The following is a 55,889-nucleotide window of genomic DNA, read 5'->3' as shown; positions in this document are numbered from 1 at the left end:
TCTGATGTTGTCGGTGCGGCCGAGTAATCCGTCGAGCAGTTCGCGCATTCGTGATGTCCTTCGATCGAGTGAGTCGTGCGGGTCAGGCTGACAGCGGCGGGGTCGGTGCGTCAGCGCGGCCAGGGACTGCGCGGATCAATTCGGTGAGCGCCTGCGCCGAGGTGTAGCGGGGTGCCCAGCCCAGCTCGGATCGGGCGCGCGTGGTGTCCATCAGGGGTAGTCGGAGTACTGCGTCGAGCAGGTCGGGGCTGGTGGGGATGATCCGCAACTTCCACAGCACGGTGATCAGCGCGCGCACCGGAGCAATCGGAAGCGGGATGATGCGGGCACCGAGAATGTCGGCGAGGACCTGTGCGGTCACCGGCGGATCGGCGGCGATGTTGAACGAACCACGTACATGCGTGGTCGCGGCCCGGGCGAATGCATCGCCGACATCGTCGGCGTGCACTGCCTGAAAAGTCAGACCTGGCATCGACGGCACGAACGGGATCAGGGCGGGCCGGACGAGCTGCGGAGGTAGGAACGGGCCCGCGAACAGGCGTCGTTGTTCGGTCGCCGCGGCATGCTGGAACACGAAGCCCGGCCGCAACCTCACGACGCGCATGGATGGGTTCTCGAGTTCGACCGTGTCGAGGGCACGCTCGAGATACGACTTCTCTCTCGTGTATGCCGCGCCCGGCCAGCCGTGCGTCGGCCAGTCTTCCTTCACCGCAGCATGTTTCGGTCCTGGTGCGTAGGCACCGACCGACGATGCGTAGACCAGCGATGGAACGTGCGCCCGGGATGCGGCGTCGAACACTGCAAGTGCGCCGAGGACGTTGACGTCCCACGTCGCTGCGGGGTCGCGGGTGGGTTGGAACTGCCACGCGAGGTGGATCACGACATCTACGCCGGTGACGAACGGTAGTAGGTCCTCTGCGGCGATATCGACGGCGGCGTAGCTAGTTTTTCCTGGTGGTCGCCGGTCGGGGGTGCGGCGGGCCAATCCGATGATCTTGCCGACCCGGGGATTGTGTTCCAACGCGCTGATGACGGCGGTGCCGAGGTTGCCGGTGGCTCCGGTCACCAGCACGTTGAGCAGGGAGGCATCGTTCACGGTGAAAGGATCCTTCACAGAGCAGGAAATCGCACGGACGGGGCGTCGGAGCGGCCCGGAAACCACCAGTAGCGCAGGTGTCCGGGCCGCGTCCGATGTGACTGGTGAAAAAGGTCAGGTCGCGTCGGGGTCGAGGGCATCCTTGATTTTGCCGACTACGCCTTTCTCGGTGCCGAATGCGGCCGAGGCGGGATCGCCTTTGGATCCGTCGTAGGTGGCGTAGAGCTTAGGATCCGGTGCGGGAGCCGAGGCTTTGCCGCCCAACGGTTGTGGATCGGCGAGGAATCCCATCTGCCGTTTGCCGTCGGGCGCGAGGCGGTTCGCCCAGCCGCCGGTGGCAGAGAATTCACCGTCCGAGAGGTGCCAGAGGTCGGTGGCGTGTTCTGAGGCTTCCTCGTCGAACAGTGCGTCCGGCGCGATGGCCCCCTCGAGATCATCGGCCTGCAGCTCTTCGATCGCAGCGAGCCACAGGTTCTGATGGTGGGTATCGCGGGCGAGGTTGAATTTCAGCATTGCTTTCACGCCCGGGTCGTCGGTCATGTTGTACAGCCGCGCCGTCTGCAGGCGGCCCTGGGCTTCGGCAGCGACGTTGGCCCGGAAATCGGCAAGGAGATTGCCGCTGGCGACGATGTATCGACCGTTCCAGGGGTATCCATTGGAGTCCGCCGGAAGCGCACCTCCGCCTGCAACGATCGCCTGCTGGGGATCCATACCGCCCATCACTGCCGCGACGACCGGGTCTGCAGCGGCGTTCTTCGTCGATTCGGTTGCCGGTGCACCTTCGAGCAGGCGGGCGACCATCGTGGCGAGCATCTCGACATGGCCCATCTCCTCGGTGGCGATGTCCATGATCAGGTCCTTGTACTTGCCTTCCATACGGCAGTTCCAGCCTTGGAACAGGTACTGCATGGTCACGGTCATCTCGCCATAGGCGCCGCCGATGAGTTCTTGGAGTTTGTGGGCGTAAACCGGATCCGGCTTTTCCGGCTTGGCGTCGAATTGCAGGTAGACGGTGTGACGAAACATGTAAACTCTTCCTCCAGGTCGGGGTTCAAACAAACAACTCCGTCCGACTACCCGCCCCTTTGTTGGGCAAACCCTGTGTGCAACAACGGTTTCGAGCCGAAAACGAGGCTCGCAGCCGCCTGTTTCGTGCTGCCTCAAACATGCCACCGCGGATCCTCGACCAACGAATCGAACCTGCTTGGTGTGGATACTCGGTACGCATGCACACGTGCGCACGCGGGGTATAGGTACGGCTGCCGTCCGGACGATGCGACCTTGTCGTGCTCGACGCCCGAGTCCGGGTGATCGACGATCGGGCAGGTGTCAACACCTCGGCCACCGGGATCGTGTGACCGAGAGGTCGTCCTGGGCGAGCTACCGATTCGCAGTTGCCGCAGTTCGACTACAGCTGAACATGTTTTGACACACCGCAGGCAACGAAACAGTCCGCAGCGGCTACTCTGTGTCGAATTCGGAGAGGCCTCGGGTCAGGCAGCGTCGAGCCCGCCGAGACGGGATGCGTTCCGCCCGCGCGGACGTGCGACCGGTTCGATCGTTTCCGCTGACGTCGCGGGCGTGTCGTTCACCGGGTCGAGGCCGAGAACCGAAGCCCACCATGCTCGCCGCTGCGGCGTCTCTGTCCAGACCACCATCGTGTCGTCGTCGAGATCCATGTGCATGCCTCCGCCGTCTTCACTGCCCTCGCCAACTAACCATCGGCATGCCCGACTGGACGGGCTGTCAAACCCGCCCGATCACGCGTAATTCGACGCGCACGGTGACGCCCGTAGCTGGCGTTCATGCATCGCAGTTGTGTCTGCAGCCTCGTCACGAGGCGTATCGGGGCGACCCGTCCACGTGGAAGGAACGTTGGTCTGCGGGTCATCTTTGTTCGTAGTGGTGTTCTTCCGCGTTGTGGAACATCTGCAGAAAGCTGGCCGGGCTCGACGTGGTTGCTCCATCTCGCTGCGTGGGGCGTTCTCTGCGTTCGTAGGCGGGGTGGTCGTTCGCGGGGTGGGAGTCCGGGGACCGAGGATCAGAACTGTCGCTGGACATGGCCGGTCGGCTCCTTCAGTGGGCGCCTGGATCGGTGAGATCGCGCCCTTCCCTGGCGTTGACGCGTGTGCGTTCGAGCAGAACGATGGTGAGCCCGGCTGCACACAACACCACCGCTGCGATCGATCCGATCCAGACCCACCCGCCGAATCCGTACGCGGCTGCTGTCAGGGTCATCCCGAGTGCCGCCAGTGCCGCACCGATAAACACGTAGCCGGGCCAATTGCGCACGTCTTCGAGTGCTTCACCGGCGTGCTCGCGGACCGTGTTGGCGCTGTCAGCGGTGTAGTCGTCATCTCGTACGTTGTCCTCGGTCATGCTGGTCCTCCTCCTCGTCGTGGTGGATGCGAGTCGAGTCGAAACGGTGTTGTCCCCGTTCATGTGCCGTCGTCGACGGCTGTGCGCCACCAACGGTCATCGGGGCCGACAGGGGTCGTGCGCTTGTGCCGGGTCGCGGCGAACCACCGTTCGATGGTCCGAGCTGCATCGTCGTCGACGGGGCCGCCGTGCAAGTACGCGTCGATCTGAGCGTAGGTGACGCCGAGGGCCTGCTCGTCGGGTAGCGCGGGCCGGTCGTCTTCCAAATCGGCCGTCGGCACCTTCGTCCAGGTCGAGTCGGGGGCGTCGAGCTGCCGGAGAAGCTGGGCACCTTGGCTTTTGGTGAGTCCAGTGAGCGGGGTCAGATCGACTCCGCCGTCTCCGTGTTTGGTGAAGAACCCTGTCACTGCCTCGGCTGCATGATCAGTACCTACCACGAGCAGGTTTTCCTGACCGGCAATGGCGTATTGCGCAATCATCCGTTCACGCGCTTTGATGTTTCCGCGTACGACGTCGTCCAGCCGTTCGGCACCCAGGGCTGCAGCGGCCGAGCGGGCGGACGCATCGACAGCGTCGCGGATGTCGACGGTGACAGTTCGATCGGGCTTGATGAAGTCGAGCGCGATGGTGGCGTCTGCTTCGTCGGTTTGCGCGCCGTAGGGCAGGCGCACTGCGACGAAGACGGCCTGGCCACCGAGTTCGATGACCTCGCGCGCCGCCATCTGCGCGAGCGTGCCTGCTAGGGTGCTGTCTTGCCCGCCGCTGATGCCGAGAACGAACCCCGATGCGCCGCTGACGCGGAGATAGTCGGCGAGGAACGCGACTCGCCGTGCGATCTCGGACGCCGGATCGATCGAGGGCTTTACGCCCAACTCGTGCTGAATCTCGGACCGAACATTGAAAGTCATGCCCGCCTGGGTGCCCGGTTGCCAATGCACAGAAACCTGACGGACCCTTTGATTTGTCGACTTATTCGCGACCAGGTGCTCGATCTCGGGCGCGTTCGCGGGCATGACGCACGAGACTGTCGATCGCGAACGAGAGCGTCTGCGCCAGTACTTGTTCGGGCTCGCCGTCGAAATGTTTGCGCTCAGTGCTCACCTCGCCGCGGTCGCACACGGCAGCCCAGACCGTCCCCGGTGGCTGGTCCTCCTGGCAGTGTGGTCCCGCCTCACCAGTGACCGCGATGGTCAAGTCAGCGCCGATCAACGACGCCGTAGACACGGCCATCGCAGCAGCTGCTCTTTCACTGACCACCGGGCCGTCGGGCACCGTCAGCAACGTGTGTTTGACGTCTTCGTGATCGGCAACGATGCCGCCCCGAAACCATTGCCCTGACGACGGCGCTTTACCGAGCATCGCTGCGAGATTACCGGCGGTCAGTGACTCGGCCGTGCCTATGGAGATGTCGTAGGTGACAGCAAGTTCGGCGATCGTATCGCATACGTGCGACAACTGCGGGTCTGCCGGAATCCGTTGTTCGGGGGATGTCGACATGTCGTGCTCCGAGATCAGGTTAGGGATGAGGCCACAGGTGCGGCCGCATCGTGTGATGGTTTCGCCGATGAGCTGCTTCGAACGCCCACGCGACGGCGGACCCAGGGGCTGTGTCGTTGAACCCCCGGGCCCTGTCTCGGGCCGCAACGCCCGGGCGTTCGCAGCCGAGCTCGAGGCAGACTTCCACGCTCCACCGCAATCGAAACACCCGCATCGGCCGCCACTCGATCAATTTCGGTGCCGACCTTCCACAGCACCATCAGGTCCCAGCAAGATCAGGTTCGCGCCGGTGCAATCGGCCACAGCCGAAGCGCACTGCGCGGTGGTCGAACTGGGTGCGCAGGAAGGTGGCCTGGGTCGTCAGCGTGGGTTGCGGGCGGCGGCCGTGTCGGATCCGCGTGCGACCAATTCTGCCGCCAACGCTGCGACGGGGATGTTCTCGTTCTGCGAGAGCCGAGAAATCAGGTCGAACGCTTGGACCGCGTCGATGCCGTAGCGCTCCATGAGCATGCCTTTGGCTTGACCGATGGTGTCTCGGGAGGCGAGGCCGGATTTGAACTGTTCGGTCTTGTTGGCTGCATACAGTGCGACCGCGGCGTGGATGGCCAGGACTGTGCCGAGTTCCTCATCCTCGTCGCTGAACGCATTCTCGGTCAGCGCGAACAGGTTCAGCGCCCCGATCGTCTCGTTCTCGGTGTAGAGACGAAACGACATACTGCTCAGGACACCCGCGTCGACTGCGGCGGGCCCGAACACCGGCCACCGTGGATCTGATCGAAAGTCGTTACAACGAACAAACTCTTCATTCCGCGCAGCATCGACACACGGGCCTTCCCCGACACGCTCTTGAATCGCGTCCAAACGCACCGGGAGCTCACTCGTCGCCGCATGGGACTGGTACTTCTTGGGCCCCCGGACGATCAGGATGTCGGCGCAGTCGACCGCCGGAATCAGCGAACGGGCACTCTCGGTCACCCCGCGCAGGGTGTCCTCAAGGCTGGTCGGAGTGAAGAACGCTCTCGTCGCCTCCGCGATCGCACGCGTGAGGTCGCGCCCTGACGTGGTGTGTTCGTCTCCCATGGCTGCACTGTATCGCCGCGGCACCCCCCGTCGCCGAGGACGGTCTCACCCGGATCATCGGTAGCCAACGTAGGTCCGATACATCAGGCCACCATGACTCACCAGGGCGTCGGGCCTCTGTCAGAGTCCGCGTCGACGAAACTCGTCGAGCAGCCGGCGCCGGGCCACTTCGAGTACCGCACTGTCCGCCGCTGGCGCGCCCTCACGACGCGCCATGCGCAGTTGTTCCTCCGTATCGGCGAGCGCCGCGTCCAGTTCGGCGACACTCAACTCGCGCAAGATGCTCTCGGCCATCGCAGGTCACCAATTCGGAAGAACGATCGCCAGGAACCCGATCCCCAGGACAACCCCGAGAATCCCGGCGCCATAGGCGAGCGCTACATCGCCGCGCGGCGCGCGCGGACCCGACAGCATCGGGCTCCGGTCAGCCCACAGCGCGGCAACGACCGCAAGTATCCCCAGCACGACCCCGAAACCTGGGGCCCAGAAACTCACGATCGACAGCGCGCCGACCATCAACGCCGAATCGGTGTTCTCGGCCCGGCTGAACGCTCGCCGATTCCACCACCGCCGCACACCCGGACCACCGGAGGCCCCATCGCCACCCAGTGTGTTGGTTGTCATCGTGTTCGTTGTCATCGTATTGCTCCTCGCCTCGTCGCACACTGCCCGATGTGGTGCTCGCGCAGCATCATTGATCGTCCTCGTGGGACGATGTCTGCCCCGAAAAATTTTCGAAAAAAGATGTACCACCATCTTGGCACTCGCGGCCTTCGAGTGCTAATTTTTGTTTCGCACAGTCAAGAGCAGCCCGCTACAGGGGCGGGTGCATCTGGGAATGCAGGAGGTGGTTGCTGTGCTTCGCTTCGATCCGTTCCGTGACCTCGATTCGATTACCTCGGCGATGCTGGGGACCTCGAGCGGTTCCGATCGTGCACCCCGGTTCATGCCGATGGACCTGTACAAACTCGACGATCACTACGTTCTGTCCGCCGATCTTCCCGGTGTCGATCCAGGTTCGGTCGACGTCGATGTCGACCGCGGCACCCTCACTCTCACCGCCCACCGCACTGCACCCGATACCGGTGGGGTGCAGTGGATTTCCTCGGAACGATTCGCCGGGACGTATCGTCGGCAGGTCGCACTCGGGGATGGTGTCGATACCGAGCGCATCTCCGCGTCCTACGACAACGGAGTGCTGTCGGTGACCATTCCCCTCGCCGAACGCGCCAAGCCGCGCAAGATCGACATCAGCGCAGGCAGCACCGGCGGTCAACGCTCGATCGAAACACAGTCGACCTGACCGTCTCGCCCCGTTCGTTGCCGGCAGTGACCACCGAATCGCTGCCGACAACGATAACTCTTCGAACACGAACACGAGAACAAGCGCGTTGGATGATGGAGGTGACCTTCGATGATGGACGTGCTGGATCCGGTGGTGTGGCCCGATGACCCGGATCGCGAGCAGTGGTGGGCGACGGTACTGGGCATCGACATCACTGAACAATGTTGTACTGCAGCAGATCTCGTCGATCAGCAGCGAGAGGTCGACATGGACGACGACGGGTACTCACAGACCCTGCACTCCGCTGCCGCGTGAGCCGAGCATCCCGGCTGGGCTGTGGGGTGCCGCCGGGTCAGGTGGGCGGGGGCAGGTGTCGACTCCCTGCCCTCGCCCCACACGCGGCCACCACCGTGGGCGAACGCACACACTCGGACTGGTGCGGTACGAACCGCGCCGCCATCCGATCGTTCGGGCCAGCTGGCTGAGGTGCAGAAGGAAGGATCAGCAGATGATGATGATCGAGGAGCCCGCGGTACCGGCTGCGGATGGCGGGCGAGCCTGCGACGATGCGTTCACGGAACGCGATCACGCGATGGTCGAGTACGCGTTGCGGTGGGTCAACCACGGCGGTGGCCCGGATCAGGGCATCCACACGCAGTTCGATACGTCTGTGCAGGAGTTCTACCGCGGCGTCGTCGAGATCCTCGACCGGGATTCGGGCGGTGCGTTCAGCCGGTTCGGATTGAGCCCGGTCATGGTGACCCGCATCAAAGCGGTAGCGCGACGCCGCATCTGGATGTCGAGCTGACGGCCGGTGCGGTGCGGTTCGGCGACGAGGGCGAACATAGCCGACAAGGCGCGCGGCCTTCGAACCGTCACTGGTCGCGACCGGTGCGATCGGTGCGGGACCACGCCAACACACATGTGTGCGGGCGTTCTCTCGTCTCTCGGCCCGTGTACGGCGGGTTACGCTCGAGTTCGATAAGCAGCACGCCGAACGGAAGGTATCCACCCATCGTGGCCAAGAAAGTGTCCGTCGAGTTGGTCGACGATCTCGACGGTTCCGTCATCGACGGCGGCGGCGGCGAAACCATCGAATTCTCCGTCGCCGGCGTGGACTACGTCATCGACCTGAGGGCGAAGAACGCCGCCGAGTTTCACCGCAAACTCGACTACTACATCGACCACGCCGCCCGCACCGGTGGACGCCGACACCGGCCCAAGCCCGCAGGCAACGCATCGACACCCACCCCGAAGCCCACGGCTGCGACCGCACCTACACGTGATCCCGCCGATACCCGCGCGATCCGGCAATGGGCCGCCGACGAGGGATACGAGATCGCCGATCGAGGCCGAATCCCCACCTCGATCGTCGACGCGTACGACGCAGCGCACTGACGCCTTCGTACGTCGACTGGCGGCAGAGGGTTCGTCGAGCTTCGATGCTTCTGGTGCAGGCGAAGCACGGGCCGGGTGGGCAGCACGGGCAATTCCCCGGTGGCGGCACGGTCAGCGGAGGGAATCATCCTCGGAGTTGATGTCGGTGACGATGGTGTTGCCGCCGCCGCGTTTGGCTGCGTACATCGCCGTGTCTGCCCGGTTGTAGACCCTCTCGTAGTCCGCGGGGAGCGTGTTCGCTGCGGCGTGTGCGATGCCGATACTGACCGTCACGGCTGGATCGAAGCCGTGGCCGTCTGCGAGTGCGATCCGCAGGGTGTCCGCGGACGCGAATGCTGCCGCGGGCTCGACGAAGGTGAGAACCGCGAACTCTTCTCCTCCGGTGCGGGTGGTGACGGCCGGGGCGGCAAACGCGGCGGTGATCGCGGCGGCGGTTCGGCGCAGTACCGCATCGCCGCGGGCGTGCCCGAACCGATCGTTGACCTCCATGAAGTCGTCGATGTCGATGACCACGACCGCCGCTGAACTCCCTGCGGGAAGTGTTTCGCTCAATGCTGCGGCCAGCCCGCGCCGGTTACGCAGTCCGGTGAGCGGATCGAAGAACGCAGTGGCCGCGTCGCGGCGCAGCAACACCAGTAGTGACTGGGTCAGGATCGGCGCGGAGAACAACACCAACGTCAACAGAACCAGGTAGGCGCCGGCCAGCACGACATCGGCATCCGGCGCCGTCACCGCTCTGGTGAACAACACACCCGAGATCACGATCGCCCAGCATTGGTGACCGAAGAACAACTTCGGGCTGTGAAACGCCGCGATATAGCTGCCGTTGACACCCAACGCGGCCGCACAGGGCAGCGCCACCATCGGATCGCTGAGCATCAACAACGCGGCAGCAGAGCTGGCCTCGAGATACACCACGAACATTTTCGAGACAGTCTCGCTGGGCCATGGTCCCCGTATCCAGGCAAACCCGACGATTCCTGCGACGGCAGCGAGCAGATTCCCGGCGGCGTGTTCGGACGGCTCACCGATCCCGGCCGGGGTGTGCGCGGCGAGAATGCAGAGTACGGCGTAGAGCAGGCACCAGATGCCGACAGCGACGTGCGCGCGCCGCAGTATCGGGTTGATGCGGTGATAGGCGGTGGTCCACGCGAAATCGGACGGTTGTGTCCACCATCGATGAAGCATGTGCATCTCGGGTGCGCCTTGCTGCGACAGAAGGTGGCGCCACCGTGGTCCGGTAGGACTACCGGACCAACCCCTGTACACCCGCAGTGACGTCAACATTCAACCAGACACTTTCTCAGCCCGTGTGGCGCACAGCTTGCAGAGCTCCCACTACTCTCGACCTCGCCGCAGACGAACGCACTCACGCGCACTCACGCGCCGTCGCCGACATCGACGCAGTGATCGGAAAGTGCTCGACCAGAGACAGCAACCGTTGCGGCGCACTGCGAGTGCGCCCCTGTACTCCCTGGGTGCGCGCGTCGACCCGCTCTGGGTCTGTTTCAATACCGTCATGAGCACATCGGGACATCTCACACATGTAGACGCCGGTGTTGGTGACACGGTCCAGGTGCGGCGAGCGGGCGGACACATCGTGGCCGGCACACTCGTCGAAGACTTCGCTGACTTCGTGCTGACCGAGGAGGCGGCGGGACGCAAGTGGGCTACGCCACGCCGCTGGGCGATCGCCCTCTCCGACGGCACTTTGATGTTCGCCGATGACGCCGACATCGTCGATGCTCACCGCGAGCGCCCGGACGCTTGATCGAGCACCGATCACCGCAGCCGCTAGCGGCAGCTACACCTGCGGTATCGGCGGCATCCGCGTCGATACCGAGGGGCTCTGCGGCGTCGCCGACAGTGGTGCTGCTCGACAGCGCCACGCTGCGGGCGGTCCTCGGCGCCGTGTCGATGTTCGCGGTTATCTCTGCCGCCGCCGATACCCGAGACGCCGCGCTGACTACCGCGGCCTTCGCAGTGCTCGTGCTCGTCTCGCGGACCCGCCGGCACCGAAACACCGTGAACGGTATCGCCGCGCGACACGCCGAGAAGTGAGCACACTCGATACGCCGCGCCCTCAGGCCGGCACACTCCCGCGGAACGCCCGGATGGACGAGGCTGCGCCCAGGGCGGCCCTGGTGGTGCTTGAGTGCCGTGTGTGCGTTGTCGATAAGTGCGGTTCATGCGACCTCCGAAATTGGCCGGGATCGCCTTCAACGGGTATACCGGTCCAGAGGCGGGCTGGCGGCCGGGGTGTACATCGAAGGGCAGCGTTCTGTGCACAGCTCGCCGCTACCCGCGCATGACCGCTATCGACACTGTGTCGGCGTGCGCGACAGCGTTGGTCGAGTAGGCGGGCGCCGACCCAGTGGTGCGTGTGCTGCGTGCACTGGAATTGAGCAACACGGCAGCCGATACCGGTCTGCCGAGTATCTACCGGGTGTCGACCGCCTGGATGACCGACACACTCATACCGCACTCAGACTGTTCTGCCGCAGAACAAGCGCGGATCGGTGAGTCATTGTGATCGGCACGCCACTGGGTGCTCGGTGGCGTCGAGGCGGCCACTGTGTTCGCGACTCTTCGCTGGGTGGTCTCACCGTCGTCGACCGCATTCTGCCCGACTGATACTGCGAGCGGTCTGTCATGTGCGATCGAGGTCCACGGTTACGCTGATCGTGTGAGGAACCCGCGGTTGCTTCTGAGTCTCGGTGTGGCGACCGCACTCGCGGTGGGGTATTGGGTGTCGACGCAACCCGCCGAGCGCCGTGTCGCAGAGATCGGATCCGCTGCGGCGTTCGAGTGCGCCGTGCCGAGTGAGGTAGCGAGCTACGTCGTGTCGCCACCGCCGACTCGTGCTGCCCAGCGGCCGATCCCGGGCATCGTCCCCGCTGATTTCGTGCCTGTCGAAGCGGTCGTGTGCGATCCCTTCGCCGACGGAGAAGTCAGTGCAGACCGGTGGGTCACGTTCCACGAGAACCACTTTCGAGGAGACCTGGTTGGCCTGGTCGAGCAGGTCAACGCGTCGTCCGATCGCGAGACTCTGTTTCCCGGTGGGTCGTCCGGTCCGTGCGCGGAGTCGGCGGGAACGGTGCTCACTTCGATGCTGCAGAACCTCGGACCCAACTCGGGCCCGGTGCCTGTGTCAATTGAGGTCGATGGATGCCGTCGGTTGATCGCGGATGGCTTTGTGCCCGTGGGCCCGGTGCCAGAGGATGTGCTGGAGGAACTACTCGGTTGATGATCGTGAAGTCAGTCTTATGGGTCCCTTCATGTCGTTCAGCGTTCTCGACGCGCGGAAGTTCTGGAACCACGCCCGTCCACGTTTACCCTTCTCGCAACGGACATCCCAGGGCAATGTGGCTTCACTCGAAGGAGTCTCGTTGTCACGAGTCGGCACAGTGCAGCATTGCCCCAGGACGCTCTCCGTCCACCCGATCCCATGGCTGTCCGACACCGATCAGGACTGTCCGGTGTCGGAGGATCGGCGGTAGTTCGGTGTCACGAGAGTGTCACAAGTCGGTACGTTCGTGAATGGTCCGGTGCGGACGGTGATGTACGAAAAACGCTGCAAATAAACACATATCGAGTCCAGAGGCGTTCAGGTGAATCCACTTCCAGGGACTTAAAATCCGCACAGTGTCGGTTCGAGTCCGACTGGGGGCACCGGAGTCCGTATAGATCCAGATTTCTCGACCGGGACAGTAGTTTTCGCGTGCCGCTTTCTACGTCGTTCTCGGGTGTTCAGGAACGTGCATTGTGATCACGGCGTGGGTTCGAAGCCTCCATTCGGGCACTCTCGCCCCGAGGGTTGGTGGACGCTCGACTGCCGCAGCAGTGATTCTCCGCCACTGTTTCTGAAGTGCACGTGGATGCGCCAAGGCTATTGGGGGCGCGATGGCAGGAATACTGCTGCGATGACGGCGCCGACTGCTGTGACTGTTGCTGCGACGTAGGAGCCTGCGGTGAGGCCGTCGAGAAATGCGGTGTTGGCGGCGGTGGTGATTGCGTCCGCTGTGGACGAATCGCCCGCTGCGCGTATCTGTTCGGAGGCGATGACGGCGCCGCCTATGGAGTCTTGTACGGCGGATGTGGCGTCGTCGGGCAGGTTTGATGTTGTGTCGGAGGAGGTCAGGCCGGAGGTGTACAGCGAGGCGTAGACGCTGCCGATGACCGCGACGCCGAGGGTGCCGCCCACTTCTCGGGTGGCGTCGTTCATGCCGGAGCCGATGCCTGCTTTCTCTTTCGGGACGGCGCCCATGATGGCTTCGGTCGCCGGTGCCGATGTCAGGCCTAGTCCGAGTCCGAGGGGAATCATCTGACCGGCGATTTCGAGGTAGCTGGTGGCGGTGCTGAGCGTGGAGATCCATGCGAAAGCCGAGGTGAACAGGATCAGGCCGACGGAGACGACGATCTTGTTGCCGATGCGCACTGCCAGGATGGTGCCGAGGACGGAGCCGACAGCGATCGATGCTGCGACGGGTATGAACTTGAGGCCTGTCTCGAGTGGACCGTATCCGCGTACGAGTTGGAAGTACTGCGATATGAGGAATATGAAGCCGAACAGTGCGAAGTAGGCGAAGGTGACCGACGCGCTTGCGGCGGTGAATCGCATATTGGCGAAGAGGGTGACGTCGATCATCGGGTCGTTGTGATTGCGTTCCCACAACACGAGAGCGACGAAGAACGCGGCTGCGAGGGCGAATCCTGCCAATGAGGCGATACTGGCCCAGCCGTGTTCGGGGGCTTCGATGACGGTGTAGACGAGGGTGCCGACGGCGAGCACGGACAGGACGAGGCCGCCTACGTCGATGCCCGGTGTGCTCGGGTCACGAGAGGTCGTCACGATGACGAGCACTGCGGTGATGGCTCCCAGGGCTGCGACTGGCCGACGGACAGATCGTGGCCCGGAGTGTGGTGGCCGTACTCGCACAACTGCGAGCCCGTACCCAGGGACTGGATGGTCTGGGCCTGCCGATGCATGAACCGCCGAACATAGGTCTCGGTTTCGCCTCCGGCATACCCGGCGCTACCGAAGTGCCGGGTGTGTGGGTGGCCGGGAACGCCACCGACCTGACTGCCCAGGTCGGTCCCTCGGCAGCGGCCGGTGCACTGGCCGGCGCGGACATCAACAGAATGTTGGCCATCGCCGACACCGATGCTGCCCTGCACGAGAAATGCCGGGAAGCTTGACGACTCGCACGCTGTCTACAGCTACTCACGGCACAGTTCGACGCAGTTGAGCCGGGATTCGCGTGAACTCCAGCCGAGGTTGAGTTGGCTCGGGCGGGGTATGTGTCGGCATGGACGATTCCCCCGATACACATGCGGACGGTGATTCCGGGGCCGATCAATCCACCCCGGTGTTCCAGCCGCCTCGACTCCGAACCAAGGACGATCGTGCCGCAACGCGGCTGGAGCTGTTCTTCGATCTCGCTTATGTGCTGGTTGTCCATCAGCTCGCGATCGGCTTGAAGGACGACCTGGGATGGCACGGGGTAGCGGTGTTCACCGGACTGTTCGCGGTCACGTGGTGGTCGTGGGTGACAACTACGTTGTATGCCAACCGATTCGACACGAACGACGTTCTCTATCGAGTGCTCAAACTGGCTGCGACGTTCGCGGTCGCGGTGATGGCGGCGAGTGCGACGACGGCCGTCGGTGGTAGCGGCACTGTCGCGTTCGGCATCGGATACATCGCGACCCGAGTGCTTCTCGCCGGGCTCTACTTCCGTGCGTGGCGCCATATCGCCGACGTACGGGCCACCATCGATCTCTATCTCGCGGCGACGGTCATCAGCATCGTGATCTGGACGATTTCGCTGTTCATCCCGTCGCCGCTTACCTACGTCCTGTGGGCGGTAGGCATCGCCGTCGAGGCGGCGGCTCCGTTCGCGGCGACTCGGTGGGGTCAAAATGTGCCGCTACATCTAGATCACCTTCCGGAGCGCTTCGGACTCTTCGTCATTCTCGTCCTGGGTGAATCGGTGTCGGCCGTCGTGCTCGGCATGCGCGACACTTCGTGGGCCTGGTCGTCTTTGTCGGTGGCAGCTTTGGGGTTCACCATTGCGGCTGCCGTGTGGTGGATGTACTTCGACATCGCCGGTGCGGAAGCCAAGTTCGAAATCCAGGACGACGATCGGGCGGTGGAAAGCGGCCGCGCCGACGGGTATGTCTACGGGCACCTTCCCGTCGTTCTGGGGGTCGCTCTGCTCGGTGTGGGGATTCAGCAGTACGTCCTGCATCCCGTCGGAGAACTCACCGACGCGGGCCGCTGGATACTGTGCGGCGGAGTCGTCCTGTTCATCGTCGGGATCTGTTCCATCCTCGGGTGGAGCTCGGGTGATTGGAAGACTGTGATGCCGTGGCCGGGGCTGGCGATCCCTGCTGTCCTGGCGGTGGGTGCCGTGGACAACGCACTCCCGTTCGCATCGGCCGTCGTGCTCGCTGTCGGTGCCATCGTTGCCGTCGTCACGGGGATCGTCCGGCGTCAGCGAAGTCCGATCGAAACAACGGAAACCTGACGCGCCGGTGCCGACGCGGGACGTCCACTCGATGGTGACGATCGTCTCTGACCGGAATGCGCGACTGACCATCGACGGTTAGCCGATGTAAGTATCGTCCCCGTTTGGAAAGAGTGAAATCCGTGAAGTTGTTTTCTCCGTTGACGCTAGGTGCCCTCGATCTCGAGAATAGGCTTGTGATGGCTCCGCTCACGCGGGTGCGGTCCGGGCGCGACGGGGTCCCTGGCCCGCTGGTGGTCGAGCACTACCGTCAGCGTTCCTCGCTCGGTCTCATCGTCACCGAAGGTACGTATCCGTCGCATGCGGGTCAGGGATTTCCAGGTCAACCGGGTCTCGTGACTCCCGAGCAGATCGAGGGTTGGAAAAATGTCGCCGACGCAGTGCATGCCGAGGGTGGTCTGATCGTCGCTCAGGTGATGCACGCAGGCCGTGTCACCCATGAGGCGACGACGGGCGGTTACGAGGTCGTCGCTCCGAGCGCGATAGCAATCGACGGTGAGACGCGTACCTACGACGGGAAGAAGCCCTATCCAGTGCCTCGTGCGCTGACAACCGATGAACTTCCTTCGGTGATCGAGGAATTCGTCCAAGGAGCCAAGAACGCGATCGCAGCAGGATTGGACGGCGTCGAGATTCACTCCGCCAACGGTTACCTGCTGCACGAGTTCCTTTCGCCTGCATCGAATCAGCGTGACGATGCCTACGGCGGCACACCCGAGAAGCGCGCGAGGTTCGTCGTGGAGGTCGCACAGGCGGTGGCCGACGCCATCGGAGTCGACCGCGTCGGAATCCGAATCTCACCCGAGCACAACATCCAGGATGCGCTCGAAACCGACCGCGACGACGTACGCGCGACCTACACCGCCCTGGTGAACGGGATCGCTCCGCTGGGTCTGGCGTTCCTGAGCGTGCTGCACAAGGATCCGTCGGGTGATCTCGTCCAGGATCTACGCCGCGCCTTCGGCGGCCCAGTTCTCGTCAACAGTGGATTCGGTGAAATCACCAGCAGGGACGAAGCTCTGTCCCTGGTCGACGACGGATTCGGCGACGCCGTCGTGGTCGGCCGTCCCGCCATCGCCAACCCGGATCTGGCCCGCCGATGGAAGGAAGACCTTCCACTGAACACTCCGGACCAGAGCACCTTCTACTCGGACGGTGCAGAGGGATACACCGACTACCCGGCACTACAACACTGAGACGATCGGGAGGAGGAGCACCCGTTCCTCCTCCCAGGTGTGCACCGGGACTGGACGTACATTCCGCCGCATGTCTTGCAAGGCATTCGGGTGCCGTGGCGCCGCTAGGACAGCTCGCGACGCACGAGTTCGGTCCCGGCGGCGAGCGTGCGCATCTTTTCTCGCGCGACCCGTCGATCGAGAGGCGCCAAACCGCAATTGGTGCTCGGATACAGTTTGTCCGCGTCGACGAACGGGAGGGCGCGTCGAAGGGTGGCGGCGACTTCCTCGGGCGTCTCGATGGTGCTACTCGCAACATCGATCGCTCCCAGCATGACTTTCTTGCCCCGAAGCAATTCGATCACGTCGACCGGTACCCGCGAATTGTGGCTCTCCAGCGACACGATGTCGATCGAAGACCGTCGCAGCAGTGGAAACGACTGCTCGTATTGACGCCACTCTGCCCCGAGCGTCGCCTTCCAATCGGTGTTGGCCTTGATGCCGTACCCGTAGCAGATGTGCACGGCAGTCTCGCAGCTCAACCCGTCCGTGGCACGCTCGAGCATCGCCACGCCCCAGTCCTTCAGTTCATCGAAGAACACGTTGAACGCAGGCTCGTCGATCTGGATGATGTCCACGCCTGCCGCTTCCAGGTCCTTCGCTTCCTGATTCAGCGCCGTCGCGAACTCCCATGCAAGCTTTTCGCGGCTCTTGTAGTGGTCGTCGTAGAGTGTGTCGACCATTGTCATCGGACCGGGCAGGGCCCACTTGATCGGCTGGTCGGTTGTCGCTCTGAGGCGGGCGGCGTCGTCGGCGAACACGGGCTTTTCGCGGCTGACTTCGCCGATTACCGTTGGAACACTTGCGTCGTAGCGGTCTCGAATTCGCACGGTCTCGCGTCGATCGAAGTCGACGCCGCTGAGGTGCTCGATGAACGTGGTCACAAAGTGTTGACGGGTTTGTTCACCGTCGCTGACTATGTCGAGCCCGGCTTGCTTTTGCTCGAGCGCCGCAAGGGCTTGGGCATCGAGTTTCCCTTCGCGCAGTTCGTCGTCTCGCAACTTCCATGGCGACCAAAGCTTTCCGGGCTCGGATAGCCAGGAGGGCTTGGGCAGGCTACCGACGATCGAGGTGGGTAGGAGGGTGTTCATCTCTGGTACCTTTCGGTTCTGCGGGCTCAGGCCGTCTGCTCGAAAGCCCACCGTTCGAGAACGGCGCCGTACGGTTCGATGAGATTCACCTCGGTGAACTTTCCTTGGGTGGCTGCGAGGCCGGTGCGCTCGACACGGTCGTAACTCACCTGTGGCAGTGAGTAGTTGCCGTTGTCGAGGCTGGGCCGATATACCTGCGCCGCTGCGGTATTCGAATTGTAGATTTCCGGACGGTAGATCTTCTGAAACGTTTCCATCGTCGCGATCGTTCCTGCAAGCGCGAGTAACGAGTAGTCATTGAGCAAGTCGCCACGGTGGTAGAAGGCAAGTGGAGCGGCGGAACCGCGAGGCATGAAGTATCGCGCGCGGAGCCCCATCTTCTCGAAGTACCGGTCGGTGAGCGACTGCTCGTCCGCCACGTACTCCACCCCGAGAATCGGATGGTGATTGGAAAGACGGCGGTACGTCATGGACGTCGAGACACTGATGCAGATGACCGGCGGCTGCGAGAATCGTTCGCGATACTCGTCCGACTCGACGAAACGCTGGAAGACCTGCCCGTGCAGGTCGCCGAAGTCGCTGGGGATTCCCGTCGCCCGGTGCTCCGGGAGCCGAACACTGAAATCGTAATCACGAATGTACGACGAGAAGTTGTTCCCGACGATTCCCTCGGTGCGGGATCCGGTCTCGATGTCGACGATGTCGACATCGAGCACTTCGATCACCGGGAATGCGGATCCATCCCCGGCCGACGCGAGATGCAGGTCTACGGAAACGATGTCGAGGTCGAGCCTGTAGCGGTCGCCACGTGGGTTGTCCCAGTGCGCCAACTCGTTGACACGGGTTTTCATCATCGTCACCGCATTGCGCAGATTCTGTCGGCGACCCTCGCCCCGTGCGAGATTCGCGAAATTCGTCGTAATGCGTGAGCTGGTCGACGGTGTGTAGTCCTCGTCGAAGCGTGTCGTATCGATGCTGAAGGCACAGTCGTTCGTCATTGTGGAGAGTTGCCCCGATCATGTGCGGTAACTACAGCGACGAGGGCGTCGCCGCACGGCTGATTGCTTGGTTCTGTGCAGCACTTCGGCCCACCGCATCCTCGCGCCCCAGATGGACTCTCGGGGCCGAGATACTCGAAGATCGGGGGCGCAAAGTGACGCGAAAATGAGTGTAGACAGACCGACCGTCATAGGCTAATTGCTTCGAACGATAGCTGGATATAGCGAATGGCTATCCCAGAAGATCGACTCCGAATCCTGAGACGACGTCACGCATCTCCAGCACGAATCGCCGGGCCTGAGCGGTCAAGGACACCGAGGCATGACCGATCCAACCGATCTCGATTCGTTCGTCCACGTCCAACGGCACGGCGACGATGGACGGATCGAGATCGTCCGAGACGATGCCGGTAGAGATCGTGTATCCAGCCAGACTGATCATGAGGTTGAAGATGGTCGCCCGATCACTCACCCGGATGTCCTGCTTCGACGAACGGGTGGAGAGGATCTCTTCAGCCAGGTAAAAGGAGTTGTTGGCGCCCTGGTCGAAGGTGAGCCGGGGCAGATCCTCCAGATCACTCAGCGTCACGCTCGTTCGTTCTGCGAGCGGATTCGTGCGGGCGACGAAAATGTGCGGCGACGCCAGAAACAGCGGCGTGAACACCAGTCCGGCTTCGCGAATCAACTTGTCGATCACGTTTGCGTTGAACTCGTTGCGATACAGCACACCGAGCTCACTTCGCAGTGTGCGAACGTCCTCGATGATGTCCCACGTACGGGTCTCGCGAAGAGTGAACGCATATTCTGCCGCTTCGGATGCCTTCACCATCCGGGCAAAGGCGTCGACGACGAACGAGTAGTGCTGAGTCGACACGGCCAGCAGCCGCCGGGAGGGTCCGCGGCCCAGATAGCGTTGTTCCAGGAGCTCTGCTTGCTCGACCACTTGACGCGCATAACCTAGGAATTCCGCCCCGTCCTCGGTGAGCGTCACGCCGCGGGTCGAGCGAAGGAAGAGCGTCCGCCCTACGCGATTCTCGATGTCTTTCAATGCGGACGACAGGGTCGGTTGCGCGACGTAGAGAAGGTCGGCCGCGGCACTGATGGATCCCTCGGCGGCCACTTCCACGAAGTACCGCAACTGCTGAAGGGTGATTCCCCGCGCCGTCCCTGCGATGCCACGCGCCATAGCGAGAACTTATCGCATTGGTACACGATGCGGACGCTGGTGCTGGAGTCCCGCCGAGTTCGTGTCCGCGGGTTCTCGAAGGCGTCCATCTCGATTGCGATACGCCGCGCGAGTGAGTATGGAATCGGCAAGCCGAACCTCGCCCGACGACATCGCTACGAACCCAAACGGCCGACTCATCCTCGGCGTTCTGCGTCCGCTGCCCAACGCCCGAGCGCGTCGATCGCCGTGCGCAGGGCATGTCCGCGTTCGGTGAGTGCGTAGGCTCGTGTGTTGTGCTTCAACGGAAGACGGGTCAACACGCCTGCTGCTTCGAGTTCGCGCAGACGGGTCGCGAGCATGTTCGTCGGCGTTCCGAGATCGCGCTGGAGATCGCCGTAGCGTTGCGGCCCGTCGAGCAGTCGCTCCACGATCAGTAAAGCCCACCGAGCGCCGACGACGTCGAGCGCTGCGGCCAGGTCGCTCACGCGGGCGAGTCGACGTCCGGCTTCATCCAGAACGGGGAGTAGTGATAGCCGTCGGGATCGTCGAACTGGCGCTGGTACATGAACGGGTAGTCGTCGGTGTCACCGATTCGACCACCGGCGGCGCCTGCACGTTCGACGAGTTCGTCGACGGCCTCGCGGCTGGCGAGGTCGAAGGAAACGGTGACTTTCGACGGGGTGCCCGGCCCGCCGATCAACTCATCGGTACCTCCCACGCTTGCGTACATCTCGCGGCTGCCGAGCATGACGTACTGCCCGGGTGTGATCGCGAAGCACGAGACGTTGTGGTCGGACATCTCTGCGTTGAGGGTCCAGCCGAGGGCGGTGTAGAAGGTGGTGGCGCGCTCGACGTCGTCGACGGGGCAGGTGATGAACAGGCTCATGCGAGAACACTTGCAAAATGCAAGTTCGCTGTCAAGGGTGCTATCGGCTTCTGCGGTTGCGTCAGAGAGGCGAGCGGGCGGATCCGGCTGAACCGCAGTGCTCGGTCGAGGTGTGCGGGCCGGTGGATCGAGACTCCGATACGCCCGAAGATGCGTTGGCGTCGTCGATGGTGGTCAGATCTCGACCCTGGGTTTCGGGTGTGAAGAACGTCGTCGCTGGGCACGGACAGAAGTCGTGCGTGCGTCGGACGTTGCGTGGCGAGTGGGCGGTGACGACTTCGCCGTCTCAGCGCGGACACCGACGACGACGTCACGGCGCTCGCCGAACGGGTCGACCAGCGGCTCGAACGGTCACCCGAGAAGCGTTCGGGAGGCCCGAGGAACGAGATACCGGGCAGCCGGTAGTGGACGAGTAACGAGACCTTCAATGTTTTCGCCTCCGACGTGCACCAGAGTTCTTCTTGTCGAACAAGTCGCCGGATGACCGGCTCAACTCGAAAGAAGAACACCATGAGCGCAACTCCTCGTCCCGATCTTCAACTCTCGCATGCGGTGGTCACCGCCGACGTCACTGCGCCGCTCGACTTCGTCGATATCGAGCAGTGGCTCAAAACCCTTCCCACGCATGAGTATCAGCGCTGCGCACCCGGGGATCACAAGGCCGCCGGTTACACCGTCGACGACGACGGCACCCCGATGTCGATCAATGTCGAGATGATCGGCACCGGTCTCGTCATCCAGCAGTACCGTTTCGAGGTCGCCAGCAGGCACTACTGCAAGATGGTCTCGATCTCCGACGTCTTCGCGGCAGCCGGATGGACCACCACTCAGGTGATCTGGGAGCTCGGCATCGAACAACTCGACGGCGACAATCTGCGCTACATCAACACGGTCACCTCGCACCCCACCGAGGAATTCCTAGAGTTCATCACTTCGAGCGGACAGACCTTCGAAGACGCCGCAGCAGCGCGGCAGAAGGCGTCGGGGCAGCACTGCGAACTAGAGACCCCGCACTACGCCCAGAGCATCGCCAACTTCGCCAAGGCTCGTGCGGCTGAAGCCGTCGCGGCGGGCAACGCCGGGTAGCACGCACATACGTCGACGGACCCAATCATCAACGGATCCAATCGTCGACGGCCCTGCATACGTCGGCCGAGGACTCGATCGGCGCCAGGTGTCCGACGCCGTCGAGTGTGATCACGGCCGGTTCGCCCGGTAGCGATTGCCGAAGCCGGGTTGCTTGCTCCACCGGTATCCAGGGATCATCGGTGCCCCAACCGATTCGAGTCCGACAGCGAACTTCCGCCAGTTTGCGGACCAAGGGCTGGGTGTGGTCGGGGCGCAGGGCGGCGATCTGTCGGTAGAACCCGGGCTGTCCGACCTCCCCGAGCCAGGGCCCGGTCAGGGTGTCGAGCCACTCGGAACTCAGCGGCCGCCGGGCAGCACCGGCGATGTATTCGCGCACGAGCGCAGCGTGCAATGGTGCGGGAAGCGCGCCGAACACGTCGGTGTGCTCGGCGACGAGCTTGAAGAATGGCGACCCCCAGGGGTCCAGTGTGACGATGTCCCACAGAAACAACGATGCATAGTCGACGCCATGCAGTACATGTGCACCGACTGCGACCGCGCCGCCGATGTCGTGGGCGATGACGTGCGGACGGTTCACTCCCCACAGTGACAGCAGCCGAGCCAATCTCGACATCTGGGTGTCGAGATCGACTGCCGCGTCCAGGGTTCCGGACCGACCGTAGCCCGGCATGTCCCAGAGGTGAACCCGATGATCCCGGCTCAGGTGGTGGGCGACGCCTGCCCATACTGCTGCAGACCACGGCGTCCCATGGCAGATGACCACATCGCCGACGGCTTCTGTCGGCGGTTCGAGCACGTACGTCGCGATCGAGACTCCATCCACGACGACTGTCTCGGGTTGCGGCAACGTGCCGTCAGGAGTCTCCACGGGTGTCCTGTTCTCGTCCGCCGAATACGCCCGCGCGTGCCGCTGCTGCTGTTGCTCGCACTGCTCGGTCGGCGTCTGCTGCATCGAGTGGCTTCGTGGTGGTCAGGAATTGGTAGTACAGCGGTGCCGACAGATATCGAACGACTTCGGCGGCGTCGGTGTCGGAAGGCAGGTCGCCACGTTCGACGGCGTCGATCACTGCGGCCGCCCACTCCGACACTCGCGTTCGATAGAAATTCGCCAATGCCTGCTTGGTGTCCGCGTCGTGCGTCGAGGCGGCGATGAGCGCGGAGAATAGTCTGCGGGTGCGGTGATCGGTCAGGGTTTTCACGACCAGGTCGGCGTTTGCCGACAGGTCGGCAGTGAAATCGCCTGTCCGCGTTGCACTGACCGATCGAGCAGCCATGTCGTCGAGAAGGTCCGACACCAATGCTTGCGGAGATCCCCATCGTCGATACACCGTCGTCTTGCCTACCTTCGCGGCGTCGGCGACGGCGGGGAGCTCTACACCGGCGAACCCGTACTCGATCAGCGCATCCTCGGTGGCTGCGAGCACTGCGAGGCGCACAAGGGCGGTGCGGCCGCCCGGGCGCGCTGTCGTGGTTGCGGGCTTGCCTTTCGTCGCAACGGTCATGGTGCCCGATCGTACGGCATTGCAGCCACTAACGGTACTGCAGTTCCGTTTTGTTGCGAACCGTTGTATGGTCTTAACGGAAATGCAGTCCCGTTAGAAAGGTTCGATATGAGGTATCGACGAGTTGGAAGCTCCGATTTGGTGGTGTCCGAGTACGGTTTCGGCGCCGCCACGTTCGGCGGACGCGGTGATTTCTTCGGAGCGTGGGGGGCTACCGACGTCGACGCCGCCCGTGAACTGATCGATCAGTGCCTCGACGCCGGCGTGAACCTGTTCGACACCGCGGACGTCTACTCGGACGGTGCATCCGAGGAGGTTCTCGGTGCCGCGCTTCGTGGACGACGGGACAAGGTCGTGATCTCCACCAAGGCAGCGCTCCCGACCGGGGACGGTGCCGGCGATTACGGCACCTCGCGTCGGCGACTCGTTCAGGCGGTGGAATCGGCGCTACGCCGACTGGGAACCGATCGGATCGACCTGTTCCAGCTCCACGCCTACGACGCCTCGACGCCGATGGAGGAAGTCGTCGACGTACTCGACGAGCTGGTCCGGAGCGGCAAGATTCTGTACACGGGGGTGTCGAACTTCTCGGGATGGCAGCTGATGAAGATGCTGTCGACCGCCGACGAGCGTGGAGCTGCACGGCCGGTGGCTCACCAGGTGTACTACTCGCTGATCGGTCGGGACTACGAGTGGGAACTGATGCCGCTCGCGGTCGAAGAGCGAGTCGGGGCGATCGTATGGAGCCCATTGGGGTGGGGTCGAATGACTGGACGTGTCCGCCGTGGTGTCCCGCTCCCGTCGTCCAGCAGGCTGCACGCCACCGCCTCTGCCGGGCCGCCGGTCGACGACGAGCGCCTCTACCGCGTCGTCGACGCGCTGGATCGCGTTGCTCACGACACCGCCAAAACCGTTGCGCAAGTAGCCCTGAACTGGCTGAGCGATCGGCACAGTGTCTCCAGCGTGATCATCGGCGCGCGCAACCGGGAACAACTCAACGAGAACCTCGGAGCTGCCGGATGGTCGCTGAGTGCTCCGCATCGCGAGTTGCTCGACAACGTCTCCGACACCGACGCGCCGTACCCCTATTTCCCGTACTACCGGCAGGACGGATTCGCGCGTCTGAATCCACCGCTGTACCCGGCGGTGGCTCGGGATTGTTCCTGAAACGTCGGTACCGATGAATTCCGTGCTGGTTCGAAGTCGGAACTCACGAGAATGTCACCGTGAACGGAGGAACAGTATGAACGCAATGCGACGCACGATAGCCAACGTCTCCCTGACTCTGGATGGACGAATCACCGGCCCCGGGGGTAACGACGATATGGAGTGGGTAATACCCCACGCGTTCAGCGACGCCATTCGGGAATCTTTGGTCGATACCGTTTCCGGGGCCGACGCAGTTCTTGTCGGGCGCACCAATTACGACGGTTTCAGGTCGGTGTGGCCAGCTGTTGCCGAAGACCCGGACGCCGACGACCGGGACCGGGCATTTTCCACGTGGCTCAACGGTGTTCGGAAGATCTTGTTCTCGCACACGGACGCGAATGCGGATTGGACCAACACCGAACGGCGAGAATGCAGCCCGGTCGACGTCGTACGAGAGCTACGCTCCGAACCTGGCGGTGACATACTGATCTTGGCGAGCATCAGCATCATTCACGAGCTGCTCGACGCAGGTGAACTGGACCGACTCGTCGTGTCGTTGATGCCCGAGCTGGTGGGAGGAGGGCGGCGATTCCTCGACCTCGGCGACGTGTCGCGCAGTCGGTGGCGGCTGACCGACCATGCCGTCGGCGACACTGGGGCGATATCGTTGTGTTACGACCGCGTCGATTGTTGACACCTTCCGAATTCACCGATCTTGGAAGGGTGGCTCGTCAGGCCAAGTCCTCGGGCCTGATTTTCAGTTTTTCCGAAATGCGTGCCAGGGCTTGCTGATCCTCGTCTGTCAGTGGGTCCAGCACGAACTGTCGAACGGCAGCGACGTGTGTCGGGGCTGCGGCGACGACGACGTCGTAGCCTTTCTGGGTCAGTGCGGCCGTGGTGTAACGACCGTCTTCGGGGTCGGGTGAGCGTTCGACCCACCCTTTGTGCTCGAATCGCTTGACCACGTTGGACAAGCGTGACAACGATCCGTTTGCCAGATACGCGAGTTCGCTCATTCGAATTCGCCGATCCTGCGCCTCGGAGATGTGGCTGAGGGTCAGGTAATCGAAGAGAGTCAAGCCCGCCTCCTGCTGGAGTGGTGCCTCGAGCCGTCCGGGCATCAGCAGGACGAGCGAGACAAGGCCAGTCCATGCTTCCTTTTCCGACGCGGTGAGCCACAGCGACTGCTTGCCGTCGCTCTCACCCGAAATCTCCATCTGCGCCATCCGCTCACCATACCGATCGGGCCCCGTCGGCCATTTGACTTCAAGCGTGAAGTGATGCACTGTGGAAATTGACTTCAAGATTGAAGTCAATACACATGCGAAAGGTCGAATCGTGACTACACCTCAGTTCTTCGCCACCCCGGGTTACGGAGACACCCAGCTGACGAACATGCATTACAACCAGGCCGTCCGTATCGGCAACCGGGTGGAGATCTCGGGGCAGGGTGGGTGGGACGACGAGTTCAACTTTCCCACCGACCTGGAGGAAGAGATCGTCGCGGCATTCGACAACGTCGAACGCACACTTCGGCAGGCAGGCGCCACGTGGCGCGACGTCGTGTCGGTCGACTCGTTCCATGTGCCCGAGGTGGCGGGATACATCGGCGAGACCCATGGACGGGTGATGGTGGAACAGATGCGGTCGCGTATGGGCGACCGTGCACCGATCTGGACCGAAATCGGCGTTCAGGCCCTGGGTGCCTATGGAATGCGTGTAGAAATCCGTGTGGCCGCAATCCTCGAAGAGGACTCCGCCGTCGTGAGCTGATCGGCCGTTCTCAGGGTGCGCCGAGGGCGAGCACTGCGACGTCGTCTTGAAGCCCGGACCCGAAACTGTTCAGCAATCCCACCAGGTCGTCGACGATTCTCGCGGCGGTCGTCGGGGCCGCGTCGTTCGCGAATGTTTCGAGGGCTCCGGCGTCGTCGTAGCGCGCTTTCCCCGGTCCGACGTGCGCCTCGGTGAGGCCATCGGTGTAGAGCAGAAGCACGTCTCCAGCTTTCAGGATCACGTCGGCGGCCCTGAATTGCGCTGTTCGAAGCGCTCCGACGAGTTGCCCACCGATGGTGTCGATGTACTCGGCACTGCCGTCGGCGCGCAGGTGCAATGCCGGGGGATGACCGCCGCTCGCGAGCCGGATAGTTGTCGTCTTTTCGTCGACTGCTGGGGTGATGGTGCCGAAAAGCACTGTGCAGAAGCGTGGGTCGTCCCCGCGAAACTCGTGGTAGAGAACGGTATTGAGGTTCTGAAGAACAGTGATCGGGTCGCGGTCGAACACAGCCGCCGCCCGCAGCGTGTAGCGGGTCAACGATGTCACCGCTGCCGCCCCCGGGCCTTTGCCGCTCACGTCACCGAGGAAAAATCCCCACGTGGACTCGTCGAGAGGGAAGACGTCGTAGAAGTCGCCGCCGACTTCCTCGATGACCGCGTGGTGGTAGTAGGCCGCCACGTCGGTTCCTGGCGGGGAACTCAACACCGGAGGAAGAAGGGTGCGCTGCAGGGTCGTAGCGAGAATCTGTATCTGCGTGCGTTCGGCCTCGGCGACCTTGCGCGCGTCCTCGGCAGCTTCGAGCGCATCCTGCGACCGAGTCAACGCGTGGGCGGTGGTGGCCTGCGCGGTGAGCGCCCCGTCGCGGGCCTCGATGAGGGTCTGTTCTCGAATTCGGTGCGAGGTCGCACTGTGCAGAGTGAATCTGATGGTGCTGTCGTCATCCTGGATGTCTCGATTGGCCATGACCAACATGGACAGGACCGAATCCGGACCGGTGAGCAGATCCGCGGTGGCGCCGATGGGAGTCTCGGTGTCGGCGTCAGGGCTCGCGGTGAGCAGGGCCGTCACGGTATCTACACTGGAGTCCGCGAAAAGATCGTGAACGCGGCGCCCGACGACGTCGGACGGTGCTCGGCCGATCGTCCGGCACACCGTCGCATTGGCGTACACGACGCACTGGCTGCTCGCCCGTATCGCCAGGTAGCCGGCCGGAGCAGTATCCAGAAAGCGTGGCGTGTCTGCGGGCATCACAGTGATGCACGTCTGTATTGACAGCGTTGGCTACGCCCGCTGGTGCCGAGCGCACGAATTCGATACGCGTTCACACATTTGTTCTATCAGATCGGCGTACGTGTCAGCAGCCGACCGGCAAGGCGCTAACGCTCGGAGTGATCGAGGTCCCAGGTCAGAGTGGTTTCGGTGCCGGATCCGTGATCGACGGCCATGTGATCGGTAATCGCGTCCGCGAGTACCAGCCCGCGCCCGCGGTGCGGTGTCGGCTCGGCCGGTTTCCAGGTGCCTGCGTCGGACACCGTCACCGTGAGCACCAAGTTCTCGTGCACGGCGGTGAGCGTGAGCGGGCCAGGTGAAGACTCGTCTCGGTATGCATGTTCGACGCTGTTGGCCATCACCTCGTACGAAGCGAGTACCACGTCAGGGGCAATGTCGGAGAGCTGTCGCGCGTCGAGCCAGGCATGGAGATTGCGCCGCAGCTGGGCGGCGAGGTCGGCGGTCGCGGGGTCACTGTGGGTCCACCGAGCCGACGTGGGCTCGGGTGGTTCGACAATCACACGGGGCCGGACGGAGATGTTCGAAAAGAAGCCATGACGCCCGGTTACCCGAAAGTCGATATTCGACGCATCGACCGCGTCAGCTATCCGGAGGGCGTGTGCAGAAACTCGCTACGCGTAGCGTCGAGTCATGGTGAACGAGCCTGCGGGCGAGGCATTGGCCGTCGAATCGTCCGAGCAGGACGGTGTCACGGTGCTCGTCGTTTCGGGAGAACTCGACCTTGTCGGTGCTCCGAGGTTGGCGGATTGTGCTTATCCGGCTGCTGCTCAGGCTGTATACGGTCTCGTGATCGATCTCACCGGCGTCCAATTCCTCTCCTCGAGTGGAGTGAGTGTGCTGGTTCGTGCTGTCGATTCGCTGCCTCCCGGTGCGATGGGCGTATTGGTGGCCCCGCACTCGGTAGTGCAGCGACCCATCATGCTCAGTGGTCTGGATCGGGTGATCACGACAGTCGCCGACCGCCCCGCAGCGTTCGCGGCGATCGCTGCCACCCGCGCGTAGACGTCGGCGCCTCCTTGTAGGCTTGCTTCCGCGTGGTCTAGCCCGGTGCCCGCATTGACAGACCCGACACGCTTCATCGCCCCAAGGGAGTACACGTGCCCGCTCGAGACAGCACAGCTCGCTTCGACATCGGACGCGAGGTCGTCGGCAACGCCGTCATCGTCGCCGTCACCGGCGACATCGACCTGGGTACCGCACCGTCTTTCGCGTCGGAGATCGATTCCGCGCTGACGCCCACACCAGCGGCACTGATCGTCGATCTCACCGGCGTGGGATTCCTCGGATCGAGCGCAATGACCGTTCTGGCCGCAGCGCACGACCGGATGGGCGAGCTCACTGCCATTGCCGTCGTCGCCGACGGTTCCGCCACTCGTCGCCCTCTCGAACTGCTCGGGCTGGGGTCCGTGATGGCCATTCACGCGACGCGCGAGGACGCGCTCGCTGCTGTCGCGGCCGGCTGACACTTCGGCTCGCCACTCCGGCTCACCACTCCGGGATTCATTCCGCCTGATCCCGGCCGCACGCTGCGCGACCACATCATCGCGGCCACCCGCCGCTGACGTGGCATGCCCATCTCCGACGGGCGTTATCGTTCCGTTACTTTTCGTTATGCATCTGTGACTTTCGTGGGGACGAGTCCGACATGCCGCGTCGACACAGTTGGGGAGAAGAACGAAGTTGGTCGGTGATCGAGAAATGTCCGATGCCGGCGTCACCCGAACGCCCCGTGCCCGTACGGGAAACGAGACCGCCTACGGCACATAGAATCTCGCTAGGAGCTTTACATGACTGCAGTTCTCTTCGGATCCATCAGCACGCTCGCCGATACATCGGAACTTCAGCGCCGAGCCTTCAACGAGGCATTCGCCTCGCACGGCCTCGACTGGAACTGGTCGCGCGAGGACTACGCAGCGATGTTGACCAGCAACGGCGGCGCCGGCCGAATCGCCCAGTTCGCCTCGTCTCGCGGTGAGCAGGTCGATTCCGACGCCGTCCACGCGACCAAATCCGAGATCTTTCAACGACTTCTGGCAACCGAAGGTATCGAGCCCCGCCCGGGTGTCCTCGACACCGTCGCCAGTGCCCGCGAACACGGGTACAAGCTGGGTCTGGTCACGACGACATCGTCGGAGAACGTGAGCGCGCTCCTGGATGCATTCGAGAAACTCGGTACCGAGTCGTTCGACATCGTCGTGGACAAGACCTCCGTGTCCGAGGTCAAGCCCGATCCGGAGGTGTACCGGTTCGCCATCGACGGCCTCGGCGAGAAGGCTGAAGATTGTATTGCCATAGAAGACAACGTCGGTGGAGTCGAGTCGGCAACTGCGGCGTCGATCCGATGCATCGCTTTCCCCAACGCGAATACCGTCGGCGGCGACTTCTCGGCAGCGCTGAAGACTGTCGATCGGCTCGATCCCGACCAGCTCGCCCGATGGGCCAAGGGCGGCGCGTAAACGTTCGACGCGAGAACGAAAGGACATTTCGATGAGCAATATGCAAGCACGCGTAACTGCATCCGACCGGGCATTTCACGTCGAAGGGTACGAGCGGATCGAATACGATCTGGTGTACGTCGACGGCGTGTTCGACGTAGCCAATACTGAACTGGCAGAAAGCTATCGGCCCTACGGTCGTTGCCTGATGGTCGTGGACGAGACGGTTCACTCCTTGTACGGTGACCGCGCCCAGGCCTACTTCGATCACCATGGCATCGCGCTGACCGTCGTACCGGTCACCATCGCGGAAACCGCCAAGTCGCTCGACACCTTCGAGCGCATCGTGGGCGAGTTCGACGCGTTCGGTCTCGTTCGCACCGAACCTGTGCTCGTGGTCGGAGGCGGACTCACCACCGACGTTGCAGGCTTCGCGTGCGCCAGCTACCGGCGCAACACCCCGTACATCCGCATTCCCACCACGCTGATCGGTCTGATCGACGCGAGCGTGTCCATCAAGGTCGCCGTCAACTACAACAAGCACAAGAACCGCCTCGGCGCTTACCATGCGTCGCAAAAGGTCCTGCTGGATTTCTCGTTCCTCGCGACCTTGCCCGAGGACCAAATCCGCAACGGCATGGCCGAATTGATCAAGATTTCGGTGGTCGGCAACGAGAACATCTTCGACATGCTCGACGAGCACGGACCCGAATTGTTGGCGACGAAATTCGGGCATTCGGGCGGTACGCCGGAGGTGCGCGACATCGCACATCGCCTGACCTATCAGGCGATCGAGACGATGCTCGAGCTCGAGGCGCCGAACCTGCACGAGATCGAACTCGACCGTGTCATCGCCTTCGGCCACACCTGGAGTCCGACGCTCGAACTGACGCCTTCCCAGCCCTTCTTCCACGGGCATGCGATCAACATCGACATGGCGTTGTCCACCACCGTCGCCGAGCAGCGAGGTCTGATCTCGACCGCCGACAGGGATCGCATCCTGGGAGTCATGAACCGGCTCGGTCTCGCCTTGGACAGCGATCATCTGACGCCCGAGCTGCTCACCTCGGCGACCGCGTCGATCCTGAAGACCAGGGACGGGATCCTGCGCGCCGCAGTTCCAGACCCCATCGGCTCGTGTCGATTCCTCAACGATCTCACCACCGACGAGTTGGCGGACGCCTTGGCCTTGCACAAGAAGGTCTGCCTCGACTTCGACCGTGGGGGAGCGGGAATTGCCATGTTCACCGGTGGATCCGATGAATGATGGGGTCCTGCGTACCTCACGACCGGTGACACCGACGACGATCCTGGGCAAGGAGCTGCGCGAACTCGTCGAGGCCTACGACAACGGCGAGGTCGGTGAGGACTTCGCGCAGCGGTTGCGCCGCGCGCGGGACCTTGCCGACGGTCTCGATCCGTATCTCGACGCGCATACCACCCCTGAATCGTCGGCGCTGCAGGAGCTTTCCCGGCGAACACAGGGAATGGACTGGGATTCCCGGACGGTGGTGTCCGGATCCGGTCCGCTGGAGCAGGAGATGCTGTCCGGACACGTCGAAGGTCAGGCGCTCAAGTTTCTGGCGCACATGACCGGTGCGCGACGGGTACTGGAGATCGGTATGTTCACCGGCTATTCCGCACTGGCGATGGCCGAGGCGCTGCCCGACGGCGGCACAGTGGTCGCCTGCGAGGTCGACGAGTTCGTTGCGGACTTCGCACGCGAGTGCTTCGCGTCGTCGCCTGTCGGTCACCGAATATCAGTCGAGGTGGGACCGGCAATGGATACTCTCGACAGACTCGCGGGGGAGTCGGTGCAGTTCGACCTGGTGTTCATCGACGCGGACAAGACCGGTTACCTCGGGTATTACCATCGGCTCCTGGACACCGATCTGTTGGCGCCGGGGGCGGTGATCGCAGTCGACAACACCCTGCTCCAGGGCGCTCCCTACGCGGAGCCGGCATACCGGACCGTCAATGGTGACGCCGTCGACGCATTCAATTCCTTCGTGACCGAGGATGCGCGCGTCGAGCAGGTTCTACTTCCGCTACGCGACGGTGTCACGTTGATCCGACGAGTGGAGGCTTAGCCCACCATGCAGTTCAGGGCGTTGACTCGCACGGTCGGTGCGCTCGGTGCGCTGACCGTCACCCTCCCCATCGATCTGGTCGTCGTGGCGTTCGCATTGCTCGATCAGCGTCGCGTCGCGGCCCCTCCGTCGGGACGCACGGTCATGGTGAGCGGTGGAAAGATGACCAAGGCTTTGAGTTTGGCGCGCGCATTCCACCGTGCAGGTCATCGCGTCGTCCTCGTCGAGTCGTCGAAGTACCGATTCACCGGCCATCGATTCTCTCGGGCGGTCGACGCGTTCCACTGTGTTCCCGAACCGACGGACCCCGGGTACGCACATGCGCTGCGAGATGTGGTGCTTCGTGAACAAGTCGACGTCTTCGTTCCGGTCGCGAGCCCTGCCTCCAGCGTGCCGGACGCCGACGCCGCATCGCTGCTCGACGATCTCTGCGAGGTGGTGCACGCCGACCCCGAGACCGTGCGCATGCTGGACGACAAGTCGAGGTTCTCGGAGGCGGCCGCGTCGATGGGTCTGTCGGTGCCGGACTGGCGACGCATCACGTCGGTCGACGACATCGCCTCGTTCGACTTTCCCCCCGGGCGTGAATACATCTTGAAACAGATCGCGTACAACCCCGTCGGCAGAATGGATCTGACGCGGCTGTCGAGCGCGACGCCGCAGCGAAACCTCGAGTTCGCACGCAGCCTGGACATGACCGAGAGCAACCCGTGGATCCTGCAGGAATTCATATCGGGGCAGGAGTACTGCACCCACGGTACGGCCCGCGACGGGCATCTCACCGTGTATGCGTGCTGTAGATCGTCCGCGTTCCAAGTGAATTACGAGATGAGCGACGTGCCTGACATTCGTTCCTGGGTCGAGACATTCGTCGGCGAGCTCGGTGTGACCGGGCAGCTGTCCTTCGATTTCGTCCAGGCCGCGGACGGCCGGGTGTACGCGATCGAGTGCAACCCGCGCACGCACTCCGCGATCACGATGTTCTACGACCAGGACTTGTTGGCTCAGGGATATCTGGGACGAGTCGAGTCGGCAGTGCTCCCGACGCACGAGTCCAAGCCGACGTTCTGGACCTACCACGAGCTGTGGCGGTTGCTGACCGAGCCGAATCGCCGACACCGACTTCGTGTCATCGTGCAGGGAACCGACGCCATCTTCGCGCGGTGGGATCCACTCCCGTACCTGCTCGTTCACCACCTGCAGATTCCGATCCTGCTGGTGAAGAACGCGCTGTCGGGACGCGGTTGGTCTCGTATCGACTTCAACATCGGAAAACTAGTCGAACAGGGAGGAGACTGATGCCGACGACGGTGCTCGTACTGGCAGGCTCGCCCGTCGACCAGTTCCACGTCGATCTCTCCACGGTCTACGCCCAGGGATTTCTGAACGCGATCGACGGTAATGCCGACTACCGTGTTCACATCGCCGTCGTGACACCAGGCGGTCACTGGCAGATCGTCGATCGTTTCGACGCGCTGAATCAGGCCGAGGTGAGGACCGTCGGGCAAGCAATGGAGTGGGTGAACACCGCAGGCATCGACGTCGTTGTTCCACAGATGTTCTGCCGACCCGGAATGACTAGCTACCGAGCGATGTTCGACCTGCTGTCGATCCCAGTTCTCGGCAATCGACCGGAGACAATGGCCACGACCGCGGACAAGGACATCGCGCGAGCGATCGTGGAGGCGGCAGGCGTTGCGGTACCGCGCGGTGAAGTCCTCCGGTCGGCCGGGAGCACCACGGTGCCGTTCCCCGTGGTCGTCAAACCGGTGGACGCCGACAACTCGGTCGGTGTCGAGTTGGTCAGGGATGCCGAAGGTCTCGATGAAGCCGTTCGTGCTGCACTGAGTCACTCGGGCGGTGCTCTGGTGGAAACGTACGTCCCGCTCGGTCGGGAGGTTCGCTGTGGAATCCTCTCTCGTGACGGTGAATTGATGTGTCTGCCGCTGGAGGAGTACGCAGTCGGTGAGTCGAACCCGATCCGAAGTTCCGCGGACAAGCTGAACCGTACCGACGAGGGTGACCTGTACCTGGTGGCCAAGGATTCGAGCAAGGCCTGGATCGTCGACGTCGACGACCCGATCACCGAGAAGGTATGGGCGGCAGCCCGTATCGCCTACCGCGCTCTCGGTTGTCGACACTACGGATTGTTCGATTTCCGCATCGATCCCGACGGCAACCCCTGGTTTCTCGAAGCCGGCCTGTACTGCTCCTACTCGCCGGGCAGTGTCGTTGCGGTCATGGCGCGCGCAGCAGGGATCTCGGTGACCGAACTGTTCGCGCTGTCGCTGCGCGAACTCGACAGAGAAAGGGTCCGAACGTGAACAGCGAAGCTCTGAACCCTCTGGGAGTGCGCGTCACCGACGTCGCGGTCGGCCGACTCGGGACCTCGGACGTCGATGTACTGCGACACCTGCTCGCCGAGCACGGCGTCGCCGTACTGCCGGGCCAGCACGTCGGTAACGACGAATTCACGGCGTTCCTCGAAAGCCTCGGGGACTTGATGTTCACCGAAGGCGAGACGCCCGTCGAGGGATACCCGGATCTCAACGTCATCACCAACGTCGGGCGAACAACCCCGCCGAAATCGACCTTTCACGTCGACACCACCTACATCCCCGTCCCACCGGCGTACACCGCTCTTCGAGCGGTCGAAGTACCGAGGGACGGTGGGCAGACACTGTTCAGCAACCAGTATCGCGCCTACGACACACTCACAGCCGAGGACAAGAAACTCGTCGAACACGCGACCGTCACCCACACCGTCACCGGACTCGACGGCATCGAAGGATCCGCCGAGCATCCACTGGTCCTCGAGCACCCGGTGACAGGCCGCACAGCGCTGTACCTCACCGCCCCCGCGCGCTGTACTGCCGTATCCGGGACGACGGCAGACGAAGCGTCGCACCTCATCAGGCGCCTCGTCGACCACTCGACCCGTGAGGACAACGTCCTGCGGCATTCCTGGTCCCCCGACGACGTCGTCATCTGGGACAACCGATGCGTCATGCACAAAGCCGATCACACCGGCGTCACCGGGAACCGAGTCATGCACCGCGGCATGGCCGGCGACCGTCTGGCACGCCCGCGCTGATCCAAGCAACACGAGCACTTCCTCGTTCACCGACGATTTTTGCCGTCGGTGCCGGTCGGTATCAGCACGGGACAAGGTGCTGCACGCTGGAGGGAGTGAACGTAATGGGTGACGTCGAGAAGATCGAACAGGAGCTTCGTGCTCTGTCGAGTCCGGACCAGGTGGACCTGATTGCCCGTCGAGTCGATCGGAACCAGATCATCGGAGTTCGCATGGGATCGGTCTTCGGTCTGGCGAAGGCGAACTGGCGGCTGGACTTGGGCACGGTCCGAGAACTCGTGCAGTCCGACTGGTTCGAAGTTCGCATGGTCGGGGTCAGCATTCTCGACGCACGTGCACGGAAGGGCAGTGCGGCCGATGCAGTGCGGACCGACTTGTACGAGCTGTACCTGGACGAGCACGCGCACATCGATACCTGGGATCTGGTGGATCGAGCTGCGCCGCGCGTAATCGGACAGTATCTGCTCGACAGGCCGAAGGAGCCTCTGCACATTCTCGCCGGCTCGGCCAACCTGTGGGAACGGCGGACCTCGATCGTCGCCTGCTACTGGCTGATCCGAAACGGCGAGCTCGACGATCCGGTACGCATTCTGGAAGCCCTGATCGACGATCCGGAAGTGTTCGTCCAGACCGCACTCGGAACTGCGCTGAGGGAAGTCAAGCGTGCAGACCCGGCACGGGCGGCCGAGTTCCACCGGCGACACGGCAGCAGACTGCACCCGACAGCCCGGCGTGCCATGAAAGTCGGCCGTACTTGACCTGTCCGTCGGCGTTGTGTTCTCGGCACGAGGCCAGGGCGTCGATCAGTTGGTGACGAAGTCCCCGAGTACGGGTAACCGTGATGCCGACCGGTTCGCCAACGTCGGCACGCACCCGAGAAGTCCCTTCGTGTAGGGGTGTGTGGCGCCCGACACGATGGTGGTCGACGGTTTCTGCTCGACGAGTTCTCCTCGGTACATCACGAGCATGGTGTCGGAGAATTCCAAGCAGAGTTTGATGTCGTGACTGACGACCAGGAGTGCCGTCCCCTCTTCTCGGGTGAGATTCTGTAGTAATTCCATAGTTCCGCGCGCAAGTGACGCGTCGAGCGCGCTGGTCGGTTCGTCGGCGATGAGGAGCCGGGGTGACCCGCACAGTGCCAGTGCCGTCATGACCCTCTGTCGCATTCCTCCGGAGAGCTCGTACGGCCGACTGCCCATCACTCGTCGGGCATCGTGCAGACCGACTTTGTCGAGCCAGTGGGCCGTGATATCGGCTCGAGCGCGGCGACCGGTGACACCTGCCCCGGCGAGAACGTGGCTGAATTGGCCGCCGATGGTCCACACAGGATCGAGAGCGGTCATCGCATCCTGGAACACCATGGCGATACCGTCGGTCCGGCTCGGAACACTGCGCTTCGTGGTCGGTTGCTGAGGAACGCCCTCGAATTCGAGGGTGTCCGACACCACGGACGCGCCACTCGATGCGCCGATCAGCCCGGCGATGGTCATGGCCAGTGTCGATTTACCCGAACCCGACTCGCCGACGAGGGCAACGCGCTCACCTGGAGCGATGTCGAACGAGACGTCCTTCACGGCCGTCACGGCCGATAAGCCCGTGCCGTATGTCACAGAGAGATTCTTGACGCTGAGTACAGAATCGACGGACGTGGATGTGTCGACCTGGTCGATTGGTCTGTCCTGCAGCGTGTTCGAAGAAATCGAGCGTTCCGCTGTTGTCGTCATTCATGCTCCCACCGAGGCGTCCGAAGAGTTCGATTACGTCCGTAATGCTTCATCAGGGGTGTTTCCCGAACCGATCCCGTTGGTAAACAACGTATTACGCGGACCGGACCGGTTGCTTGTCGTAGCGTTGACCTGCGGGTTCACGGTCCGTCGAGCGTGAATGTGCCGTTCGATCACACAGCGGGAAACGGGCGGGATTCCTATAGACTCGGCAAACCGGTTGATCTCATCGTCGCGGCAACCCGTCTCCCTGTCGTTCGAGCTCGCGTGCGAACGTGTACCACCGAAAGGCCTCGACAGTATGACCCGCCCCTTCTTCGACAACGAGTCCGGCACCGTAGCAGCGCATCGCCGTCGCCAAGCGGACGAGCAGCGTGCGAGGTATCTGCGTGCCCAAGCTGCACGTCAGGAAAAGTTCGTCACGTCGCCGCGGCGCGTCTACGAACTGATTCGATCCGGAATTCGGCGCGGGACGATGCCGCACGACGAGACACTGTCGGAGCAGCATTTGATCGATACCCTCGGCGCGACCCGAAATGCTGTGCGTAAAGCGTTGCAGATGCTCGCGGACGACGGCGTGGTGCTCCGTGCCCGACGCGCTGGAACGTCCGTCGCCCACGACATCGTTGCGGTCCGCGATGGCGAGGTCGGCCCGCGTGCCTGGGCTGGAATGCCGGATGAAGGCCGATTGACCGTGGATACACTCGAATGCCGCAGGATTGCCGCGCCTGCGGTACTGCAGAACTTCATCGGCACCGAGGTGGACACCGTCGTGTTGCTCGAGCAGGTGGGGCGGATGGGGGGCAAGCCGTTGTATCTCCGCGTCGGATACTGCATCACCGATTTCGAGATCGACGAATTCGTCACCCGTATCGAGAGCAACCATTCCGAGTACCCGCCGATAGCTGTGGCGCACAATCGGATTTTCGGCACCGTCTACGGCGGCAGCAGTTCGGTTGTGGAAGCGATCTCGTGCCAGGAACGTGCGGCGGATCTGCTGGACATGCAGGTCGGTGCGCCGGTGCTGTTGCGGGAATTGATCACCAGAGACTCCGAGGGCCGCCCGGCAGAGCTGAGCTTCACACACTTCCGCGCCGATCGCGTGGCGATCATCGGATCCGCAGACCATCACGGAATGTCTCCGCACCTGTGATCGACAGCAACGGAGCCGGCACTGGTACCGGCTCCGTTGCTGTCCAGCAGGACAGCGGCTTTCGAGGCGTGGGTCAGAAGTCCAACAAGTTGTTGCGGAATTGGCGGTGCGCGTAGCCGTCACGCACCAATCCTCGACGCCGCAGCGCCGGCACGAGACCGTCGGTGACTTCGGTGTAGTAACGCCGACCGAGCCTTCCGGTCATCAGGAAACCGTCGCCACCGACAGCGTCGATGACCTCTTCCATCCGATCGGCCACCGTTTCCGGTGTTCCGACCAGTGGGACCGACGTGATCGACCAGGTCGCCGCGAGTTGTCGGAGCGTCTTCTCGGAGCCGTCCTCGTTGAACTTGCTGCCCCCGGATCCGGCGAGGAAGTCCGCCAGCGTGGTGCGGTGCCCGTTGGTGGACAACGGCGGTGGGGGAGTGTCGATGTCCAACGTCGACAGGTCGTTGCCCGTCACAGCCGACAGGTGCGCCAATGCCGCATGCACTCGGCCGTCGGTCGCTTCCCTGGACCGAGCATCGAGCTCGGCTGCCTCGGCATCGGTTTCACCCAAGACCGGAGAAACGATGTACATGATCTTGATCGAGTCGGGATCGCGACCGGCGTCGGATGCCATCGTCCGTACGTCGTCGCGGTAGGCCTTCATCGCCTCGATGCCTTGAGCCTGACAGATGATGGTGTCCGCGTTGCGTGCCGCGAACGCGCGTCCACGGGGTGAACCGCCTGCCTGGCATATCACCGGACGCCCCTGTGGCATCGGAAGCGTGTTCAGCGGCCCCCGCGTGCGATGGAACTTTCCGACGTAGTTCGCATCGTGGACCTTGGTGTGGTCCGCGTACGTACCCGACTCGCGGTCCAGTACCACCGCGTCCGGTTCCCACGACTTCCACAACGCGTCGACTGCTTCGACGAACTCCTCCGCGCGCTCGTATCGTTCGTCGTGCGGTGGCAGGGCGTCCATTCCGAAGTTCTGCGCAGCGCGATCCTCGCTGGAGGTCACCACGTTCCACCCGACTCGTCCGTGCGACATGTGATCCAGCGTCGAGACGGTGCGCGCGAGCAGATACGGGGGATAGAAACTTGTCGACATCGTCGCGACGATCCCGAGTCGGGAGGTCGCGGCAGCGAGCATCGGAACGAGGGCGACCGGATCGTGTTTGGGCGCGTACTGAGCCTTGGCGAGGTCGAACTCGGTTGTCCCACCGTAGATGTCGGACACCATCGACGAGTCCTCCAACATCAGGTAATCGAAGCCCGCGCGTTCGAGAGCCCGCGCCATCTCCACATGGAAGCGTCCGTCCGCCCAGGAATCGGCGTCGGACCCGGTCCAGTGCGATGTCCACACCGGAGGACGGAAACTGGTGAACCAACCGAGGTGCATCCGCGGCGTGCTCATCGCGCACCTGCCAGGTGCTCGCGGAGGCTCTGGCCTCGGAACCCGGTGCCCGCGACGCCGCGGCGACGAAGCTCTGGCATCAATCCGTCGCACACGTCGTCGACGTATCGCCGGTTCAGCACACCGCCACCACCGCCGAAGAACAGGAACCCGTCACCACCGACTTCCTCGATGACGCTTTCCATTTCGTCGGCTACCGAAGCAGGCGTACCGACGAGCCTGAGAGACTCTGTTCGTTCCGCCGCGACAGTCTCGCGGATGGTCCGTCCTTCCGCCCAGGTATGTAGATTCTCCAAGATGCTGGTGCTCCCCTCGGTGTGCAGATCGTCCGGAATCGGCTTGTCGACGTCGAACCGAGAGAAGTCGATGTCGCCGGACAGCATGATCAGACGCCGCGCGATGGCGGCGTCGGTGGGCTCGTAGTAACGCTCCGCGCGACGGCGTGCGTCCTTCTCGGTCTCACCCAGGATGGGCGTCACCATGTACAGAACCTTGACATCGTCCGGGTTTCGGCCGAAACCCGCTGCGCGCGAGCGAATCGTGTCTCGATACGCACGCATCGCAGCGCGGCCCTTCGGCGCGGACACCACGAGATCGGCTACACGGGCAGCCAGATCGATGCCCGACGCGGACGCTCCCGCCTGACAGATGACGGGTTTGCCCTGAGGACTCGGCAGTGTGTTCAGCGGGCCGCGAACCTTGAAGTGCTTACCGGCGTGGTCGATGGTGCGAACTTTGGTGTGATCGACGTAGGACTCCAGGCCAGGGTGAATCGGCGACGCGGCGTCGACGTCCCAGGACGCCCACAGGGCGTTGGCCACGTCGACGAACTCCTCGGCGATCTCGTAGCGTTCGTCGTGGACAGGGAGGGTGTCGTGGCCGAAGTTCTGAGCCGCTCGATCGCCGGTCGAGGTGACGATATTCCATCCGATTCGGCCGTGGCTGAGGTGATCGAGGGTGGAGAGCAACCGTGTCAGCAGAAACGGGGGATAGAAACTGGTCGATGCGGTGACGACGATGCCGATCTTCTCGGTCTCGTACGCGAGTCTCGATGCCAGAGCCATCGGATCATGCTTGGGAGCCCTCGGTGTCCACTTGAGTTCGGATTCGAACGTGCCCCCGTAGATGTCGGTGAGCGCGGTCGAGTCCTCGAGCATCACGAAGTCGATTCCCGCTCGCTCGAACTTGCGCACGATGTCGACAGCGAAAGATCCGTCTGCCCAGTCCGTTCCGCCGGTTCCTGCCCACGGGCCCGTCCAGTCCGGGACGAGATAGTTGGTGAACCAGCCGAGGGTGAACGGTGTTGACATCTCTCCTCATTTCTCGAGCGGTGCTCGCGTTGTTCCTTGGTCGGTAAAGATCTGATGGACGACGCCGAGGTCGCGGATTCGTCGGTGACGACCACCTTGGAATCCGGGGTCGCCGTTCCGTTGGTTCGCCACGGCCGGAGCGCGAGGAGGACGGCCAGTGCCGCCACGGGAACACTTGCGGTGAATGCCAGGGAGTAGGAGGCCTGTGCGGCCACAGCACCGGCGACGAGTGGGCCGAGCATGGTTCCGACGTCGAAGGTCACCTGGTACACGGCGATCGGCGTTCCTCCCCTGCCGTGCAGCACGTCTCCCACCGTGGCCGCACTCGAGACCATCGCGAACGTTCCGCCGACACCCCACAGGATCATGGTGAAGACCAGCACCAGCAGGGTCGGGAACACGGCGAGGAGAACGATCCCGAACAAGATCAAGGCCGATCCTGCCGCCAGCATCGGCCGACGTCCCCACCGGTCGACGAGGATGCCGGCGGGTTTGACGACGACGATCTGTACGATCGCGCCGACGACCAGGACCAACCCCGAGACGAACGGGCTCCCACCGATGACTGTTGCGACGAACAGTGGAACGAGAGTGAAGCGAACGCCGTTCCCTATCCACCCGTTGGCGAAGTTGGACGAGATCGCCGCGCGGAAGCCTGGATGACGAAGCGCGTCCAGCAGACTCATCTGCTCGGGCCGCGTCGACAGGTCGTGCTCGACGCCGGCTGCCGCGTCCTTACGGTCGCTGGATCGGAACGCCAGCCACACCACCGCAACGCCGACGATCAGAGTGATCGCGTGCGTCAGGAAGGGCGCTCGCAGCGACACCAGGGCGACGGCGCCGCCGATCACCGGGCCGAGTACCCCACCGATCAGGAAACCCGACTGGAACACCGACGCGGTGCGTCCTCCACTCTCCGCTGTGCTGTACCTGAAGAGGAGTTGTTGCCCCGATACGGTGAACATCGCCGTGCCGATTCCCCCGACCGCTCGGAGCACCAGCAACGCCAGAAACGTCGGCGCGAAAGCTGCGGCCAGTGACGACGCCGCGGCGAGGAGCAGTCCGACAGTGAGGACCGTCCGCTCGTCGAAGCGGAGCAGTATGCGGCTCGCACCGAACGAGGCCAGCACGCGAGTGAACGCGTAGATGCTGACCACGGACGACGCTGCAAGGTCGCTGACACCGAAATCCCGTGCGAACACCGGGATGACCGGTGCGACGACGCCGTACCCGAGCCCGATGCACACGTTGACGAACGCCAACGCGTACACCGGCCCTGGCACGACCGAATCGCGTCGAGGGAAGCGCATCAGAACGACAGGAGATTGTCACGGAAGTGCGCGTGCTCGTACTTCGTGCGTACGAGGCCGCGTCGCTGCAGTGCAGGCACCAACCCCTCGGTGATCTCGCCGACGTAGCGTCGACCGATACTGCCGGTGACGAGGAATCCGTCGCCTCCGACGAAGTCCATCGTCTCGCCCATCTGCTCGGCGACCGAGTCGGGCGTTCCCACGTAGTGCACGTTCTTCATCGACCATCCGAGAGCGGCCTTGCGCGGCGTGTTTCCGTAGGAGAGGAAGTCGCCCAGAGTCGTTCGATGTCCGTTGGTGGACAGTTCAGGGAATTCCTCGTCCAGTTCGTAACTCGAGAGGTCGATTTCGGTGAGGGCTGAGATGTGACCGAGTGCGGATTCGATACGTGAGTCGACGTCCGCAGTCATTCGTTCGACCTTCGCCCTCGCGTCGGCGTCGGTATCGGCGAGCACGGGTTGGGTGATGAACATGATCTTGCAGCTGTCGGGATCGCGTCCTGCCTTCTCCATTCGCATCCGGATGTCGTCGCGAAACGCCTTCATCGCGACGGGATCCTTGGCTGCGCTCAGAATGGTCTCGGCGTTGCGCGCGGCGAACTCCCGGCCGCGGGGTGAACCGCCGGCTTGGCAGATCACCGGTTCACCCTGCGGGGACTTCGGAAGGTTCAGGGGGCCGCGCGAGGCGTGGAACTTGCCACGGAAATCGGTGACGTGCACCTTGGTGTGATCGACGTAGGTGCCGCTCTCGCGGTCGAGAACCATCGCGTCGTCTTCCCACGATGCCCAGAGTTGCTTGACCAGATCGACGAATTCGTCTGCGCGTTCGTATCGTTGGTCGTGCTCGGCCAGCTTGTCCATACCGTAGTTCTGCGCAGCACGATCTTCGCTGGAGGTGACGACGTTCCAGCCGACACGGCCCTTGCTGACGTGGTCGAGCGTCGAGAAGCGGCGGGCGAGCAGCCACGGTGGGTAGAAGGATGTGGAGCAGGTTGCGATGACTCCGATGTGCTCGGTCGCGGCCGTCAGCACCGGCACCAGCGTGACCGGATCGTGTTTGGGGGCGTAGAGGCCGTACTTCAGGTCGACGCGGGACGAGTTCTCGAAAGCATCCGAGACCATCGACGAATCCTCGAGCATGATGTAGTCGAAGCAGGCCCGCTCGAGTGCTCGCGCGAAGTCGACGTGCAGCTCACCGTTCGCCCACGTCTTGCCCTCGTCGCCGGCCCACGTGGTGTTCCACGGCGGATTGGAGAAGTTGGTGAACCACCCCAGATGAAATTTGGTCATTGCCGTGTACTCCTTGTTCTCGATTGTCGTTCGGATGAAAGGCGACGGACTCTCCGGATTTCCGACGGTTCGTCGTCTCGGACTCCGCGCAGTGTCGACGGAACACTGGCGGCGAGGGCGCTGGCTGCCATCATGGCGATTGCCACGACGAACCCTGTTGTCAGGGAGCTTGTTTCCGAGGCCGGCAGCATGAGGGCGTCCCCGGAGTAGACGAGTTCGCGGAGCGCAGGAGGCAATGCCGACACGGCCAGGACCAACGCAAGCGCAGTGCTGACCGTCACCGCAGTGTTGTCCAGCGATACACGGAGCCCGTTCGCCATGCCGGATCGATTGGGCGGTACGCCGACGTTGATTGCAGCAGCATTCGCGGTCTTGAAAATTGCGCCGGTCAGTCCGAGCGCGAAGAGTATGACGACGACGGGCACATCCGCTGCCGGTCCGCCGATGTGCAGAGCCAGCACCGTGAGGACGGTGGCCGTGCCGAGGGTGGAGGCCGTGGTCAGCACTCGCGTCCGTACGCGTGTCGCCAGCCGACCGGCGATCGGCGACATCATCGTGGTGCCGACGGCCAGTGCCGTGATCTGCAGTCCGGCCTCGATCGGGCTGCGTCCTTCGACGCTCTGGAGGTACAGGGACATCGTCACTGCCACCGCACCTTCGGCGATGGTGACGAGAAACGACGCGCTGTAGGCGCAGCCGCGGAAGCGGCTGGTCAGCAACGCGGGGTCGACGATCGGGTCGATGGTGCGTCGTTCCCACCACCAGAACAGGGGAAGCCCCAGGACGACCACGGCCAAGGGAAACAATGCGTGGACCGAACCGAAACCGACGCTGCCACCACGGTTCACCCCGTAGACGAGGCATCCGAGCACAATCATCGACCCCATCGCACCGACGTAGTCGAACCTCGCTGCGCGAGGAGGCCGATCGGTCCGGCGCAACGTGATCGCGGCCCAGGCCGTCCCGAGCACACCGAGGGGCACAACGACTCCGAAGACGCCGCGCCACCCTGTTGTTTCGGTCAGAACACCGCCGAGAAGCGGGCCGATCGAAACAGCGAGCGACATGATCGTGATATTCCAGCCGATTCCGATCGCGAGCTGCGCAGGTGCGAAGGCCTCGACCAGCAGCGCGGTGGTGTTGGTGATCACCGCGGCGGCGCCGACACCCTGCACGACCCGTAGCCCGATCACCAGTGCTGGATCGCTCGACAGCGAGATCACCGCACCGCTGACCGTCAGCAGCGCGAGGCCTGCCAGATAGACCGGCCTTCGGCCGAGGATGTCGGCTACCTTGCCGAGAACCAGAATGAAGACGGCGGTCGTCAAGAGATACGCGAGCATGAACCAATCGGTCTGTGCTGCAGAGGCGTTCAAGCCTGCACTCATGTCGGGCAGGGCCACTGGAAGCATGCTCACCGAGACGAAGGTGATGCTCATACCCAGCCCGGTGACGGACAGTACTCGCCACGGATAGTTGTCGGGCCGCGACGGTGGCCGCGGATCCACCGGCGTGTACGCCCCTGCAGCGTCGATCAGAAGTCCATCAGGTTGTCGCGGAACAATTCGTGCGCGTACCCGTCGCGGATCAAACCTCGTTTGCGTAGCTCCGGCGCCAAACCGTCGGTGATCTCGCTGATGTACCTGCGGTGCACACTGCCGGCAATCAGGAATCCGTCTCCGCCGACTTCCGCTGCGATCTCACCCATCTGCTCTGCCACCGCGTCGGCCGTCCCGATCAGGTCGACCGATTTGCGGATGTCCGAGCTGGCGGCCTCACGCAGAGTCATTCCGGTGGTGTTCGCCCCGATCAACGCCATCGTGCCGCGACCCGCGTTGGTCTCCACCGAAGGGATCGGCGCGTCCAGATCGAACTTCGAGAAGTCGATTCCGCTGGCATAGGACATGGAGGCAAGGTTGACGTCGATGTCGTTGCGGAATCCGGCGAGAATGCGTTCGTGCTTGTCCTCGGCCTCACGTCGGGTCTCACCGAGTACCGGACTGACGATGAACATGATCTTGCACGAGTCCGGATCTCTGCCCTCGGCGACCATCCGTGCGCGAACGTCGTCACGGTAGGTCTTCATCGCCTCGACGCTCTCGACCTGCGCCAAGATGGTCTCGGCGTGCTTGGCCGCGAATCCGCGTCCCGCCGGTGAGCCACCGGCTTGGCAGATCACCGGACGGCCCTGTGGCGTCGGTGTGGTGTTCAGTGGTCCGCGAGACGAGTGATACGTGCCTTTGAAGTCGATGGCGTGGACCTTCTCGAAATCTGCGAACACGCCGGCTTCGCGGTCGAGGCGCACCGAGTCCGGTTCCCACGACGCCCACAGCTGTTTGACGAGATCGATCCACTCGTCCGCCATCTCGTACCGGTGGTCGTGCTCGAACATCTCCTCGAACCCGAAATTCTGCGCGGTGCGCACGTTGTGCGAGGTGACGAGGTTGATGCCTGCTCGGCCGTGGCTGAGGTGATCGAGCGTCGCAGCCGTGCGAGCTGCCATGTAGGGCGGATGGAACGACGTGGTCATCGTGCCGATGAGTCCCAGGTGCTCGGTGAACTGGCTCAGGATGGGGAGCAGGGAGTGGGGATCTTGCTTCGGGACCGACCGTGCGTTGGCCAACCACCACTTTGCGTTCCCGCCGAACGAGTCCGGCACGAACGAGCCGTCCTCGAACATGATGTAGTCGAATCCTGCACGTTCGAGGGCCTGCGTCATGTCGATGTAGAGTTCGGGATGGTTCCATTCGGTACCGCCTTCACCCGACCACATCTGGTTCCACGACTGCACCTGCCAGCTCAGAAACCAACCCAAGTGGAACATTTTTCCTCTTTCTACGTTGCGGGATCGACGGATCAGAATGCGCGAAGGTTGTCGCGGAAGTGCTTGTGCTCATAGGAGGTACGGGTCAACCCGCGACGCTTGAGTGCGGGGACGAGCCCGTCGGTGATCTCGGCGACGTATCTGCGGTTCATCGGCGCCCCGGCGATGAGGAACCCGTCGCCACCGACCTCCTGCATGACGCCGTCCATCATGTCGGCGACGTCGTCCGGGGTGCCGACGAATTCGAGCGTGTCGATTGCACTGTGGCTGGTGATCCGCTCACGCAGGGTTTGTGTCCCGTCTCCCTTGAACTCGGCGAAACTGCTTCGGTGGCCGTTGCTTTCGAGGTCTGCAGGTAACGGTGCATCGAGGTCGAACTGGCTGAGGTCGATACCGGACAGATGCGAGCGGCCGGCCAGCAGGCCATCGATGTTGCGCGATGCTGCGTCCTGCCGTCGCTGCTGCTTGGCCTTGGCCTCGGCAGTGGTCTCACCCAGGATCGGTGAGATCAGGTACATGACCTTGACGTCGTCGGGGTTGCGCCCGGCTTCGGCGGCGCCTTGGCGAATGTCCTCGCGGTAGCGGCGCATCTTGTCGGTCCCGTGAGGGTTGGAGATGATGGCATCGGCGTGTTTGGCGGCGAACTCCTTGCCCTTGTCCGAGCCTCCGGCTTGCAGGAACACCGGGCGTCGCTGCGGACTGGGAACGGTGTTGAGCGGTCCTCGGGACTTGTAGAACTTGCCCTCGAAGTCGATCCGGTTCACTTTCTCGTGGTCGGCGTAGATGCCACCTGGCGCGGTGTCGGCCACCACGGCGCCCTCCTGCCACGAGTCCCACAGCTTGCGAGTCAGTTCGACGAACTCGTCGGCCATGTCGTAACGAAGATCGTGCTCGGGCATGTCGAAGCCGTAGTTCTGGGCTGCACGGGTGTTGCTGCCGGTCACGATGTTCCAGCCGATGCGGCCTTCCGCGATGTGATCGAGCGTCGACATCAATCGAGCGACGGTATAGGGGTGGTAGAACGTCGTGGTGAGCGTCGGTACGATCCCGAGGTGCTTGGTGGTGTACGACAGGATCGCAGCAAGCGCAGCGGGATCATGTTTGGGCGCAGCCGATGCCGTCGCGAGGTAGTACTCCATCGACCCCTTGTAGGTGTCGGAGACCTGTACGGAATCCTCCATGATCAGGAAGTCGAAACACGCGCGTTCGAGCGAGTGCGCAAGGTCGACGTACTGATCGGGCATCATCCAGTCGGTGGCACCGGTACCGGACCACGGCTGGTTCCAGGATTGGACACCGAAACCGGCTCCGAGGAACCAACCCAGGTGAAATTTGTCGGCAGTCATGTTGTTCTCCAGTGATCGAGACGTGTCGGGTCAGAATTCGAGAAGATGATCGCGAAGGTGCTCGCCTGCGTACTCGGTACGCATGAGTCCTCTGCGTTGCAGGGCAGGGACCAGGCCGTCGGCGATTTCGCCGATGTAGCGCCGGTTGTGAGGCTGGCTCCAGATGAGGAATCCGTCACCGCCGATCTCCTCCATGGCCTGGCCCATCTGCTCGGCTACCTCGTCGGGAGTGCCGACCAGCTCCATGGATTCGGTGCGGTATGCGACGCACGCTTCACGGAGCGTGCGTCCATCTGCCCACTTACGGAAGTTCTCCAGCGTCGACTGATGTCCGTTGGTGTGGACGTCGTCCGGAAGCGGCTTGTCGAGATCGAATGTGGAGAAGTCGATCTCCATGCTCGCCGACCAGCCGATGAGCGGACCCATCGGATTGGCACGTACCGCCTCGGCCTTGCGTTCCTTGCGATCGAGTGCGTCCTGGTGCGTCTCGCCGAGTATCGGCGAGACGACGTACATCACTTTGGCCGAATCCGGGTCGCGTCCGTACTCGGCCATCCGCCTCCGGATGTCGGCGCGATATTCCTTCATCGCCGGAACCCCTTTCGGCAGGGCCATGATCATGTCGGCGTGCTTGGCCGCGAAATCGCGACCGGCGGGGGACCCGCCTGCCTGCGTGATCACCGGACGGCCCTGAGGGGACGGGAGCGTGTTGAGGGGGCCGCGGGACGAGTAGTACTTGCCCTTGAAATCGACGGTGTGGACCTTCGTGTGGTCCACGTAGGTGGACGTCGCGCGGTCCATCACCACCGCGTCGGCGTCCCAGGAATCCCAGAGTTGCTCGACGAGTCCGACGTATTCGTCTGCCCGGGCGTACCGCTCGTCGTGTGGGGGAAGCGTCTCCATCCCGAAGTTCTGTGCGGCGCGATCCTCGCTGGAGGTGACGACATTCCATGCAATTCGCCCCGAAGACAGGTGATCGAGCGATGCGATCGACCGAGCCAGGAGGTAAGGAGGATAGAAGGAGGTGGACGCCGTGATCGAAATTCCCAATCGCTCTGTTGCCCGCGTCAGAAGCGGTGCGAGAGCCATGGGGTCACCCTTCGGTGCCCAGCCGCCAGTGCGGAGCGTTGCCTCCGAACTACCGCCGTAGGTGTCCGACACCATCGACGAGTCCTCGAGCAGAAGGAAATCGAAACACGCTCGCTCGAGCGTCCGGGCGAAATCGACGTAGAAGTCTCCATTCAACCAGTCTTCGCTGTCGGTGCCTTCGAAGGCGGTGTTCCAGGCGGCCGGGACGAAGCTGCCGAACCAGCCGAGATGAAATCTGTTGTCTGTCATAGTCCGTTCGTTTCTTCCGGTGTGTGAGTCGACTTCACCGCGGGGATGTTTCGAGAGACCGCGCGGTTGATAGCCGCCTGATTTCGCCGTTCGTCTTCTGCGTTCTCGCACGCAGTTCGGTCGGTGAGCGGTATATGACCACCGACCGAACGCGTGAAATTACTGGGAGAACTTCAGGTTCGAGTAGTCGATACGGAAATCGGTACGTTGAACGAAGCCGTCGATACCGGCCTCGAGCGCCACGGACGGACGCACGCGAGCGATGAAGATGTACGGTGCCTGTTCCGTCATACGGAGCTCTGCTGCGTTCCAGTACTCCCCGGCTTCCGGACTCAAGGCATCGCCTGCATTCAGTCCCTGATCGACGAGACCGAGGAATTCGGGATCGTTCCACAGTGCGGTGTTCGAACCACCACCCGGCTGAGTGAGCAACTGCAGCGAGTACGGCGGGGTCATGGTCACCGACGCGCCGATGGAAAGGCTGGCCTGGATCTTCCCATCGAGCTGTTCTGCGTTCAGCTGCGCCGCAGGAACTTCGGAGATGGTGACATCGATTCCTGCTTCGGCGGCGTACGACTGGATCTGGATTGCAGTGTCCTGCGCCGCGGGCAGCTGGTTGTTGACGCTGAGCGTGAACGCGAAACCGTCCGGCATGCCGGCGTCGGCGAGCATCTGCTTCGCGCGTTCCGGATCACCCTCGTACTGCGGTAGACCGGATCCGTCCCAGTTGGGTGCTTTGTCGTCGAGCACGTGGGTGTACTTGTACGCGCGGTCGAAGAACACGTCGGACATGATCCTGTCGTACGGGATCGCGTAGGCCATGGCCTGGCGCACCCGTACGTCGTCGAACGGGGCGGTAGTGGTGTTCATCGCGTACAGCAGGTACTGGTTCGAGGTGGTCGTGGGCACCGTGACTGCGTCGTTCTCCTCCAGGGACGCCTGATCGGAGGACCGCAGCGCGAGTGCGACGTCGGCGTCACCGCGCGTGACCATGTTGGCGCGGGTCGCCGGATCGGCCACCACACGTCGAATCATCCGTTTCACTTCGGGCTCGCCGAGTACGAAGTCCGGGTTGGCCTTCATGACGATTTCCTGGCCCGGCGTCACCGACTCCAACATGTAAGCGCCGTAGCCGAAATTGCCACGCATCATGTCCTCGGCACCCCACTGCACGGCGTAAGGATCGTCGGGAGTGGCGTTCTCGATGAGGTAGTTGCTGTCGTAGATCGATCCGATGTTCTCGGCGAGGTTCGCCAGCAACGTCAGACCGTAGCCTGCTTTCTCCACGGTGAAACTGACCGTGTAGTCGTCGACCTTCTGAATCTGAGTGACCGGGTCGGTCAGCATCGGCTTGAAGTAACCGGCCATACCGCCGCCTGGGGTAGCGAACTTGCGCTCGAAGGACCACAGCACGTCGTCGGCGTCGAGTTCGTTGCCTTGCTGGCTCGACACACCTTGCTTCAGTTTGAACGTGTAGACGAGTTGATCCTCGCTGACGTCGTAACTCTCGGCCAGGTACGGCTCGAAGTTGTAGTAATCCTGCACGAGAGCATCCGAGCCGTCCTCTTCCACGTACGGTTTGCGGATGAGCTGCGCATGCATGTTGTTCGTGACGTCCTGGTTGTCCGTCCCCGCCGTGTACGCGTAGTCACGAACGACGTTCGACGCCTGGTCAGGGGTCACGACGATGATCTCGCCGGTGCTCGCTGCGTCGGACCCCGCGGATCCACCGTCGGAACATGCACTCAGCGCGAGTGCGCCGGCGAGAAGCGGGATGGACCACCTGAGCCCGATGGGGAGGCGATTGGAGTGTTTCACTACGGGTGTTCTCCTTGGTCGATGCATGGGGGATCGACGGGTGCCGTGTCGAGTCGTCGACGCCCGTGAAAAAAGGTGAGGTGTGCACATGCTCGGACAGCGCTGTCCGTGTGTTGGTGGGTCACTCCGCCGGCTGCGCTCCCGCCGTGTGTTGGTGGGTCACTCCGCCGGCTGCGCTCCCGCCGTGTCAATGGGAGCGGCGGACGTCCTTCGTGAGATGGCGGCCGACGATGGCGACGGAAGCGACGGTGGCGCACAGTGCGAACGCGGGTGCGCCCGCGGCCCAGAGCTTTCCGATGGCAGCATCGCCGGCGCCACGAGTGATCATCGATCCCCATTCCGGTGTGGGAGGTGCGAGACCGACTCCGAGGAAGCCGAGAGCTGCGGTGAGGATGATCGTCAAACCGAAGACGACGGAGGCGTTCTGCAGCGCGGGGACGGACGAGTTGGGAAGCACGTGCCGGAAGACGAGTTGGGTCTCGCTCAAGCCGGCTTGCCTGGCTGCGTCCAGGTACGCGTCTCCTCGCACGCGCAATACCTCGGTGCGTACCAGCCTTGCCTGAATCGGCGCGAGAATCACCGACAAGGTGAAGATCATCGTCAACGAAGAAGTGCCGAAGAACGAGACGACGACGAGTGCGACGATCACGGTGGGTACTGCTTCGAGGAGGTCCAGGAACCGGGCCGCCCCGCGCGCCAGGAACCCGCCGAGTCCATGGCCGGACTCGTTCATTCCGATCGTGAGGCCGATGAGAATCCCACCTACCGTCGATGCGATCGTGACGAACAGTGCAATGGTGACGTCGATCCGTGCTCCGGCGATGGTGCGGGAGAACACGTCGAGCCCCGTGGAATCGGTGCCGAGAAGAAACTCCGAGTTCGGTGAAAGCGACGGTGCACCGACAACTTTCGTCGGATCGAACGGAACGATCCACGGTCCGACCAGCGCTACCAGAAGCACGAGCGCGACGGGCACGAACAGGAGGAGGGTCTTGGGGGAGACGCGCCTCGTCTTTCGGGTCTCGAGTACGGAAGTCGTGACGCTTGCCATCTAGGAACCACCTCCTTGTCGACCCGGCTTGCGCCGAGGATCGAGCAGCATGTTGATCAGGTCTACACACAGGAACACGATCAGTGAGATCGCGGCTACCACCAACAAGAAGCCCTGGAGAGCAATAAGATCCGTTGCAGCAACGGCCTCCACGGCATAGGTGCCCATTCCGCCGAGGCCGAAGAGCGTCTCGAGAATCACGGCACCACCCAGCAGTGAACCGAAGACCATGCCGAACAGCGACACCGTCGGAGGGAGAGCCCGTCGGTAGGCACTGAGGTAGATGTACTTGCGCGCCGATCCAGTGGCGACCTTGAACAACGTCGGGCCCGCAGTCAGGCTCGAATCCAAGGCAGTCAGAAGCTGTTTGAGAAGAATCGGCGTAACCGACACCACGAGAACCGAGATGGGTAACAACAGGTGCGAGGCCATCGAGGACACCACCACGGTGTCGCCGCGTAGGACGGCGTCGAGCAGGGGAAGCGAAGTGATCGGCTCGGGTTCGGTCAGCCCGGGTCGCACCCGCCCCGAGGGGGCCGGGACGACCTGAAGCGTCGCATAGAACAGGAAGATTCCGACGACGCCCACGACGAACTCGGGCACCGCGCCCGCTGCCTGGGCGTACCCGCGCACAGCGCGCGATGCAAGAGACCCGGGCCACGCCACGACAATGGCTGACAAGAACAGAGTGACCGCGACGAGAAAAGTGAACGCGATGCCGGCCAGTTCGAGCGTGCCGGGTAAGCGATCAGCGATGTCGGTGGTCACCGGTCTACCCGTCATGATGGCGTTCCCGAGATCGAAGTGCAGCAGGTCACCCAGATAGGACAGGAGTTGGCTCCACAGACTTCCGTCGAGTCCCAACTCGGCCTTGGTTGCCAGATAGTCCGCTTCGGTGGCCTCAGGTCCGACAACTTCACGAGCAGGGTCGCCGGGGATCGCTCGCACCAGGAAGAAGGCTGCAACTGCGAACACCAGCAGGTGAAGTGGTAGCACCGCCACACGCCCCAGCCACCAACGCTGGCGGCCGACGAAACTCTGCAGCGCGTTCATCGGGCTGCTGCCACGGCAAGTTGCTCGACTTCGTCGAGTCCTCGGTACGCCTCGAGCAACTGCTCGGTGTACGGATCCTGCGGCCGCTCGACCACGTCGTCGGTAGTGCCCTGTTCGACGATGACGCCACTGCGCATGACGACGATGTCGTCGGCGATGAAGGCTGTGGCGGGCAAACCATGCGACACGAACACGAGTCCGCAGTCCTCGGCTGCACAATAACTTTTGAGCATGTTCAGTATGGCTCCCTGGACCGATACGTCGAGCGCGGAGACCACTTCGTCGCACAACAGAATTCGCGGTTTCACCACCAGGGCGCGGGCAATCGAGAAGCGTTGTCGCTGACCTCCCGAGACTTCGGTGGGGTACCGATCTGCCATCGACGGGTCCAGTTCGAGAGACGCGAGTGTCTCGTCGACGCGCGCGTTCGCCGCCGTGGCGTCCATACCGAGCAAACGCTGCGCAGGCAGGCGCACCGCGTCGCGAAGCGTTCGTCTCGGATCGAACGACGACGTCGTGTCCTGAGCGACGTACTGTATGCGAGAACGGAATTCGCGGCGTCCGCCTCGGGTCGACAGAACGCCCGGTAGTGCTGCGCCGTTGTACGCCACACTGCCATCGGTGGGTTCCAGCAGCCCGCACATCATCCGGACCAATGTCGACTTGCCCGACCCGGACTCACCGACGATTCCTATGGCCGAGGCAGACGTGACTTTCATGCTGATGTCGTTCACAGCAGCCTTGCCGGACCCACGGCGATGGAAACTCTTGCCGAGGTGCCGGGCGTCGATCTCGGCGTATGCACCGCGCACAGTGCCACTCATCACGATCCTCCAACCCGTTCGTCGTCAGCAGATCTACTGCCTTGACCGCAGAGCTTTCTTCAGACTCGTTACTGAAAGCGACCCGAGGCGTAACCGAAGTATTACGCCAGGTGAAATGCCTGGTCACAGCGTTGCGGAAGCCTCTAAACGCCATTGTGATCTACCTCTCTGTGGCGTTATCGGCGTCCGCAACGGCCCCGAGCAGGCCGAGTGCACGGCGTAATCGGTGAGTTACGCCTGTGCCATGTTCGTTAATTCGATTCCATCAAGCTGGTGCGCACGCAGCGTTACCGCTGTCCGTGAAACCCGAGAGGACTTCGATGAACGTGCTTGTGCCCCGCGATCACACCGAACCCGTACAGGAACCGACAAGAGGAGCAGGCGCATGATGCATCTCGGGTGGTTCTTCACAACCGGATTCGGTGTCTACGGCTGGAATCAACCATGGTCCGGCAACGTCGCTGCCGACGTTGGGCGACCGGATCTGTTCGTCGACGCAGCGCGCAGTCTCGAACGGGCGGGCTTCGACTACATCATGCTGGAGGACTCCTCGGTTCTGTCCGACGTGTATCGCGGAACGTTCGAGAGTTCGGTGCGGCGCGGTACCACCGTGCGATTCGATCCGATGCCGCTCGTGCCTCTGATGGCCCAGGCAACCGAGCGAATCGGAATCATTGCCACCGTCGCGACGACGTTCTATCCGCCTTTTCTCGCTGCGCGCTTGATGGCGACGCTGGATCACGTGACCAAGGGCCGAATCGGCATCAACCTGGTGACGGCAAGTGCCGACGGCGCTGCCCAGAACTACGGCTTGCCGAAGCAGATCGAACACGGTCTTCGATACGAGATGGCCGACGAATGGATCGATGTGGTGTCTCAGCTGTGGGATTCGTGGGAGGAGGACGCCCTGGTGCTCGACGCCGAATCCGGGGTCTTCGCCGACCACGAGAAAATTCACAAGGTGGGATTCGAAGGGAAGTACTATGCCTCGCGCGGTCCCCTGAACGTGCCCCGTGGGCCTCAGGGGCGGCCGGTCATCTGCCAGGCGGGCGGTTCGCCTGCGGGGCGCGCGTTCGGTGCCAAGCATGCCGACACGATCATCGCCAACGTGCGTGGGCTCGACGCGATGCGTGAATACCGCGAGGACATCAGCAAGCGGCTCGTCGACTACGGTCGCAAACCGGACGACGTCAAGGTGCTGTTTCTGGTCAGCCCGATCATGGCCGACACCGACGAGGAAGCGGCAGTCAAACGGGACAGAATGCGCGAAGTGCAGAAGAACAACATCGACGGAGTGCTCGCTGCGATGTCCTACCTCTCGAGCACCGACTTCTCGCAATTCGACATCGACGCGCCGGTACCGGATCTGACGAAGTACAACGGGCACAAGAGCACCCTCGAGGACATGGCGAAATCCGGTAAGACGCTGCGCGAGATCATCGCCAACTACCCGACGGTGGAGTCCATCGAACTCGTGGGAACCACCGAATCCGTTGCAGCACAGATGGACGAGGCGATGGACTACGTGGGCGGCGACGGATTCCTCATCGCGTCTCCGGTCACTCGCAAGGTGATCTCCGAGATCAGCGACGGGCTCGCGCCCGCTCTCCGGCGCCGCGGTGCGATCCGAGACGGTTATTCGAAGCCGACCTTTCGAGAGAATCTCGCAGCGTTCTAGCCGGCACCGACCGCTCGGAGGGCTCCGCGCTGGTGGATCGGCTACATGTACGAGGCTGCGAACATCAGAAACACCACGAACAACGCCGTTCCGCCGAGTGCGGCGCCGATCATTGCCTCGCGGCCGTTGGTGGCCGTTCCGTCGACGGCGCGGCTGAGACCGACCCATCCGCACACGACGGCTACCAGGCCTGCGGGGATCGCGAGATAGTCGCCGATGAAGGGGACGAATGCGCAGACAACTGCAACGATGCCTGCAATCAGCGCGACGCTTCCGGCTCCGTCACGGTAGAGGGACCGTGCAACCGGTTTCTTGCCCACAGCTCCTCCAACGGGTTGCACCGAGTCGTGCGTTGCCGCCGAGTGGGTCCTTTCGGCACCCTCGGCGATCTCGAAGATACGCGCTTTTCGGACAGCCGGCCGTTCGATGATCGCGAGCATTCACTGCCGGTCGATGTGGCGTATTCCGGCTTTTGCTTCGTACAGCGCGATGTCCGCTCGGGTGAGCAGGTCTTCGAGGGTGGAGAGGCCGGTGTTGCGGGCGATGCCGATGCTCAGTTCGATGGTGATGGTGCACTTCATGAGTTGAATCGGTGCCCGCGCTGCGATGCGGAGGCAGTCCGCGATGTCGGCCGGGTCGATGTGGCTGCCGAGTTCCGTGTCCGGGAACAGCGCGACGACGAATTCGTCGCCGCCTATTCGAC

63 protein-coding genes (2 of these 63 only partly in view) are annotated in these 55,889 nt (G+C 63.1%); 26 read left to right on the top strand and 37 right to left on the bottom strand.

Going from position 1 to position 55,889, the window contains the following annotated elements; translation table 11 throughout:
* From CH293_RS02985 to CH293_RS02945, 10 genes are all read right to left on the bottom strand, one after another.
* Positions 1 to 48: the beginning of a hypothetical protein gene (locus CH293_RS02985; protein ID WP_094719307.1), read on the bottom strand. 150 nt of this gene lie to the left of the window's left edge; 48 of the gene's 198 nt are visible here — the first part of the coding sequence; it begins with the start codon at positions 46 to 48; its stop codon lies beyond the left edge, outside the window.
* Positions 49 to 82: 34 nt separating this feature from the next.
* Positions 83 to 1,096, bottom strand: a complete 1,014-nt coding sequence (locus CH293_RS02980; RefSeq protein ID WP_094719343.1) for an NAD-dependent epimerase/dehydratase family protein — start codon at positions 1,094 to 1,096, stop codon at positions 83 to 85.
* A gap of 114 nt (positions 1,097 to 1,210) precedes the next feature.
* On the bottom strand, positions 1,211 to 2,122 hold the full coding sequence (locus CH293_RS02975; protein ID WP_094719306.1) for a manganese catalase family protein: 912 nt from the start codon (positions 2,120 to 2,122) through the stop codon (positions 1,211 to 1,213).
* 467 nt (positions 2,123 to 2,589) lie between these two features.
* Positions 2,590 to 2,775: a hypothetical protein gene (locus CH293_RS02970; RefSeq protein ID WP_094719305.1), complete on the bottom strand. Its 186-nt coding sequence runs from the start codon at positions 2,773 to 2,775 to the stop codon at positions 2,590 to 2,592.
* 397 nt (positions 2,776 to 3,172) lie between these two features.
* Positions 3,173 to 3,475, bottom strand: a complete 303-nt coding sequence (locus CH293_RS02965; RefSeq protein ID WP_094719342.1) for a hypothetical protein — start codon at positions 3,473 to 3,475, stop codon at positions 3,173 to 3,175.
* Positions 3,476 to 3,534: 59 nt separating this feature from the next.
* Positions 3,535 to 4,383, bottom strand: a complete 849-nt coding sequence (gene nadE / locus CH293_RS02960; protein ID WP_094719341.1) for an ammonia-dependent NAD(+) synthetase — start codon at positions 4,381 to 4,383, stop codon at positions 3,535 to 3,537.
* A gap of 61 nt (positions 4,384 to 4,444) precedes the next feature.
* Positions 4,445 to 4,972: a CinA family protein gene (locus CH293_RS02955; protein WP_094719304.1), complete on the bottom strand. Its 528-nt coding sequence runs from the start codon at positions 4,970 to 4,972 to the stop codon at positions 4,445 to 4,447.
* Positions 4,973 to 5,332: 360 nt separating this feature from the next.
* Positions 5,333 to 6,052, bottom strand: a complete 720-nt coding sequence (locus tag CH293_RS02950) for a GAF and ANTAR domain-containing protein (RefSeq protein ID WP_094719303.1) — start codon at positions 6,050 to 6,052, stop codon at positions 5,333 to 5,335.
* A 120-nt stretch (positions 6,053 to 6,172) separates the two neighbouring features.
* Positions 6,173 to 6,346 (bottom strand): hypothetical protein, encoded by a 174-nt coding sequence (locus CH293_RS28105; protein WP_176459883.1) that lies wholly within the window; start codon positions 6,344 to 6,346, stop codon positions 6,173 to 6,175.
* Positions 6,347 to 6,352: 6 nt separating this feature from the next.
* On the bottom strand, positions 6,353 to 6,691 hold the full coding sequence (locus CH293_RS02945; RefSeq protein ID WP_255122676.1) for a hypothetical protein: 339 nt from the start codon (positions 6,689 to 6,691) through the stop codon (positions 6,353 to 6,355).
* Positions 6,692 to 6,908: 217 nt separating this feature from the next.
* Here CH293_RS02945 and CH293_RS02940 point away from each other — a divergent pair, with 217 nt between their 5' ends.
* From CH293_RS02940 to CH293_RS02925, 4 genes are all read left to right on the top strand, one after another.
* A complete protein-coding gene (locus CH293_RS02940; protein ID WP_176459882.1) occupies positions 6,909 to 7,355 on the top strand; it encodes an Hsp20/alpha crystallin family protein in 447 nt (148 codons plus the stop codon).
* 111 nt (positions 7,356 to 7,466) lie between these two features.
* On the top strand, positions 7,467 to 7,652 hold the full coding sequence (locus CH293_RS28100; protein WP_176459881.1) for a hypothetical protein: 186 nt from the start codon (positions 7,467 to 7,469) through the stop codon (positions 7,650 to 7,652).
* A gap of 193 nt (positions 7,653 to 7,845) precedes the next feature.
* Positions 7,846 to 8,145 (top strand): DUF3263 domain-containing protein, encoded by a 300-nt coding sequence (locus CH293_RS28095; RefSeq protein ID WP_176459880.1) that lies wholly within the window; start codon positions 7,846 to 7,848, stop codon positions 8,143 to 8,145.
* Between the two features lie 209 nt (positions 8,146 to 8,354).
* Positions 8,355 to 8,735 (top strand): Lsr2 family protein, encoded by a 381-nt coding sequence (locus CH293_RS02925; protein WP_094719299.1) that lies wholly within the window; start codon positions 8,355 to 8,357, stop codon positions 8,733 to 8,735.
* A 111-nt stretch (positions 8,736 to 8,846) separates the two neighbouring features.
* Here CH293_RS02925 and CH293_RS02920 read toward each other — a convergent pair whose 3' ends face one another.
* The gene (locus tag CH293_RS02920; RefSeq protein ID WP_094719298.1) at positions 8,847 to 9,929 is read right to left on the bottom strand and encodes a GGDEF domain-containing protein; all 1,083 of its coding nucleotides are present in this window, start codon (positions 9,927 to 9,929) and stop codon (positions 8,847 to 8,849) included.
* 325 nt (positions 9,930 to 10,254) lie between these two features.
* On the opposite strand from CH293_RS02920, the gene CH293_RS02915 reads away from it, so the two are divergent.
* The 3 genes from CH293_RS02915 (at position 10,255) to CH293_RS02905 (ending at position 11,982) form a co-directional block, all read left to right on the top strand.
* Complete coding sequence (locus CH293_RS02915) at positions 10,255 to 10,506, top strand: hypothetical protein (RefSeq protein ID WP_094719340.1); 252 nt, start codon at positions 10,255 to 10,257, stop codon at positions 10,504 to 10,506.
* A complete protein-coding gene (locus CH293_RS02910; RefSeq protein ID WP_141217130.1) occupies positions 10,503 to 10,796 on the top strand; it encodes a hypothetical protein in 294 nt (97 codons plus the stop codon). The genes CH293_RS02915 and CH293_RS02910 overlap by 4 nt, the downstream gene beginning before the upstream one ends.
* Before the next feature lie 625 nt (positions 10,797 to 11,421).
* Positions 11,422 to 11,982 (top strand): hypothetical protein, encoded by a 561-nt coding sequence (locus CH293_RS02905; protein WP_141217129.1) that lies wholly within the window; start codon positions 11,422 to 11,424, stop codon positions 11,980 to 11,982.
* A gap of 642 nt (positions 11,983 to 12,624) precedes the next feature.
* On the opposite strand, the gene CH293_RS02900 is transcribed toward CH293_RS02905, so the two are convergent.
* On the bottom strand, positions 12,625 to 13,587 hold the full coding sequence (locus CH293_RS02900; RefSeq protein WP_255122675.1) for an MFS transporter: 963 nt from the start codon (positions 13,585 to 13,587) through the stop codon (positions 12,625 to 12,627).
* Positions 13,588 to 13,643: 56 nt separating this feature from the next.
* Here CH293_RS02900 and CH293_RS02895 point away from each other — a divergent pair, with 56 nt between their 5' ends.
* The 3 genes from CH293_RS02895 (at position 13,644) to CH293_RS02885 (ending at position 16,461) form a co-directional block, all read left to right on the top strand.
* A complete protein-coding gene (locus CH293_RS02895; RefSeq protein ID WP_255122674.1) occupies positions 13,644 to 13,934 on the top strand; it encodes a hypothetical protein in 291 nt (96 codons plus the stop codon).
* A 110-nt stretch (positions 13,935 to 14,044) separates the two neighbouring features.
* Positions 14,045 to 15,265: a low temperature requirement protein A gene (locus CH293_RS02890; RefSeq protein WP_037110708.1), complete on the top strand. Its 1,221-nt coding sequence runs from the start codon at positions 14,045 to 14,047 to the stop codon at positions 15,263 to 15,265.
* 122 nt (positions 15,266 to 15,387) lie between these two features.
* Entirely contained in the window at positions 15,388 to 16,461 is a 1,074-nt protein-coding gene (locus CH293_RS02885; protein ID WP_094719339.1) for an alkene reductase, read from the top strand.
* A gap of 104 nt (positions 16,462 to 16,565) precedes the next feature.
* Here the strand turns inward: CH293_RS02885 and CH293_RS02880 are convergent, their stop codons facing one another.
* From CH293_RS02880 to CH293_RS02860, 5 genes are all read right to left on the bottom strand, one after another.
* Positions 16,566 to 17,591, bottom strand: coding sequence for a methionine synthase (locus tag CH293_RS02880; protein ID WP_176459879.1), 1,026 nt, complete (start codon positions 17,589 to 17,591; stop codon positions 16,566 to 16,568).
* 26 nt (positions 17,592 to 17,617) lie between these two features.
* Positions 17,618 to 18,589, bottom strand: a complete 972-nt coding sequence (locus CH293_RS02875) for a putative oxygenase MesX (RefSeq protein ID WP_094719294.1) — start codon at positions 18,587 to 18,589, stop codon at positions 17,618 to 17,620.
* A gap of 232 nt (positions 18,590 to 18,821) precedes the next feature.
* On the bottom strand, positions 18,822 to 19,775 hold the full coding sequence (locus CH293_RS02870; RefSeq protein WP_019663369.1) for a LysR family transcriptional regulator: 954 nt from the start codon (positions 19,773 to 19,775) through the stop codon (positions 18,822 to 18,824).
* Positions 19,776 to 19,951: 176 nt separating this feature from the next.
* Positions 19,952 to 20,242, bottom strand: a complete 291-nt coding sequence (locus tag CH293_RS02865) for a helix-turn-helix domain-containing protein (protein WP_019663370.1) — start codon at positions 20,240 to 20,242, stop codon at positions 19,952 to 19,954.
* Positions 20,239 to 20,643, bottom strand: a complete 405-nt coding sequence (locus CH293_RS02860) for a VOC family protein (protein WP_094719293.1) — start codon at positions 20,641 to 20,643, stop codon at positions 20,239 to 20,241. The genes CH293_RS02865 and CH293_RS02860 overlap by 4 nt, the downstream gene beginning before the upstream one ends.
* 510 nt (positions 20,644 to 21,153) lie before the next feature.
* On the opposite strand from CH293_RS02860, the gene CH293_RS02850 reads away from it, so the two are divergent.
* A complete protein-coding gene (locus CH293_RS02850) occupies positions 21,154 to 21,729 on the top strand; it encodes a hypothetical protein (RefSeq protein ID WP_255122673.1) in 576 nt (191 codons plus the stop codon).
* A gap of 28 nt (positions 21,730 to 21,757) precedes the next feature.
* On the opposite strand, the gene CH293_RS02845 is transcribed toward CH293_RS02850, so the two are convergent.
* Both CH293_RS02845 and CH293_RS02840 read right to left on the bottom strand, forming a co-directional pair.
* Positions 21,758 to 22,600 carry an alpha/beta fold hydrolase gene (locus tag CH293_RS02845; protein ID WP_094719290.1) on the bottom strand — a complete coding sequence of 281 codons (843 nt, stop codon included), beginning with the start codon at positions 22,598 to 22,600 and terminating at the stop codon, positions 21,758 to 21,760.
* A complete protein-coding gene (locus CH293_RS02840; protein WP_094719289.1) occupies positions 22,587 to 23,234 on the bottom strand; it encodes a TetR-like C-terminal domain-containing protein in 648 nt (215 codons plus the stop codon). The genes CH293_RS02845 and CH293_RS02840 overlap by 14 nt, the downstream gene beginning before the upstream one ends.
* Before the next feature lie 108 nt (positions 23,235 to 23,342).
* Between CH293_RS02840 and CH293_RS02835 the strand changes: the two genes are divergently transcribed.
* The gene (locus CH293_RS02835; RefSeq protein WP_176459878.1) at positions 23,343 to 24,401 is read left to right on the top strand and encodes an aldo/keto reductase; all 1,059 of its coding nucleotides are present in this window, start codon (positions 23,343 to 23,345) and stop codon (positions 24,399 to 24,401) included.
* A 76-nt stretch (positions 24,402 to 24,477) separates the two neighbouring features.
* Positions 24,478 to 25,077, top strand: a complete 600-nt coding sequence (locus tag CH293_RS02830) for a dihydrofolate reductase family protein (protein ID WP_033189803.1) — start codon at positions 24,478 to 24,480, stop codon at positions 25,075 to 25,077.
* A gap of 37 nt (positions 25,078 to 25,114) precedes the next feature.
* Here CH293_RS02830 and CH293_RS02825 read toward each other — a convergent pair whose 3' ends face one another.
* Positions 25,115 to 25,609, bottom strand: a complete 495-nt coding sequence (locus CH293_RS02825; RefSeq protein WP_020111285.1) for a MarR family winged helix-turn-helix transcriptional regulator — start codon at positions 25,607 to 25,609, stop codon at positions 25,115 to 25,117.
* Positions 25,610 to 25,721: 112 nt separating this feature from the next.
* Here CH293_RS02825 and CH293_RS02820 point away from each other — a divergent pair, with 112 nt between their 5' ends.
* Entirely contained in the window at positions 25,722 to 26,156 is a 435-nt protein-coding gene (locus CH293_RS02820) for a Rid family hydrolase (protein ID WP_094719287.1), read from the top strand.
* 10 nt (positions 26,157 to 26,166) lie between these two features.
* Here CH293_RS02820 and CH293_RS02815 read toward each other — a convergent pair whose 3' ends face one another.
* Positions 26,167 to 27,405: a PP2C family protein-serine/threonine phosphatase gene (locus tag CH293_RS02815; RefSeq protein ID WP_141217128.1), complete on the bottom strand. Its 1,239-nt coding sequence runs from the start codon at positions 27,403 to 27,405 to the stop codon at positions 26,167 to 26,169.
* Between the two features lie 128 nt (positions 27,406 to 27,533).
* The gene (locus CH293_RS02810; RefSeq protein WP_094719286.1) at positions 27,534 to 27,947 is read right to left on the bottom strand and encodes an ATP-binding protein; all 414 of its coding nucleotides are present in this window, start codon (positions 27,945 to 27,947) and stop codon (positions 27,534 to 27,536) included.
* Positions 27,948 to 28,077: 130 nt separating this feature from the next.
* On the opposite strand from CH293_RS02810, the gene CH293_RS02805 reads away from it, so the two are divergent.
* The 9 genes from CH293_RS02805 (at position 28,078) to CH293_RS02765 (ending at position 35,824) form a co-directional block, all read left to right on the top strand.
* Positions 28,078 to 28,449 carry an STAS domain-containing protein gene (locus CH293_RS02805; protein ID WP_094719285.1) on the top strand — a complete coding sequence of 124 codons (372 nt, stop codon included), beginning with the start codon at positions 28,078 to 28,080 and terminating at the stop codon, positions 28,447 to 28,449.
* Positions 28,450 to 28,544: 95 nt separating this feature from the next.
* Positions 28,545 to 28,910: an STAS domain-containing protein gene (locus CH293_RS02800; protein WP_037113768.1), complete on the top strand. Its 366-nt coding sequence runs from the start codon at positions 28,545 to 28,547 to the stop codon at positions 28,908 to 28,910.
* Between the two features lie 324 nt (positions 28,911 to 29,234).
* Entirely contained in the window at positions 29,235 to 29,903 is a 669-nt protein-coding gene (locus CH293_RS02795) for an HAD family phosphatase (RefSeq protein WP_037113766.1), read from the top strand.
* 31 nt (positions 29,904 to 29,934) lie between these two features.
* Entirely contained in the window at positions 29,935 to 31,149 is a 1,215-nt protein-coding gene (locus CH293_RS02790; RefSeq protein WP_094719284.1) for a sedoheptulose 7-phosphate cyclase, read from the top strand.
* Entirely contained in the window at positions 31,142 to 31,972 is an 831-nt protein-coding gene (locus CH293_RS02785; protein WP_176459877.1) for an O-methyltransferase, read from the top strand. The genes CH293_RS02790 and CH293_RS02785 overlap by 8 nt, the downstream gene beginning before the upstream one ends.
* A 6-nt stretch (positions 31,973 to 31,978) precedes the next feature.
* Positions 31,979 to 33,271: an ATP-grasp enzyme gene (locus CH293_RS02780; protein ID WP_094719282.1), complete on the top strand. Its 1,293-nt coding sequence runs from the start codon at positions 31,979 to 31,981 to the stop codon at positions 33,269 to 33,271.
* Positions 33,271 to 34,296, top strand: coding sequence for a D-alanine--D-alanine ligase (locus tag CH293_RS02775; protein WP_094719281.1), 1,026 nt, complete (start codon positions 33,271 to 33,273; stop codon positions 34,294 to 34,296). Before CH293_RS02780 ends, CH293_RS02775 begins: the two co-directional genes overlap by 1 nt.
* Positions 34,293 to 35,066, top strand: a complete 774-nt coding sequence (locus tag CH293_RS02770) for a TauD/TfdA family dioxygenase (RefSeq protein ID WP_094719280.1) — start codon at positions 34,293 to 34,295, stop codon at positions 35,064 to 35,066. The genes CH293_RS02775 and CH293_RS02770 overlap by 4 nt, the downstream gene beginning before the upstream one ends.
* A gap of 104 nt (positions 35,067 to 35,170) precedes the next feature.
* Positions 35,171 to 35,824: a DNA alkylation repair protein gene (locus CH293_RS02765; RefSeq protein WP_037113755.1), complete on the top strand. Its 654-nt coding sequence runs from the start codon at positions 35,171 to 35,173 to the stop codon at positions 35,822 to 35,824.
* A gap of 45 nt (positions 35,825 to 35,869) precedes the next feature.
* Here CH293_RS02765 and CH293_RS02760 read toward each other — a convergent pair whose 3' ends face one another.
* Positions 35,870 to 36,676: an ABC transporter ATP-binding protein gene (locus tag CH293_RS02760; RefSeq protein WP_241483944.1), complete on the bottom strand. Its 807-nt coding sequence runs from the start codon at positions 36,674 to 36,676 to the stop codon at positions 35,870 to 35,872.
* 37 nt (positions 36,677 to 36,713) lie between these two features.
* Here CH293_RS02760 and CH293_RS28090 point away from each other — a divergent pair, with 37 nt between their 5' ends.
* Both CH293_RS28090 and CH293_RS02755 read left to right on the top strand, forming a co-directional pair.
* The gene (locus CH293_RS28090; RefSeq protein WP_176459869.1) at positions 36,714 to 36,950 is read left to right on the top strand and encodes a hypothetical protein; all 237 of its coding nucleotides are present in this window, start codon (positions 36,714 to 36,716) and stop codon (positions 36,948 to 36,950) included.
* A 141-nt stretch (positions 36,951 to 37,091) separates the two neighbouring features.
* On the top strand, positions 37,092 to 37,943 hold the full coding sequence (locus CH293_RS02755; protein ID WP_052059579.1) for a GntR family transcriptional regulator: 852 nt from the start codon (positions 37,092 to 37,094) through the stop codon (positions 37,941 to 37,943).
* Between the two features lie 73 nt (positions 37,944 to 38,016).
* Here CH293_RS02755 and CH293_RS02750 read toward each other — a convergent pair whose 3' ends face one another.
* From CH293_RS02750 to CH293_RS02695, 12 genes are all read right to left on the bottom strand, one after another.
* Positions 38,017 to 39,345: an NtaA/DmoA family FMN-dependent monooxygenase gene (locus CH293_RS02750; protein ID WP_094719279.1), complete on the bottom strand. Its 1,329-nt coding sequence runs from the start codon at positions 39,343 to 39,345 to the stop codon at positions 38,017 to 38,019.
* On the bottom strand, positions 39,342 to 40,538 hold the full coding sequence (locus CH293_RS02745) for an NtaA/DmoA family FMN-dependent monooxygenase (RefSeq protein ID WP_255122682.1): 1,197 nt from the start codon (positions 40,536 to 40,538) through the stop codon (positions 39,342 to 39,344). Before CH293_RS02745 ends, CH293_RS02750 begins: the two co-directional genes overlap by 4 nt.
* Complete coding sequence (locus CH293_RS28475) at positions 40,502 to 41,965, bottom strand: MFS transporter (protein WP_052059577.1); 1,464 nt, start codon at positions 41,963 to 41,965, stop codon at positions 40,502 to 40,504. The genes CH293_RS02745 and CH293_RS28475 overlap by 37 nt, the downstream gene beginning before the upstream one ends.
* Entirely contained in the window at positions 41,965 to 43,254 is a 1,290-nt protein-coding gene (locus CH293_RS02735; RefSeq protein WP_037113747.1) for an NtaA/DmoA family FMN-dependent monooxygenase, read from the bottom strand. The genes CH293_RS28475 and CH293_RS02735 overlap by 1 nt, the downstream gene beginning before the upstream one ends.
* Positions 43,251 to 44,762 carry an MFS transporter gene (locus CH293_RS02730; RefSeq protein ID WP_094719277.1) on the bottom strand — a complete coding sequence of 504 codons (1,512 nt, stop codon included), beginning with the start codon at positions 44,760 to 44,762 and terminating at the stop codon, positions 43,251 to 43,253. The genes CH293_RS02735 and CH293_RS02730 overlap by 4 nt, the downstream gene beginning before the upstream one ends.
* A gap of 26 nt (positions 44,763 to 44,788) precedes the next feature.
* Positions 44,789 to 46,078 carry an NtaA/DmoA family FMN-dependent monooxygenase gene (locus CH293_RS02725; protein WP_094719276.1) on the bottom strand — a complete coding sequence of 430 codons (1,290 nt, stop codon included), beginning with the start codon at positions 46,076 to 46,078 and terminating at the stop codon, positions 44,789 to 44,791.
* Between the two features lie 32 nt (positions 46,079 to 46,110).
* Positions 46,111 to 47,424, bottom strand: coding sequence for an NtaA/DmoA family FMN-dependent monooxygenase (locus CH293_RS02720; RefSeq protein WP_037113738.1), 1,314 nt, complete (start codon positions 47,422 to 47,424; stop codon positions 46,111 to 46,113).
* A 30-nt stretch (positions 47,425 to 47,454) separates the two neighbouring features.
* Positions 47,455 to 48,762, bottom strand: a complete 1,308-nt coding sequence (locus tag CH293_RS02715; RefSeq protein ID WP_094719275.1) for an NtaA/DmoA family FMN-dependent monooxygenase — start codon at positions 48,760 to 48,762, stop codon at positions 47,455 to 47,457.
* 159 nt (positions 48,763 to 48,921) lie between these two features.
* On the bottom strand, positions 48,922 to 50,580 hold the full coding sequence (locus CH293_RS02710) for an ABC transporter substrate-binding protein (protein ID WP_052059576.1): 1,659 nt from the start codon (positions 50,578 to 50,580) through the stop codon (positions 48,922 to 48,924).
* A 187-nt stretch (positions 50,581 to 50,767) separates the two neighbouring features.
* Positions 50,768 to 51,631 (bottom strand): ABC transporter permease, encoded by an 864-nt coding sequence (locus CH293_RS02705; protein WP_037113733.1) that lies wholly within the window; start codon positions 51,629 to 51,631, stop codon positions 50,768 to 50,770.
* Positions 51,632 to 52,684, bottom strand: a complete 1,053-nt coding sequence (locus CH293_RS02700; protein ID WP_094719273.1) for an ABC transporter permease — start codon at positions 52,682 to 52,684, stop codon at positions 51,632 to 51,634.
* Positions 52,681 to 53,508: an ABC transporter ATP-binding protein gene (locus CH293_RS02695; protein ID WP_037113727.1), complete on the bottom strand. Its 828-nt coding sequence runs from the start codon at positions 53,506 to 53,508 to the stop codon at positions 52,681 to 52,683. Before CH293_RS02695 ends, CH293_RS02700 begins: the two co-directional genes overlap by 4 nt.
* A 385-nt stretch (positions 53,509 to 53,893) precedes the next feature.
* Between CH293_RS02695 and CH293_RS02690 the strand changes: the two genes are divergently transcribed.
* Positions 53,894 to 55,186 (top strand): NtaA/DmoA family FMN-dependent monooxygenase, encoded by a 1,293-nt coding sequence (locus tag CH293_RS02690; protein ID WP_094719272.1) that lies wholly within the window; start codon positions 53,894 to 53,896, stop codon positions 55,184 to 55,186.
* Between the two features lie 41 nt (positions 55,187 to 55,227).
* Here CH293_RS02690 and CH293_RS02685 read toward each other — a convergent pair whose 3' ends face one another.
* Together CH293_RS02685 and CH293_RS02680 are read right to left on the bottom strand one after the other, a co-directional pair.
* Complete coding sequence (locus tag CH293_RS02685) at positions 55,228 to 55,506, bottom strand: hypothetical protein (protein ID WP_241483943.1); 279 nt, start codon at positions 55,504 to 55,506, stop codon at positions 55,228 to 55,230.
* 120 nt (positions 55,507 to 55,626) lie between these two features.
* Positions 55,627 to 55,889, bottom strand: the 3' end of a protein-coding gene (locus tag CH293_RS02680; protein WP_094719271.1) for a diguanylate cyclase. It continues 988 nt past the right edge of the window; 263 of the gene's 1,251 nt are visible here — the last part of the coding sequence; its start codon lies off the right edge, out of view; it ends in the stop codon at positions 55,627 to 55,629.

It is taken from the genome of Rhodococcus sp. 14-2470-1b (assembly GCF_002259415.1).
Lineage (GTDB): Bacteria > Actinomycetota > Actinomycetes > Mycobacteriales > Mycobacteriaceae > Rhodococcoides.
The sequence above is the reverse complement of the archived record's forward strand: the minus strand, read 5'-3'. Positions and strand labels throughout refer to the sequence as shown.

Excerpts from the sequence above, each read along its gene's own strand:
- CH293_RS02975 (WP_094719306.1), bottom strand. The coding sequence starts at position 2,122 with ATGTTTCGTCACACCGTCTACCTGCAATTCGACGCCAAGCCGGAAAAG.
- CH293_RS02795 (WP_037113766.1), top strand. The coding sequence starts at position 29,235 with ATGACTGCAGTTCTCTTCGGATCCATCAGCACGCTCGCCGATACATCG.
- CH293_RS02850 (WP_255122673.1), top strand. The coding sequence starts at position 21,154 with ATGAGCGCAACTCCTCGTCCCGATCTTCAACTCTCGCATGCGGTGGTC.
- CH293_RS28095 (WP_176459880.1), top strand. The coding sequence starts at position 7,846 with ATGATGATGATCGAGGAGCCCGCGGTACCGGCTGCGGATGGCGGGCGA.
- CH293_RS02700 (WP_094719273.1), bottom strand. The coding sequence starts at position 52,684 with ATGAACGCGCTGCAGAGTTTCGTCGGCCGCCAGCGTTGGTGGCTGGGG.
- CH293_RS28105 (WP_176459883.1), bottom strand. The coding sequence starts at position 6,346 with ATGGCCGAGAGCATCTTGCGCGAGTTGAGTGTCGCCGAACTGGACGCG.
- CH293_RS02705 (WP_037113733.1), bottom strand. The coding sequence starts at position 51,631 with ATGGCAAGCGTCACGACTTCCGTACTCGAGACCCGAAAGACGAGGCGC.
- CH293_RS02920 (WP_094719298.1), bottom strand. The coding sequence starts at position 9,929 with ATGCACATGCTTCATCGATGGTGGACACAACCGTCCGATTTCGCGTGG.
- CH293_RS02790 (WP_094719284.1), top strand. The coding sequence starts at position 29,935 with ATGAGCAATATGCAAGCACGCGTAACTGCATCCGACCGGGCATTTCAC.
- CH293_RS02950 (WP_094719303.1), bottom strand. The coding sequence starts at position 6,052 with ATGGGAGACGAACACACCACGTCAGGGCGCGACCTCACGCGTGCGATC.
- CH293_RS02755 (WP_052059579.1), top strand. The coding sequence starts at position 37,092 with ATGACCCGCCCCTTCTTCGACAACGAGTCCGGCACCGTAGCAGCGCAT.
- CH293_RS02720 (WP_037113738.1), bottom strand. The coding sequence starts at position 47,424 with ATGACTGCCGACAAATTTCACCTGGGTTGGTTCCTCGGAGCCGGTTTC.
- CH293_RS02870 (WP_019663369.1), bottom strand. The coding sequence starts at position 19,775 with ATGGCGCGTGGCATCGCAGGGACGGCGCGGGGAATCACCCTTCAGCAG.
- CH293_RS02695 (WP_037113727.1), bottom strand. The coding sequence starts at position 53,508 with ATGAGTGGCACTGTGCGCGGTGCATACGCCGAGATCGACGCCCGGCAC.
- CH293_RS02945 (WP_255122676.1), bottom strand. The coding sequence starts at position 6,691 with ATGACAACGAACACGATGACAACCAACACACTGGGTGGCGATGGGGCC.
- CH293_RS02835 (WP_176459878.1), top strand. The coding sequence starts at position 23,343 with ATGAGGTATCGACGAGTTGGAAGCTCCGATTTGGTGGTGTCCGAGTAC.
- CH293_RS02775 (WP_094719281.1), top strand. The coding sequence starts at position 33,271 with ATGCCGACGACGGTGCTCGTACTGGCAGGCTCGCCCGTCGACCAGTTC.
- CH293_RS02875 (WP_094719294.1), bottom strand. The coding sequence starts at position 18,589 with ATGACGAACGACTGTGCCTTCAGCATCGATACGACACGCTTCGACGAG.
- CH293_RS02955 (WP_094719304.1), bottom strand. The coding sequence starts at position 4,972 with ATGTCGACATCCCCCGAACAACGGATTCCGGCAGACCCGCAGTTGTCG.
- CH293_RS02970 (WP_094719305.1), bottom strand. The coding sequence starts at position 2,775 with ATGGATCTCGACGACGACACGATGGTGGTCTGGACAGAGACGCCGCAG.
- CH293_RS02715 (WP_094719275.1), bottom strand. The coding sequence starts at position 48,762 with ATGACAGACAACAGATTTCATCTCGGCTGGTTCGGCAGCTTCGTCCCG.
- CH293_RS02785 (WP_176459877.1), top strand. The coding sequence starts at position 31,142 with ATGAATGATGGGGTCCTGCGTACCTCACGACCGGTGACACCGACGACG.
- CH293_RS02830 (WP_033189803.1), top strand. The coding sequence starts at position 24,478 with ATGAACGCAATGCGACGCACGATAGCCAACGTCTCCCTGACTCTGGAT.
- CH293_RS02915 (WP_094719340.1), top strand. The coding sequence starts at position 10,255 with ATGAGCACATCGGGACATCTCACACATGTAGACGCCGGTGTTGGTGAC.
- CH293_RS02765 (WP_037113755.1), top strand. The coding sequence starts at position 35,171 with ATGGGTGACGTCGAGAAGATCGAACAGGAGCTTCGTGCTCTGTCGAGT.
- nadE (WP_094719341.1), bottom strand. The coding sequence starts at position 4,383 with ATGACTTTCAATGTTCGGTCCGAGATTCAGCACGAGTTGGGCGTAAAG.
- CH293_RS02825 (WP_020111285.1), bottom strand. The coding sequence starts at position 25,609 with ATGGCGCAGATGGAGATTTCGGGTGAGAGCGACGGCAAGCAGTCGCTG.
- CH293_RS02725 (WP_094719276.1), bottom strand. The coding sequence starts at position 46,078 with ATGTTCCACTTGGGTTGGTTTCTGAGCTGGCAGGTGCAGTCGTGGAAC.
- CH293_RS28100 (WP_176459881.1), top strand. The coding sequence starts at position 7,467 with ATGATGGACGTGCTGGATCCGGTGGTGTGGCCCGATGACCCGGATCGC.
- CH293_RS02840 (WP_094719289.1), bottom strand. The coding sequence starts at position 23,234 with ATGACCGTTGCGACGAAAGGCAAGCCCGCAACCACGACAGCGCGCCCG.
- CH293_RS02735 (WP_037113747.1), bottom strand. The coding sequence starts at position 43,254 with ATGACCAAATTTCATCTGGGGTGGTTCACCAACTTCTCCAATCCGCCG.
- CH293_RS02890 (WP_037110708.1), top strand. The coding sequence starts at position 14,045 with ATGGACGATTCCCCCGATACACATGCGGACGGTGATTCCGGGGCCGAT.
- CH293_RS02780 (WP_094719282.1), top strand. The coding sequence starts at position 31,979 with ATGCAGTTCAGGGCGTTGACTCGCACGGTCGGTGCGCTCGGTGCGCTG.
- CH293_RS02880 (WP_176459879.1), bottom strand. The coding sequence starts at position 17,591 with ATGAACACCCTCCTACCCACCTCGATCGTCGGTAGCCTGCCCAAGCCC.
- CH293_RS02965 (WP_094719342.1), bottom strand. The coding sequence starts at position 3,475 with ATGACCGAGGACAACGTACGAGATGACGACTACACCGCTGACAGCGCC.
- CH293_RS28475 (WP_052059577.1), bottom strand. The coding sequence starts at position 41,965 with ATGCGCTTCCCTCGACGCGATTCGGTCGTGCCAGGGCCGGTGTACGCG.
- CH293_RS02815 (WP_141217128.1), bottom strand. The coding sequence starts at position 27,405 with ATGCCCGCAGACACGCCACGCTTTCTGGATACTGCTCCGGCCGGCTAC.
- CH293_RS02805 (WP_094719285.1), top strand. The coding sequence starts at position 28,078 with ATGGTGAACGAGCCTGCGGGCGAGGCATTGGCCGTCGAATCGTCCGAG.
- CH293_RS02750 (WP_094719279.1), bottom strand. The coding sequence starts at position 39,345 with ATGAGCACGCCGCGGATGCACCTCGGTTGGTTCACCAGTTTCCGTCCT.
- CH293_RS02860 (WP_094719293.1), bottom strand. The coding sequence starts at position 20,643 with ATGAGCCTGTTCATCACCTGCCCCGTCGACGACGTCGAGCGCGCCACC.
- CH293_RS02690 (WP_094719272.1), top strand. The coding sequence starts at position 53,894 with ATGATGCATCTCGGGTGGTTCTTCACAACCGGATTCGGTGTCTACGGC.